This window comes from Nocardia sp. BSTN01 (assembly GCF_015354405.1).
In the GTDB taxonomy this organism is placed as follows: domain Bacteria; phylum Actinomycetota; class Actinomycetes; order Mycobacteriales; family Mycobacteriaceae; genus Nocardia.
On sequence record NZ_JADKYP010000021.1, the window covers coordinates 1 to 57,671 of the forward strand.

At 67.2% G+C, this 57,671-nt stretch carries 51 protein-coding genes and 2 pseudogenes; 16 read left to right on the forward strand and 37 right to left on the reverse strand.

All coding sequences use genetic code 11. The annotated features are described in order from the left end of the window. Positions 1–190 precede the first annotated feature (190 nt). Entirely contained in the window at positions 191–724 is a 534-nt protein-coding gene (locus tag IRT45_RS18405; RefSeq protein WP_194807087.1) for an NUDIX hydrolase, read from the reverse strand. Between the two features lie 66 nt (positions 725–790). Next, positions 791–2,227: a helix-turn-helix transcriptional regulator gene (locus IRT45_RS18410; protein ID WP_194807088.1), complete on the reverse strand. Its 1,437-nt coding sequence runs from the start codon at positions 2,225–2,227 to the stop codon at positions 791–793. Positions 2,228–2,406: 179 nt separating this feature from the next. Between IRT45_RS18410 and IRT45_RS18415 the strand changes: the two genes are divergently transcribed. From IRT45_RS18415 to IRT45_RS18455, 9 genes are all read left to right on the forward strand, one after another. Continuing rightward, complete coding sequence (locus IRT45_RS18415; protein WP_228534566.1) at positions 2,407–3,594, forward strand: cytochrome P450; 1,188 nt, start codon at positions 2,407–2,409, stop codon at positions 3,592–3,594. Further along, positions 3,579–4,328: a ferredoxin gene (locus tag IRT45_RS18420; RefSeq protein WP_194807089.1), complete on the forward strand. Its 750-nt coding sequence runs from the start codon at positions 3,579–3,581 to the stop codon at positions 4,326–4,328. Before IRT45_RS18415 ends, IRT45_RS18420 begins: the two co-directional genes overlap by 16 nt. Beyond that, positions 4,321–5,184 (forward strand): NAD(P)-dependent oxidoreductase, encoded by an 864-nt coding sequence (locus IRT45_RS18425; protein WP_194807090.1) that lies wholly within the window; start codon positions 4,321–4,323, stop codon positions 5,182–5,184. The genes IRT45_RS18420 and IRT45_RS18425 overlap by 8 nt, the downstream gene beginning before the upstream one ends. Then, positions 5,181–6,341: a hypothetical protein gene (locus IRT45_RS18430; RefSeq protein WP_194807091.1), complete on the forward strand. Its 1,161-nt coding sequence runs from the start codon at positions 5,181–5,183 to the stop codon at positions 6,339–6,341. Before IRT45_RS18425 ends, IRT45_RS18430 begins: the two co-directional genes overlap by 4 nt. Beyond that, entirely contained in the window at positions 6,334–6,669 is a 336-nt protein-coding gene (locus tag IRT45_RS18435; protein WP_194807092.1) for a cupin domain-containing protein, read from the forward strand. Before IRT45_RS18430 ends, IRT45_RS18435 begins: the two co-directional genes overlap by 8 nt. Beyond that, positions 6,666–7,832, forward strand: coding sequence for an amidohydrolase family protein (locus IRT45_RS18440; RefSeq protein WP_194807093.1), 1,167 nt, complete (start codon positions 6,666–6,668; stop codon positions 7,830–7,832). Before IRT45_RS18435 ends, IRT45_RS18440 begins: the two co-directional genes overlap by 4 nt. Continuing rightward, positions 7,829–8,629, forward strand: coding sequence for a class I SAM-dependent methyltransferase (locus IRT45_RS18445; protein ID WP_194807094.1), 801 nt, complete (start codon positions 7,829–7,831; stop codon positions 8,627–8,629). Before IRT45_RS18440 ends, IRT45_RS18445 begins: the two co-directional genes overlap by 4 nt. 26 nt (positions 8,630–8,655) lie before the next feature. Next, positions 8,656–9,645: a UDP-glucose 4-epimerase GalE gene (galE, locus tag IRT45_RS18450; protein ID WP_194807095.1), complete on the forward strand. Its 990-nt coding sequence runs from the start codon at positions 8,656–8,658 to the stop codon at positions 9,643–9,645. Between the two features lie 243 nt (positions 9,646–9,888). Next, the gene (locus tag IRT45_RS18455; protein WP_194807096.1) at positions 9,889–10,140 is read left to right on the forward strand and encodes a hypothetical protein; all 252 of its coding nucleotides are present in this window, start codon (positions 9,889–9,891) and stop codon (positions 10,138–10,140) included. 21 nt (positions 10,141–10,161) lie between these two features. On the opposite strand, the gene IRT45_RS18460 is transcribed toward IRT45_RS18455, so the two are convergent. From IRT45_RS18460 to IRT45_RS18560, 21 genes and pseudogenes are all read right to left on the reverse strand, one after another. Further along, the gene (locus IRT45_RS18460; RefSeq protein WP_194807097.1) at positions 10,162–11,391 is read right to left on the reverse strand and encodes an IS256 family transposase; all 1,230 of its coding nucleotides are present in this window, start codon (positions 11,389–11,391) and stop codon (positions 10,162–10,164) included. Positions 11,392–11,451: 60 nt separating this feature from the next. After that, positions 11,452–12,668: pseudogene (locus IRT45_RS18465) on the reverse strand (IS110 family transposase). 472 nt (positions 12,669–13,140) lie between these two features. After that, a complete protein-coding gene (locus tag IRT45_RS18470) occupies positions 13,141–14,091 on the reverse strand; it encodes a hypothetical protein (RefSeq protein ID WP_194807098.1) in 951 nt (316 codons plus the stop codon). Between the two features lie 278 nt (positions 14,092–14,369). Beyond that, positions 14,370–19,919 (reverse strand): MobF family relaxase, encoded by a 5,550-nt coding sequence (mobF, locus tag IRT45_RS18475; RefSeq protein WP_194807099.1) that lies wholly within the window; start codon positions 19,917–19,919, stop codon positions 14,370–14,372. A 540-nt stretch (positions 19,920–20,459) separates the two neighbouring features. Further along, positions 20,460–21,902, reverse strand: coding sequence for a hypothetical protein (locus IRT45_RS18480; RefSeq protein WP_194807100.1), 1,443 nt, complete (start codon positions 21,900–21,902; stop codon positions 20,460–20,462). Between the two features lie 413 nt (positions 21,903–22,315). Further along, positions 22,316–22,873, reverse strand: a complete 558-nt coding sequence (locus tag IRT45_RS18485) for a single-stranded DNA-binding protein (RefSeq protein ID WP_194807101.1) — start codon at positions 22,871–22,873, stop codon at positions 22,316–22,318. Positions 22,874–22,966: 93 nt separating this feature from the next. After that, on the reverse strand, positions 22,967–24,658 hold the full coding sequence (locus IRT45_RS18490) for a ParB/RepB/Spo0J family partition protein (protein ID WP_194807102.1): 1,692 nt from the start codon (positions 24,656–24,658) through the stop codon (positions 22,967–22,969). Positions 24,659–24,755: 97 nt separating this feature from the next. Then, positions 24,756–24,995 (reverse strand): hypothetical protein, encoded by a 240-nt coding sequence (locus IRT45_RS18495; RefSeq protein ID WP_194807103.1) that lies wholly within the window; start codon positions 24,993–24,995, stop codon positions 24,756–24,758. A 59-nt stretch (positions 24,996–25,054) separates the two neighbouring features. Continuing rightward, on the reverse strand, positions 25,055–26,095 hold the full coding sequence (locus IRT45_RS18500) for a DUF4192 domain-containing protein (RefSeq protein ID WP_194807104.1): 1,041 nt from the start codon (positions 26,093–26,095) through the stop codon (positions 25,055–25,057). Positions 26,096–26,178: 83 nt separating this feature from the next. Beyond that, positions 26,179–26,826 (reverse strand): DNA-processing protein DprA, encoded by a 648-nt coding sequence (locus tag IRT45_RS18505; RefSeq protein ID WP_194807105.1) that lies wholly within the window; start codon positions 26,824–26,826, stop codon positions 26,179–26,181. A gap of 211 nt (positions 26,827–27,037) precedes the next feature. Then, a complete protein-coding gene (locus tag IRT45_RS18510; protein ID WP_194807106.1) occupies positions 27,038–27,967 on the reverse strand; it encodes a DNA-processing protein DprA in 930 nt (309 codons plus the stop codon). A gap of 482 nt (positions 27,968–28,449) precedes the next feature. Next, positions 28,450–28,950, reverse strand: coding sequence for a TIGR04338 family metallohydrolase (locus IRT45_RS18515; protein WP_194807107.1), 501 nt, complete (start codon positions 28,948–28,950; stop codon positions 28,450–28,452). Further along, positions 28,947–29,714 (reverse strand): DUF2786 domain-containing protein, encoded by a 768-nt coding sequence (locus IRT45_RS18520; RefSeq protein ID WP_375540121.1) that lies wholly within the window; start codon positions 29,712–29,714, stop codon positions 28,947–28,949. Before IRT45_RS18520 ends, IRT45_RS18515 begins: the two co-directional genes overlap by 4 nt. After that, on the reverse strand, positions 29,711–30,391 hold the full coding sequence (locus tag IRT45_RS18525) for a hypothetical protein (protein WP_194807108.1): 681 nt from the start codon (positions 30,389–30,391) through the stop codon (positions 29,711–29,713). The genes IRT45_RS18520 and IRT45_RS18525 overlap by 4 nt, the downstream gene beginning before the upstream one ends. A 156-nt stretch (positions 30,392–30,547) precedes the next feature. Then, the gene (locus tag IRT45_RS18530; RefSeq protein ID WP_194807109.1) at positions 30,548–30,790 is read right to left on the reverse strand and encodes a hypothetical protein; all 243 of its coding nucleotides are present in this window, start codon (positions 30,788–30,790) and stop codon (positions 30,548–30,550) included. Positions 30,791–30,872: 82 nt separating this feature from the next. Next, a complete protein-coding gene (locus IRT45_RS18535; RefSeq protein WP_194807110.1) occupies positions 30,873–31,631 on the reverse strand; it encodes a hypothetical protein in 759 nt (252 codons plus the stop codon). Further along, a complete protein-coding gene (locus IRT45_RS36985) occupies positions 31,619–32,836 on the reverse strand; it encodes a hypothetical protein (RefSeq protein ID WP_228534569.1) in 1,218 nt (405 codons plus the stop codon). The genes IRT45_RS18535 and IRT45_RS36985 overlap by 13 nt, the downstream gene beginning before the upstream one ends. Before the next feature lie 180 nt (positions 32,837–33,016). Then, positions 33,017–33,952, reverse strand: coding sequence for an IS481 family transposase (locus IRT45_RS18545; RefSeq protein WP_194807169.1), 936 nt, complete (start codon positions 33,950–33,952; stop codon positions 33,017–33,019). Between the two features lie 47 nt (positions 33,953–33,999). Next, entirely contained in the window at positions 34,000–34,746 is a 747-nt protein-coding gene (locus tag IRT45_RS18550; protein ID WP_194807111.1) for a class II glutamine amidotransferase, read from the reverse strand. Next, entirely contained in the window at positions 34,734–35,780 is a 1,047-nt protein-coding gene (locus IRT45_RS18555) for a hypothetical protein (RefSeq protein ID WP_228534570.1), read from the reverse strand. Before IRT45_RS18555 ends, IRT45_RS18550 begins: the two co-directional genes overlap by 13 nt. Before the next feature lie 322 nt (positions 35,781–36,102). Further along, a complete protein-coding gene (locus IRT45_RS18560) occupies positions 36,103–36,678 on the reverse strand; it encodes a hypothetical protein (protein WP_194807112.1) in 576 nt (191 codons plus the stop codon). 178 nt (positions 36,679–36,856) lie between these two features. Here IRT45_RS18560 and IRT45_RS18565 point away from each other — a divergent pair, with 178 nt between their 5' ends. Further along, positions 36,857–37,264: a hypothetical protein gene (locus IRT45_RS18565; protein ID WP_194807113.1), complete on the forward strand. Its 408-nt coding sequence runs from the start codon at positions 36,857–36,859 to the stop codon at positions 37,262–37,264. 190 nt (positions 37,265–37,454) lie between these two features. On the opposite strand, the gene IRT45_RS18570 is transcribed toward IRT45_RS18565, so the two are convergent. Continuing rightward, positions 37,455–38,021 (reverse strand): hypothetical protein, encoded by a 567-nt coding sequence (locus tag IRT45_RS18570; RefSeq protein WP_194807114.1) that lies wholly within the window; start codon positions 38,019–38,021, stop codon positions 37,455–37,457. Between the two features lie 1,009 nt (positions 38,022–39,030). Between IRT45_RS18570 and IRT45_RS18575 the strand changes: the two genes are divergently transcribed. The 3 genes from IRT45_RS18575 (at position 39,031) to IRT45_RS18585 (ending at position 40,251) form a co-directional block, all read left to right on the forward strand. Continuing rightward, positions 39,031–39,306 carry a type II toxin-antitoxin system VapC family toxin gene (locus IRT45_RS18575; RefSeq protein WP_194807115.1) on the forward strand — a complete coding sequence of 92 codons (276 nt, stop codon included), beginning with the start codon at positions 39,031–39,033 and terminating at the stop codon, positions 39,304–39,306. A gap of 230 nt (positions 39,307–39,536) precedes the next feature. Then, entirely contained in the window at positions 39,537–39,899 is a 363-nt protein-coding gene (locus IRT45_RS18580) for a Zn-ribbon domain-containing OB-fold protein (RefSeq protein WP_228534571.1), read from the forward strand. After that, positions 39,886–40,251: a hypothetical protein gene (locus IRT45_RS18585; RefSeq protein WP_194807117.1), complete on the forward strand. Its 366-nt coding sequence runs from the start codon at positions 39,886–39,888 to the stop codon at positions 40,249–40,251. Before IRT45_RS18580 ends, IRT45_RS18585 begins: the two co-directional genes overlap by 14 nt. Positions 40,252–40,348: 97 nt before the next feature. Here IRT45_RS18585 and IRT45_RS18590 read toward each other — a convergent pair whose 3' ends face one another. From IRT45_RS18590 to IRT45_RS18635, 10 genes and pseudogenes are all read right to left on the reverse strand, one after another. Beyond that, a complete protein-coding gene (locus IRT45_RS18590) occupies positions 40,349–40,852 on the reverse strand; it encodes an SDR family NAD(P)-dependent oxidoreductase (protein ID WP_194807118.1) in 504 nt (167 codons plus the stop codon). Positions 40,853–40,921: 69 nt separating this feature from the next. Then, on the reverse strand, positions 40,922–41,260 hold the full coding sequence (locus IRT45_RS18595; protein WP_194807119.1) for a hypothetical protein: 339 nt from the start codon (positions 41,258–41,260) through the stop codon (positions 40,922–40,924). 244 nt (positions 41,261–41,504) lie between these two features. Next, positions 41,505–42,818, reverse strand: a complete 1,314-nt coding sequence (locus IRT45_RS18600; RefSeq protein ID WP_194807120.1) for a dihydrolipoamide acetyltransferase family protein — start codon at positions 42,816–42,818, stop codon at positions 41,505–41,507. A gap of 12 nt (positions 42,819–42,830) precedes the next feature. Continuing rightward, positions 42,831–43,814: an alpha-ketoacid dehydrogenase subunit beta gene (locus tag IRT45_RS18605; protein WP_228534580.1), complete on the reverse strand. Its 984-nt coding sequence runs from the start codon at positions 43,812–43,814 to the stop codon at positions 42,831–42,833. An 18-nt stretch (positions 43,815–43,832) separates the two neighbouring features. After that, positions 43,833–45,002, reverse strand: a complete 1,170-nt coding sequence (gene pdhA / locus IRT45_RS18610; RefSeq protein ID WP_309241040.1) for a pyruvate dehydrogenase (acetyl-transferring) E1 component subunit alpha — start codon at positions 45,000–45,002, stop codon at positions 43,833–43,835. 11 nt (positions 45,003–45,013) lie between these two features. Further along, positions 45,014–46,468 (reverse strand): dihydrolipoyl dehydrogenase, encoded by a 1,455-nt coding sequence (gene lpdA, locus IRT45_RS18615; RefSeq protein WP_194807122.1) that lies wholly within the window; start codon positions 46,466–46,468, stop codon positions 45,014–45,016. A gap of 174 nt (positions 46,469–46,642) precedes the next feature. Continuing rightward, entirely contained in the window at positions 46,643–47,842 is a 1,200-nt protein-coding gene (locus tag IRT45_RS18620; protein WP_309241041.1) for a helix-turn-helix domain-containing protein, read from the reverse strand. A gap of 136 nt (positions 47,843–47,978) precedes the next feature. Continuing rightward, positions 47,979–48,233: pseudogene (locus IRT45_RS18625) on the reverse strand (SDR family NAD(P)-dependent oxidoreductase); the annotation flags it as partial. A gap of 7 nt (positions 48,234–48,240) precedes the next feature. Continuing rightward, complete coding sequence (locus tag IRT45_RS18630) at positions 48,241–49,272, reverse strand: hypothetical protein (RefSeq protein ID WP_309241042.1); 1,032 nt, start codon at positions 49,270–49,272, stop codon at positions 48,241–48,243. 176 nt (positions 49,273–49,448) lie between these two features. Further along, positions 49,449–50,315, reverse strand: a complete 867-nt coding sequence (locus IRT45_RS18635; protein ID WP_194807123.1) for a MerR family transcriptional regulator — start codon at positions 50,313–50,315, stop codon at positions 49,449–49,451. Between the two features lie 280 nt (positions 50,316–50,595). Here IRT45_RS18635 and IRT45_RS18640 point away from each other — a divergent pair, with 280 nt between their 5' ends. Genes IRT45_RS18640 through IRT45_RS18650 form a run of 3 tightly spaced genes read left to right on the forward strand, consistent with a single transcriptional unit; the run spans position 50,596 to position 54,059 of the window. Beyond that, positions 50,596–51,192, forward strand: a complete 597-nt coding sequence (locus tag IRT45_RS18640) for a lipocalin family protein (protein ID WP_375540122.1) — start codon at positions 50,596–50,598, stop codon at positions 51,190–51,192. A gap of 47 nt (positions 51,193–51,239) precedes the next feature. Further along, entirely contained in the window at positions 51,240–52,562 is a 1,323-nt protein-coding gene (locus tag IRT45_RS18645) for a deoxyribodipyrimidine photo-lyase (protein WP_194807124.1), read from the forward strand. A 24-nt stretch (positions 52,563–52,586) separates the two neighbouring features. Beyond that, positions 52,587–54,059 carry an SDR family oxidoreductase gene (locus IRT45_RS18650; RefSeq protein ID WP_194807125.1) on the forward strand — a complete coding sequence of 491 codons (1,473 nt, stop codon included), beginning with the start codon at positions 52,587–52,589 and terminating at the stop codon, positions 54,057–54,059. Here IRT45_RS18650 and IRT45_RS18655 read toward each other — a convergent pair. The 3 genes from IRT45_RS18655 to IRT45_RS18665 are packed head-to-tail and all read right to left on the reverse strand — an operon-like array spanning position 54,016 to position 57,645. Beyond that, positions 54,016–54,987, reverse strand: coding sequence for a phytoene/squalene synthase family protein (locus IRT45_RS18655; protein ID WP_194807126.1), 972 nt, complete (start codon positions 54,985–54,987; stop codon positions 54,016–54,018). The two genes, IRT45_RS18650 and IRT45_RS18655, sit on opposite strands and share 44 nt — an antisense overlap. A 10-nt stretch (positions 54,988–54,997) precedes the next feature. Further along, the gene (crtI, locus tag IRT45_RS18660) at positions 54,998–56,536 is read right to left on the reverse strand and encodes a phytoene desaturase family protein (RefSeq protein ID WP_194807127.1); all 1,539 of its coding nucleotides are present in this window, start codon (positions 56,534–56,536) and stop codon (positions 54,998–55,000) included. Positions 56,537–56,547: 11 nt separating this feature from the next. Further along, a complete protein-coding gene (locus tag IRT45_RS18665; protein WP_375540123.1) occupies positions 56,548–57,645 on the reverse strand; it encodes a polyprenyl synthetase family protein in 1,098 nt (365 codons plus the stop codon). Between the last annotated feature and the right edge of the window lie 26 nt (positions 57,646–57,671).

A 57,671-nucleotide genomic window follows, 5' to 3' on the forward strand; every position in this document is an offset into this window, starting at 1 on the left:
GCGAATCAGGCCGAAAACACCCTTAAATCCACAGTCCCGGTTGGGATGACCGTCCGCAGTGACACCCCTCAGGCCGCGATCACCGGGGAGGCCGTCGTGGCGGTGGTTTGCCACAGCGGGGCGATCGTGTCAGTCGATGAGATGGTGGGCTATCCAGAGTTAGGACCGGTTGCTGATTGGCGGCCGTCGGTTAGCGCGGGGGAAGGCCGTCGTGGAGGTACGCGACTTGGCCGGTTTGCCGGGCGTGGAGGGCGGCGTCGACTCGTTTCCATAGTGCTGTGTTGAGTCGTTGTTGTGCTTGGTTCGGTGAGCAGAGCTCATATGCGGTGAGTTCGGGGTCGTTGATGTGGAGGCTGGCGAGTTGTGTGTCGGTTAGTTCGATGCCGCCGAAGATGAACTTCAGCCAGTCGTCCCATTTGCTGTGTGGTGATACCCAGTCCACGCACAGCAGGTGTAGGTCGCTCGTTGGGAGGTCGAGGCCGAGTTCTTCGTGGAGTTCGCGTTGCGCTCCGATGTCGGGGGGTTCATTGGCTTTGACGTTTCCGCCGGGAAGGTCCCATCCGGGCTTGTAATTCGGGTCGACGAGCAGGATTTGACCGTGCTGGTCGAGGAGTAGTACATCGGCGCTGACAAGTTTGCGCGGAAGGGTGGCATTGCCTTCGGCGATGTGTGCCGCGTAAGCGTCGGGGTCGCGTTCGTACAGGGGCCGCTCCACGGCACTCATAACATCACCTTCTTGATTGAGGCTGCTACGCGACGGCGTCGCGCACATTGCTGAACTCGGGGCTGGTCATGTCATGGTGGTGAGACGGGTGGAAGTCTGGTTGATGACCATGGCGGGGATCCAGGTGCGGGCGCGGATGGTTTCGCGGAGGTGTTCGCCGAATGCGATCACGGTGGGGCTCGACCGGTAGGGCTTGAGGTGGCCGGCTAGATCGCTGAGATGGCGGACCAGGACGTGGGAGGCCATATCGGTGGTGTTGGCAATGACCTCGGTGGCCATCGTGCACGCCTGTTCGGGGTGACCCTGTTGGGCGAGGATCGTGGCTAGTGTGAGTTGGGCGAAGGCGCGGGCGCGGGCGCGTTCGGGTGGCCGGAGTTCAAGGACATGTTGAGCGTGTTCGGCGGCGCGGTGGAGTTGGCCGAGTTGTCTGGCGCAGCGGGCGGCTTCGGTTGCGAGGCTGGCGTTGTCGAATCGGCTCACCCACGGGGACAACGGATATGCGGTGGAGGAGTGGAGCGCGTCGGCGGCGCGGTCGAGCATGGCGTGCGTTTGTCGAGCTTCGCCGAGGGCGGCGAGTCCGCGGGCTTGCATCGCGAACAGGCGGGCTTTGAGTTCGGGGCTGCTGGGTGCTTTGGAGAGGGCGGATTCGGCGTCGTAGGCGTGGCGGATGGCGCTTTTAGGTTGCCCATTGTGGAGATCGATGTGGCTGAGACTCGCGAGAATGTGAACCGGCAGCTGCCGGTCGGGTCCGATCTTGGCGAGCTCGCGGGCTCGGGTGAACTGGCGGCGCGCTCGCTCGTCGTGGCCTGCGTCATGAGCCATCCAGCCGGCCATTTCGACCAAGCCCGCCGCGACGACGAACAGGGCAGGGTCGGCGTCGTCCTCGCCGAAGAACAGGCGGGGGGCGAGGTCGCTGGTCAGGTAATGGGTCAACTCGCTGTAGAGGTGGCCGCCGCCCATGGTGAGGTCGGCCGACCGCAGCGATTGCACGACCGCCATATCGCGGTGCTCGGCCGGAAGATGGGTGTCCAGGCGCAGCAGCCGATACGGTCCGGTCACGGGAGCGGGTGCACTGGTGCGTGGCGGTGCGGGCGCGGGATAGCTGTGGCCGGGCATCTGGAACCACAGCAGGTGGTAGGGGATGCCGAGCAGCTTGGCCCAGAACACGAGGCTGTCCATGTGCCGGATCGGCGGCCCGGTCTCGATGCGGCTGATGCGAACTTGGCTGATCCCCGCCCAGCGGGCCACGTCGGCCTGGCGCACGGCGGCGCCGTGGGCGGGGTGGCGGCGGTAGGCGGCGATGATGCGGCCCATATGCCGCTCGGCCAGTGCCTGTTTGATCGGCGGGTGGTCCCAGAACCCCGGCATCAGTGCGGGCGGCTCGATGAGGTGCTGGCGGGTATTGGAGGTGCAGGTGCCGCACAGGCGCGTGGTGTTGTCAGCGGCCAGCTCGCGTCGGCATCCACGACAGCTCAGCGGATGCCTGCCTGACGCTGGTTCCATAGCCTCTGCCCCCGGGATCGTGACGATCGCACCAACACTGCGATCTGCCGAGTGTAGGCAGAGCCAAGCGGTTCGAGCTGGAGTTATAACCCGACTCGCATACCGCATAACCATTTGGGCATACGCCGGCCGGCCGCGCGAGGTCAAAGTGAGGTCGATTCGAACTCGAAGGAGCGACAATGGATCTCGACCGATCGACCATGGTGTGCCCTCGGCGGTATCCCTTCGGCGCCGACCATCACACGTTGGATCTGGAACCCGACTACGGCGATTGCGGCTCGGTGGCACAGGTGGTTCTGCCTAGCGGTCTGACGGCGTGGTTGGTGATCGAGCACGCGTTGGTGCGGCAGGTACTGGCAGACCCGGTCTTCTCCCGGGAGCTGGCCAATCGGCCGGAGGTCGCGCGACTGTCCACGGAAGTGCTTCCGGCAGCAGCTATTCTGGCGACCGACCCACCGCGACACACACGGCTGCGGACCCTGATCGCGAGAATGTTCGCACCCGGGCAGGTCGACGCGACGGGCCCGCGTATCGCGGAACTGGCGGTGGACCTTCTCGAGGATCTGGTGGCTGCCGGGCCACCAGCGGACCTTCTGACCGGGTGGGTCGAGCCCTACGCGGCGGCGGTGGTGTGCGAGATATTCGATGTGCCAGCACATTTCCGCGAACAGGTTTTCACCCTTAGCGATGCGCTCACCGCGCGGGATGCCACACCGCAGGCCCTGGCGGCAGCACGCGCTGAGTGCGAGGACCTGGCGCGTGCGATGGCGGAGGAAAACCCGGGCGGGTTGTTCGGTCTACTCGGCGATTCGGCCGAGTTCGACGACGAGGTGATCAATTTGGTGATCGCGTGCCTGATCGGCGGGCGCGGATCACCGACGGTCTTTCTGTCGAGCGCAATCTTCGCTCTGTTGCGAGAGCGCCGGCACTACCAGCTGTTGGTGGATAGGCCCGAGGCGATACCTGCGGCAGTCGAGGAGCTGCTGCGGTTCGTGCCGGTCGGTGTCGGTGGCGGATTCACCCGAGTCGCCCGAGCGGATGTCCAGCTCGGGCCCGTGCTCGTGCGCGCCGGGGACGCGGTGATCCCGGCCATGCACGCCGCCGGACGCGATCCAGCGGTTTTCGACGACCCTGATCGACTGGTGCTCGACCGGGGGGCCAAGGTGGCTCATCTGGCGTTCGGGCACGGCCCGCACTACTGCGTAGGCGCGCACCTGGCTCGTCTGCAAGCCCGCATTGCCCTGCACACCTTGACCACTCGCCTGCCCGATCTGCGGCTGACCGACTCCGCCGAGCCCGTCAGCTGGCGGCACGGCCGCGTCGTGCGAGCACTGGAACGACTGGAGGTCACATGGACACCCGCCTGATCGTCGACCACCACCGCTGCACCGGCACCGGTGTGTGCGTATCGATCGCACCGCAGCACCTACGCCTGGTCGACGGCACCGCACACCCGGTCGAAGGAACCACACTGGGCCGCGACGACGCGCGAGCCGCCGCAGCCTGCTGCCCGAGCGAGGCACTCACGATCGACACGAACAATCCGGCGGTCTTCCGGGTGCCGGAGCCGATAGTCACGTTGGGACCGGCCGGAACCGACGCCCACGCCGAGGCCGACAAGCACTCCAGCACAGTGCGTCTGGTCGAGTCGTTCACCGACACAATGGCCTGCGCGGCAGCAGACCCCGGGGTACACGCCCTCGTCGCCGCCGGATACCTGGCCCTCGATGAAGCAGGCGTTGCCGTCGATTCGTGGACCGATCAGCACTTCACTCACTCGGGAGTGCTACGACTGGAGCGCTGCTGGGAAAGCCGCACCAAGCCCATGTGTTTCGCGATCCACCGCACCGTGCCACGGACATCGGTGCGGGCGGTCGCGACGCATCCGGCGACCCGGACGTTCGCCGCTCGCTACGCGCCCTCGGCGCGCCAGCTTTCCATGCGAGCCAAGCCGCTGGCCGCGCTCGCCGCCGCGCACCGGGACGTTGATGCGTGTATCGCCTCCACCGATATCGTCGCCCGGTTCCCGCAACTCGAGGTGGTCGACGAATTCCAGCCGACGATGGTGTGGCTGCTGTACCGAAAGGCGAGCGATGAGTGACCAGAGCGTCGTCGCGGTCCTCGGTGCCGGGATCATGGCCAACACGGTCGCGAACACCCTCGCCGCCAACGGGTTCGAGCTACGCCGCTACAACCGAACCACCAGCGCCATCGAGGGACCGGCGATCGTGTGCGCCTCCCCGGCGCAGGCCGCCGAGGACGCCACCGCGATATGGAGCTTCGTCCACGACGACACCGCGAGCCGGGCCGTATGGTTCGGTACCGACGGCGCACTCACCGCAGTCGAGCACGGGGCTGTGGTAATCGAAAGCTCGACGCTCTCTGCGGAATACGCGGACTACTGGATACGTACAGCGGACTCGCTCGCCGCCCGCCCGGTGCTGGCCCCGGTGACCGGCAGCCGCCCGGCCGCCGCGCACGGCACGCTCGTCGCCTTCGTCGCCGGTGCCCCCGACGCCATCGACGCGGCGAACCCGCTGCTGAGGATGCTCAGCCGCGACGTGATCCGGGTCGGAAGCGCCGCCGACGCGGCAAGACTGAAACTGGTGAACAACGCTTTGGCCGCGACCATCCTGACCGGACTGGCTGAAGCCCTCACCGCGGCAGCCGCACTCGGTCTGGACCGTGACCGGGTGGCGCAGGTGTGGAGACAATACGGCTGGGCCGCCCCGGTCGCCAACGCTTACACCTCGGCGATGCTATCGGGTGAGCATGAGTTGAGCGATTGCTCGTTGAAAGTGATCGCCAAGGATCTGGCCTACACCCTCGCGGGACTTGGTGCCGCGACCCCACCGGTGCTGGCCGCCGTCGCCGACCGCTTCCAACGAGCTCTCGCAGCGAACCTCGGCGACCTCGAGATGTCGGCGATCATCGAGACCTACAAGGCACTGTCATGACCACCGTCACCATCCGCGACTGGTTCACCCACACCGCCACCGTGCCGGCCGAGGCACGCTGCCAAGTCAACCAGCAACTCGCCGCCTACTCCGACACCGTGCAGGCCTGCGCGACAAGATATCTCGGCAAACAGGTCACCGTGTGCGTGTCCGGATCACTGGCCCGCGGCGAGCCCGCCGTGCGCCGCGAGCACAACAGATACCGGCTCGCCTCCGACGTCGATCTGGTCGCCATCATCGACACCACGGAAACCGCCGCGCAAGCCGAGAACTTCCGCAATAGCGTGCTGCGACACCATCCACAGATCGAGACCACGGTATTCGCCACCGGTCGCCGCGATCTGGCTCGCGTGGCGGGCAGGTTCGGTGCCGACCTGTACTCGGCAGCCACACGCCCTCTGGCCGGACCTGTTCCCGACCCGGCAGTGATGCCTCGGCTCGGCAAACGTGAAGGGCTGGAAGGAATAACGCATCAACTGGCGACGAGATACGACCCCGATAATTCCGGCGGGGACAACCCGTGGCGAGTGAAGACGGTGTTGGAGGCATTGCGCGCCGTGGCCGATCACCGCCCGGGGCCTCATCGCTTCAGCGACCTGCCTTCCGACCCTGCCGTGCGTGAGCGGCTGGACCCCGCCATCGTCGCGCAGCTGGTACGAGCTCGCGAGAACAGCACGGCCCTGCCGATCACCATCGCCGAGGCGTACCGCTGCGTGATTGCGTCGGCATGCTGGCTGTTCGGGGTACCGGCAACCCACCGCGACCTCATCGACGCCCTGCACACAATCGAGCAGGGGACCCACCTGCTCGACGGATTCCAGGCCGCCGTGCTGGCCGCAACCATCGTCCTCGACGGGCCGATCACCTACCGCCGCTCGGCGGCATCGGCGCTGCACGTCATCGCCACCGCGATCGACCCGAGCGCGCTCATCACCGCCCATGACTCGCTGCGGGCATTGACCGCGATCTCGCCCATCGACATCTGCCGCGGCCTCGAGCACCCCAATCACGTTCTGTGCCAGCACATACAGGGCCTGCGCCGCGACTACTACGCCTGGCTCGGCCCTCACAACTTCGGCACCCACCCCGTCGCCGAATACCGAGGCCCTGCCCTCGCGAACCTCGCGCCATCAACAAGGAGCGCCGATCATGGATGACTGGCCCGACTGGATCCATCAACTCCCTACCGTCGACATCTCGTTCCCCGGCGAAGGAAAGCTGCTGGCATGCAAGCACGGCCAGGTCGTGCTTTGGTCGTTCCCAACCGGGGCCCAGGTGCCCGTCCACTCCCATGGCCCGCAGCTCGGCTTCGTCGTCACAGGAAGCGTCGCTCTCACCCTCGATGACCAGGAATGCGTCATCGAGGCCGGCGGGCACTTCACGATCGGCGATCGAGTCTTACACGGCGCGACCGTGGCTCCGGGCACGCTCGTGGTCGAGATATTCGCCGAACACGACCGGCACACCGCCATCCCAACGACATGACGCCACGAGTTCTCCACGCCACGCGCGTCGTCACCGGTCTGGGCACCGTCCACGCCCCGGGAACGGTCGTCGTCGACGACAAGCACATCGCCTGGGTCGGTACACCCAACCAACTCCCCGACACCTGGACCACCAACAAGGCTCACCAAATTCACCTCCCGCAGGCGACACTGCTCCCCGGACTCATCGACGCGCACGTACACCTCGCCTTCGACCACAGCCCCGATCCGCGTCGGGCAGCCGTAAAGTTGAGCACCGCCGTGCAGCAACTGTTGCACGCCGGAATCACCACCGCCCGTGACCTCGGCGCACCCCATCACACCGACATCAGCGCGATAGCGGAAACCAGCGGGCCACGAATCCTGTCCGCCGGTGTGCCGCTCACCGTTCTGGGCGGTCACTGCGACGAATTCGGCGGCAGCGTCACGTCATCGGCAGACATCGACCGCGTCGTTTCCCGCAACGCCGAACGGGGCGCAGCCTGGATCAAGGTCATGGTCACCGGAGGCTTCACCTCGCGCGGCCACTGCTCACCGTATGCACCACAGTTCACCGACATCCAACTCGCGGACATCGTCGCCGCCGCGCGCGACCACGACCTGCCCGTGGCCGCTCACGCTCATGGCACAGCGGGGATCAGGCAAGCGGTCGACGCCGGGGTCGACAGTGTCGAACACTGCACCTGGATGACCGAGAATGGCTTTCATCTGGATCACGGCATCGTCAACGCGATTGCGGAGCAACGAATCCTGGTGTGCCCCACCATCAACCACCTCGCTCGCCAGGCGAGCGGGCGACTTCCGTGGCCGGTGCGCCGAGCCCATCTGGACATCATGCTCAGCGCCGGTGTACGCATCGTGCCCGGCAGCGACTCCGGAATCCCGCACACGCCCCATCACATGTATGGGCACTCGCTACCTGCCTATACCGATCTCGGCTTCTCGCCGGCCGAGGTCGTCGACCTCGCTACCCGCCGAGCCGCTGAAGCGCTCCGAGTCAGCCACCTCACCGGTACGCTCACCGCCGGACGGGCCGCCGATCTCATCGCCGTTCCCGGCGACCCCACCCGAGAGCTCCACGTGCTGACCACACCGATCCTGGTAATGACCAGCGGACACATCCATTACTTGGACACCAACGCCGAGGAGGAAACCCCGCGATGAGCGGACCCACCCTGTCATCGGAATACGCCTCTCCCACACCGCTGCAGGTACGCATCGAAACCCACGCCCGCTACAGCGAACACCCCGATGACCCAGTCGCTGCCGTGACCTCGGTGCTCGACCTCAGCGGTGACGAATCAGTGGCCGATATCGGATGTGGCGACGGACGATTCCTTGCTCACCTCGCCCAATCCGGTCACTGCGGTCGCCTGATCGGCGTCGACACCTCCCCGGCCATGGTCGAAGCTGCTCGAAAGATCCCGGGCGTGGAGGCCCTACCAGGTGACGCCGAGCGTCTGCCGTTCGCCGACCGCTCGATATGCCGAACCACCGCCCGCCACATGCTCTACCACGTTCCTCATCCGGTGAAGGCCCTGCGCGAATTCCGCCGCATCACCCGCGACGGCGGCATGGTCGCCGTCGCCGTCAACCACCCGCAAACCTGCGCCCGCACACGAGAACTCGTCACCAGACGCGCCCACGAGTACGGCCTGGTCCCGGTCGAAGAACTCGCCAACACCGTGAACTCCGACGCCCTCCCGGAGATGATGGCGACGGTGTTCCCGGACGTGCAGGTCCACCGGTTCGACAACGCCCTGGTCTTCGACCGTCCCGAACCGCTGATCCGGCTGGCCGAAGCGGTGTTCAGCTTCTGCGGCATCAGCGCCGACAATCCGCACCGGCCCGACATCCTCGCCGCGGTCACCACCGATATCGCCGATTGGTTCACCGCGCACCCCGGCCAGGTATGGCGTGACCCCAAGGGCTACATCATCGCCACCGCTACGGTTGAATAACCCGCTCTCCGAGGAGGATCGAACCCGTGAAGTTGCTCGTCACCGGCGGCGCCGGATACATCGGCTCCGTTGTCGCCCACGACCTCGTCAACGCCGGACACGACGTCGAGATCATCGACAACCTTTCCACCGGACACGCGTCGAACCTGCCACCACAAGCCATCTTCCATCAGCGTTCGATCCACGACGTCGCCGAAATTCTCACCCCGCAAGCCGGATTCGACGGTGTGTTGCACTTCGCCGCTTCGATCGAAGTCGCCGAGTCGGTGCGCAACCCCGACAAGTACTGGCACAACAACATCGAAGGCACACTCGCGCTTCTGCGAGCGATACGCGCGGCAGCCGTACCGCGGCTGATCTTCTCCAGCACCGGGAGCATGTACGTGGGCAACGGCGAGACCGCCTTCGACGAGCACGCGGAGGTCAAACCCCGTAACCCGTATGCGGCCACCAAAGCCTTCATCGATCAGATGATCACCGGGGAATGCGGTGCCTCCGCCGCGCTCGGTGCCGCGTCGCTGCGCTACTTCAATGCGGCCGGGGCCGTGTTCACCGACTCGGGAGTGCACCTGGGGGAACGACACGACCCGGAGTCACACCTGATCCCGATCCTGCTGCAAGCCGCAGGCGGGCAACGCGAATCGTTCACGATGTTCGGTACCGATTATCCGACCAGCGACGGCACAGCGGTCCGCGACTACATCCACGTCAGCGACCTGTCCTCAGCACACCTGCTGGCACTGGAGGCGGTCCAGCCCGGCCGCCACGACATCTACAACCTCGGCAACGGCAACGGATACACCAACGCCGAAGTGCTGCGCACTGTCAAAGAAGTCACGGGCATCGACTTCCCTGTCACCCACGTCGGACGTCGCCCAGGCGACCCTGCCGTATGCATTGCATCCAGCGACCTGGCTCACCGCGAGTTGGGATGGAAGCCCCAACGGCCGCAACTGGATGCGATTATCAGCGACGCGTGGGGCTTCCACCAGTTTCTCGATAACATCGCCCAATGACCAGCGGCATGGCTTGCGGCGCAACGTATACGAGTAGACCAGGCTCGACTGCGCCACAGGCGGTGGCGAGATCCACAAGGCCGCTCCATGCCGCGAGCCTACGCGCTAGTTCCGCAACTCCCGCGTCAAACGAACACCAGAGGAAGCGGCGGCGGAACTGGTCCCGGTCCGACGAGCCCAGCAAGTAGGGTTCGGCAGCAAGCACCGCTGAGGCTGTCGGTGGTTGCTTCTATCGTTGGGCGCATGACCGATATCGCCCCACTGGCGGCATCCACACGCGCCGTGTTCGGCGATCCTGGTGTGCACGCCGTCGTCAGAGCCGGTCGCACTGTACACGCGGTCGTTCTCGGGCAGTGGGTCGGCGATGAGCAGGCACCGGAACTGCTGTGCCACACGGGGGTATCTGGATGGTCGCCAACCGTCCTGGAGGCTATGCGCGCGGACGTCACCTGCGCGCTGCTTGGTCAAGTCCAAATGCGTGGTGTATCGGGGTGATTGCCGCGTGATCCTGGTTGGTCAGGCGGTCAGTGCTGGAGTGGTGGTGTCCTCCTGTTCGTCGGTGAGGCCGCGGGATCGGGTGAGGACGTCCAGGCCGAGGTAGCGGCGGCCTTCGATCCATTCATCGTGTTGCTCGGCCAGGACGGCCCCGACGAGGCGGATGATGGCTTGCCGGTCGGGAAAGATCCCGACAACGTCTGTGCGCCTGCGGATTTCCTTGTTCAACCGCTCCTGAGGATTGTTCGACCAGATCTGGCGCCAGATCTGCCTGGGGAACGCGGTGAACGACAGCAGATCCGCGCGTGCCGCATCGAGGTGAGCAGCCACCTTCGGAAGCTTCTCACCCAATGCGTCGAGCACCCGATCATATTGGGCACCAACTGATTCAGCGTCTGCTTGGTCGAACACCGAATGCAGCAAAGTCCGCACCCACGGCCACGACGATTTCGGGGTGATCGACATCAGATTCACCGTGTAATGCGTCCTGCATCGTTGCCAGGCCGCGCCGGGCAGCGTGGCGCCGATCGCGGCGACCAGCCCGGCGTGTGCGTCGGAGGTCACCAGGCTGACGCCGGACAGGCCGCGCGCGACCAGGTCACGGAAGAACACCAGCCAGCCCGCGCCGTCCTCACCGGAGGTGACCTGGATTCCGAGGATCTCTCGATATCCGTCGGCGTTGACGCCGGTGGCGACCAGTGCGTGCACGTTGACCACGCGCCCGTTCTCACGCACTTTCAGCACCAGCGCGTCGGCGGCGACGAACGTGTAAGGGCCTTGATCCAGTGGCCGGGTGCGGAACGCTTCGACCTGGGCGTCGAGCTCGGCGGCCATGACCGAGACCTGTGATTTGGAAAGCTTTGTCACACCCAATGATTCGACCAGCTTCTCCATCCGGCGGGTGGACACCCCGAGCAGATAGCAGGTGGCCACCACGCTGGTGAGGGCTCGTTCGGCGCGTTTGCGACGCTCGAGCAGCCAATCCGGGAAATAGCTTCCCGAACGCAGCTTCGGGATCGCGACGTCGACGGTGCCGACACGGGTGTCGAAATCGCGGTGGCGGTAGCCATTTCGGGAGTTGACGCGGTCGTCGGAGCGTTCGCCGTAGCCGGCACCGCACATCGAGTCGGCTTCATTGCTCATCAGGGATTGAATGAAGGTGGACATCATCTCGCGCAGCAGGTCCGGGCTCGCGACGGCGAGTTGGTCCGACAGCATCTTGGACGGGTCGATAGGCTGGACAGAGGTCATCGCGTGAACTTTCTTTCCTTCAAGTGACTTGGTCTTTTGAAGGAATCTCAATGACTGTTGTCAAGTGGCGACGGCCGCTCCGACCGGGGCTGGGAGTCTGTGGACGAAGTGCCGGCCATCGCGCAACAGTGCCCAGAGGACGTCGACCAACCGCCGGGCGAGTGCAAGCAGCGCCTGGGTATGAACCCGTCGCTCAGATCTTTTGCGCTGATAGAACTCTCGTGACGGCCCCTCGACCTTGAGGCTCGACAGTGCCGCCATGAAGAACACGCGCCGCAGTCGTCGGTTGTATCGCTTGGGCCGGTGTAGATTGCCACTGATGCGGCCGGAGTCTCGCGGCACCGGCACCAGCCCCGCATAGGAGGCCAGTCGGCCTGCGGTGCCGAACGCAGCCAGGTCAGCGCCGGTAGCTACCAGGAACTCGGTCCCTAGATGTGGCCCCATGCCGGGCAGCGACTCGATGATCGAGGCGTGTGGATGTTCCCGAAATCGAGCGGTGATTTGCTTGTCGAGGTCCTTGATCTCACGATCGAGGTCGAGCAGCTTACGCGCTAGCCGCTTGATCAAGGCCGCCGTCGCGGGCTCACCAGGCACCGCCACGTACTGCTCGCTGGCGGCGGCAACTGCTCGTGCGGCGAGATTATCGATACCTTTAGACCACGCCCCGTTGGTCACCAGATGCGCTGTCACACCATCGATTCCAGCCCTCCGAACTTCGTTCGGGGTGACCACACCGCTGACCAGGATCAACGGCGAGCGTGTCGAGTAGTCGAACGCGGCCTCCAGAGCCGGGAAGATCGCTGCGAGCATGCTGCGGAGTTGGTTGACCCGCGGACCCAGTCGGCCATCAGGTCACCTCGATAGCTCGACAACTGCGTCAACTCCGCGATCAATTCATCCGGCGAGGTCACCGGCTGCAGATCTTCGCGCATGCGGGCGGTGTCGGCGATGACACGTGCGTCCTTGGCATCAGTCTTGCCCTCGCCGCGGAATACGCCGGTCATGGCCGATACCGTCCGACCAGGGACGTAGGCCACCGATTGCCCAGCATCGAGCAGAACCGTGATCAGCAAGGCTGCCAGCGGGCTGACCAGATCGATCGCCCACCGCAGCTCGACACCGGTTCGGCGTGCACGCTCGATGACCGCTTCGATATCTCGCTGATCGTTGCCGACCCTGCCTGACCAGCACACCTTTCCGATCTCATCGACTATGCACGCATGATGGCTCGCCTTGCCGACATCTATTCCGATCCAAATTCTTTGGCGCAGAGCCACTCTCACACTCCCGATCACGCAGACCGAGCCCGTGGACAACCCCGCCATCAGGTCCCTAGTCAGCGACGATCCGCATCAGATCTCAATCAGTGGCCGGAGCGTCCAGTCCGGTGGGGCAGCCATTCCTTCAGAGCCTCGACAACGACATCACGCAGGTCAGCTACACCCCACCGTTCTGGGCATCCGGAACCCGTTGCTCCGGACAGTCATAACCCTAGGGATCACGCGGTGACCACCCCCTATCCGGCTACGACACGCCCGCACTTTGCTGACGTCCGGTCGTACACCATCCTGCTGGACTCAACCCGCTGCCGCTTACGCAAACTCGGCGGCCCACATCCTGCGCAGCAGCGGCAATTGCACCTGTTCGGTGACAGCAGCCCTGACCGATAACGGGGCAGATCCCGGTCAGCGGTCGGGCCCTGTCAGCATCTCGGTGTTCGACGGCTACCCAACCGATTGGGGCTTCGAATCACACGCGACGTCCAGGGCGGGGCCGGATCTCGATTACCGTTTGGCTCTGCCGCTGGATTCGCCGGATCGAGAATTTCTTGGTCGCAGCAATCAGCGCGATGTCGGCTTTATATCCCCAGCGCTCGCATGCCCAGGTTTGGTCGGCCTTCATACAGGCTGCGGTGATGTCGGTCATTCTGGACCAACCGTTGGCGCGTGCGGTTGCGGCCGCCGCGTTGTACAGCAGATTCATCAGCTTCTGGTCGGCCAGCAGCTCGTCTCGGCTGTGTTTGTCGTTGGCGGCCAGCAGTACTCGCCGATCGATGCTGCGCTGAGGGTTGATCGAGTGCGGGTCTGCCAACTCTCGCGCCATCAGCGCAGCGACCCGGCATGCGGCCACATCGTCGTGGTCGCGTGCACACTTGGCCCCTCGCGTGAGCAGGTCGCTGGCGTGAAGCCAGATCGCTTTGCAGCCGACCGCGGCGATGCGTGCCTGAATCACCACCAGCTCGACGAACTCGCCGTGGGTGAGCGGATCACTCAACTGTCCCGGGTACAGCTGGGTCGCCATATTCAGCGGTGCCAGCATCGTTACCCGCTCGTCCTGGACGGTCAGCTCCGGCAGCGACGGCGCGGTCTCGAGCCACGCCAGCGCCACCTCGAGCTCGTCCCGCAGCCGGCCCAGACCGTTGGGGCCGGGCCAGAACCGCGCGGGGTCGGTATCGAGCAGGGTCTCCTCGAGCAGTCGATCCGCGGCCGTGGTCAGATCCAACGACTCGTAGGTGATCTTCAGTACCGTCGGAGTATCTGTGGCATCCGTCGTCGTGAGCCGCGCTACTTCGGTGTGCAACACATCCAGCAGGGTCGGGGCTGGGCTGGCCGACTCGGTACTGTCAGGGCGCGAGCCGTGTTCACTGGTGCCGGGGTTGGCGTGTCGCAGAGCCTCGGTGTAGCGCAAATTCTCCCGCATCGTGAGTTCCCGTGCCCGCCGCTTGCGTCGTGAGCTGCCGTTCTTCGGCATCATCATCCGTTCCGGCGAAGGCTCCCACGCCGCCCCGCCATCACGAATCGTGCCGATACGAAAAAGGGGGTCAACTCGCGGGTCCCGGGTAGGACCTTGGCCACGTCACCGGCCGGCGTGGGCGGGGCGACTCGGGCGAGGAGCGTGCGCGTCCAGCTCCACGCCGAGCATAACCGTCGTCAACCGATCCCCGCATCACCTAGCCTCTGGCGCGATTGGGGGTCGCATCAATGGAATTCGGGGCCGTCGCCGTCGCGGCCGGAATCGAACTCTGGCGCTGGTGGCTCGAAGCGTGACCATGTGTCTGATCCGTCCGCGAGTCGGGTGCGCTGTGCGTCTTCGGTGGCTGACTGTTCCGGGGTGAGGTGTGCGCGGCGTGTGAGTTCTGCTTGGAGTTCGGTGAGTTCTTCTGCTAGCCAGTGAGTATCGAGTGGGTTGGTGGCGTCGGAGGTACCGGGCGCGGGCCCGTACATGGTGGCCTCGTCGTCGGCGAGGTGGATGCGGAGTTCGACAGTGCGGACAGAGTCGCGCAGTGCCGCGTCGGTCAGCAGGTGAATCGGGTTGGTTGGATCGAAGCCGCTGCGGAGGTTCGGGTCTTCGGTGGCGGTTGAGGGTGTGTGGACGGCGCGGGCGAAGGTTTCGATGGTGGCGCGGTCGGCGGGGTTTGTGGTGTGCCGCCATGTTTTCCGTAGCAGCGACAGCGCGGCTGCCGGGCTGTGGTGGGTGGTGATGAAGGTGCAGCGGGCGTTCATGTGGTCGACCGGGTTGTGGTCGGGGATGCCGGGTCGGTTGTCGTCGCGGCAGGTACTGCACAGTCCGTCGTCGCAGTGGTTGTCGGGCGGGAGGGGAGTGTCGAGCAGGGCGCGTTCGAGTCCACAGGACAAGCAGGGTAGGCCGTGGTGGTCGGCGACTGCGTAACGGTCGTAGTCGACGGTGTAGCCGGTGCCGGCCAGAAAACTGGCGGCTTCGGCGCGTTCTGGTGTCGCGCGGGCGGGTTGGTGGCGGGTGGTGCCGGTGCCTTCGGGGACGGGGAGATGTGCGGGGTCGACATCGAGATCGGCGAAGGATCGTGTGTAGGCGTCGAAGGCGTCGCGGCCACGGTCGGGTCGGGGCGGGCGTCGGCGTGTTTGGTCGGTCCATTCGCGGTGATCGCGGGCGGCGGTGCGCGGGTCGTGGGTGGGGCGGGTGGTGTCGATGGGTTGATAGAGGTGGGGATCGGTGGTGGGGATCGCGGCGAGGATGAAGGCGCGGTGGTCGGGGTAGTGGTCGGCGGCCCAGCGCAGGCGGGCGACCGCGACGGGATAGGCGCGGGTGGACAGGGTTGTGATGACTCGTCGCAGCAGGTCGCGGTCGGTGTCGTGCAGGTGTGCGGTGAGGCGGGTGAAGGCGTGTCGGGCGTCGTCGAGACGGCCGGTGGACACCAGTTCGCCGATGGCGCCGACGATGGCGGCCGGTGCGGGATCGGCGTTTTCCCGGACTGGGCGGGCGGTGGGGTTCTCGTCGGGTTCGGATGGTTTTGGTGCCATGGTCGCGTCGGTTTCGGTTGTCGGTGTCGTGTTTTCGGTGGGGTGATGGGTGAGTATTTCGACGCGCCAGGCCAATGCGATGGCGAGTTGATCGGCGCGCGGTGGTGTCGTGTTGTCGTCGGTGGCGGTGAGTAAAAGTTCGTGGGCGGTGGCGATGAGATCGTGGGGTGTCCAGCCGGAAGGGGCGGTGTCGATCGCGGCGACCAGCCGCGGCCATGCCGGGTCGTTGATGACGTGTTCGGCGGCTTCAGGGCCGAGGATGTCGTGCAGATGCGGGGTCCAGTCGGGGCGCAGAAGGTGTCCGGTGGGGATGGTGAGTGCGGCGGGATCGAGGCGCAGGCGGGACCAGAGTGCGGCCGCGGGCATGTCGTCGGGTAGCGGACGCGGAGTGGCGGCGTCGGTGAGCAGCGTGTCGATGTCGAGTCCGGCCGCGGCTGCGGTGTCGAGGTGGGCGGCGAGGACGGGCCACCAGGGGTCGCTGGTGATGCGGGTGTCGAGTCGTTTGGCCAGAGGCTCCCAGGTGTGGGTGGCGGTGTGCAGATCGCCGAGCGCATCGGTCACCCGAGTGTTCAGTCTGGCTTGGTGGTCGCGTTCGCGGGTGGGGAAGCGCGCGGGTCCGGTGGGGCGCAGGTCGGTGTCGGGGACATGGTGGGCGGCGCGCCACACCGCCAGCTCGGCGATCAAGTTCTGGTTGCCGAGCAGGGGCCGCGCCCAGACCGGCGCGGTGGCAGCGACCCAGGTGCGGGCGTCGGTGGTGATCTGGGTGGTGAGGTCGGCGACGATGCGTCGGCGTGCGTGTAGTTGGCCGGCGATGGCTGGGTCGGATAGCCGCTGGGGCAGGCCGTGCAGCCAGGGCAGGGGTCCGGTGCCGGTGGAGTGGGCGCCGCTGGTGTCGAGGCGCCAATCCAGCACGGCGGCCGGATCGTTCGCGGTGTCGAGTTCGCGGTCGTCGATGGCCTCGCATAGGGCGGTGGCAGGATCGTGCCCGGCGAGGGCGAGGATGGCCAGGTGCTGGCGCAGGGTGGGGTAGGCGGGTGCGTCGGTGAGGCCGGGCAGCAGCGTTTCGGCGTCGTGGTCGATCTGGGTGAGGGCGTCGGGGCCCAAGGCGTGTTCGGTGGCGACGCCGACGGCGTCGAGGTAGATGTCGACGGCGCGGCCGAGCCGACGATAGGGGTCGAGGGCGTCGCGTAGGGCGGTGTGGGCGCTGGTGGGTGTGGCCTCGCGGGCGAGGATGTCCTGTAGAACTTCGACGGCGGTGTGGGGGAGGACGGCGGATTCGGTCCAGAAGGAGGCTTCGCTGCCGTCGATGGTGGTCGGGACGTAGAGGTGGTTGGAGTGGATTCCGCGGGTGACCGCGACGTAGAGTTGGTTGCGTGATTCGGTGCCGGTGAGCACGGTGTGGCAGGTGTCGGCGGTGGTTCCCTGCGCGGAATCGATCGTCATCGCGTAACCCAGTCGCACGTGCAGGCCGACGTATGAAGCGGGAAGGACCGTGGTGGCGCCGGTCGTGTTTCCGGGGCGCAGGTGGGTGACGGTGAGAGTGCCGTCGGGGTGGACGGTGTCGATCCGCCACCGGTAGCCGTTGCGTACCCAGTCGCGCTCGCCGACCGGCAGGCCGCGGTTGTTGCGGCGGGTGCACACGATGTCACCCGCCGACGCGGACAATCCGTCTGCCAACAACGTTGTCGCTGGCGTGGTTTCGGTGGTGCGGGCGAGACGGTCAGCGCGGGCACGGTCGTTGAGGTCGGTGACGATGTCGTGAGTTGGGGCGAGCATGATCGCGTCGCGTCCGGCGTGCTGGTCGGCGAACCAGGCGCCGTAGGCTTTGTCGGCGACGGCGGCGGCGCTGCCGGAATGGATGCGCCGATGGTCGAGGTAGAAGCCGAGACCTGAGGGATCGCCGTCGCGTAGTGCCAGGCCCACGGTGGCTTCGGCGGTGTCGGCGAAGCGCACCACGTGGGTCAAAGTGATCGCGTCGGGGGTGTGGGCGAAGTCGATTCCGGCGCCGCCGGCGTCGATGGCGGGCAGTTGTTTGTCGTCGCCGACACAGCGGATGGTAGCGCCGCAGGCGGTGAGGAATTCGAACAACTGCAGCCGTTTTCGATCCGATAGTTTGATGTGTTCGTCGATGATCACCAACGTTCGGTCGTCGATTTGTGTCACCCATCGCGGCACCGCCGCGGGAAAATCCCGGCTCGCAGGCTCAATACCCTGCCCGGACAATGGCCGGTGCTGGTTGAGGATGTGTAACAGCCGGTCGACAGTTTCGACGCGGACCCGCGTGGCTTCGGCGAGGACCGCGGCGGGTGCGGCCTCGGGCGCCAGGCCCAAAACCGTGCCGCCGGAGGCGCACCAGGCGTCGACGAGAACGCGCATGGCGGTGGTTTTCCCGGTGCCGGCAGGGGCGGAGGCGACCGCGATGCGGGCGGGGGAGATGGCGAAGCGGGTGACCATCGCTGTCTGGCCGGCGTTGAGTTTCTTGCCTTGATTCGCGGGATCGGTGTTGTAGTCATCGATCGCGGCGGCCACGAAACTCTCATCGATCGTGCGTGCACCGGGCTGCACCGACAGCTCTGCGAGGCGGTATTCGATGTCGAGTTGGTGGGCGGAGGTGTAGGTCTGGCTGCCGGAGCGGGTGTAGACGCTGGCGCCGTCGCGGCGCTGGAACGGCTCAGGAACGGTGGCGAGATCGGGTTCGGCGGCGATCTCGGGGTCCCCGCGAGCGAGGGAATTTCGGGGTGAGAGTGCTTCGCCGACAACGGAATCGACGATGGACGCCCACGTGTCGCGGTCGGTGAGGGCACGGGTGCGGCGTTCGGTTTCGGCGCGGATGTGGTGGTGCTGCCACACCGACCGCTGCGCCGACACCACCTCCACGACCTCGCCGGCGATGTCCGCGATGCGATCCTCATCGACCACCGGCGAAGGTGCCGGCGCCCGGTTCAGCGTGGTGGCGACGACCTGATCGAGCGCGTGATGGTCGCCGAGGACGGTGACGGCTTGGGCACGCCAGTCGCGGCGTTGTTCGGCCCATGACCGGGACAGGTGTTTGGCTGGACGGGTCTGCAAGGTGGCGACTTGCGCGAGATTCCACACTTCCACTGGTGTGGGTTCGCGCCCGATCTGCTGGTGGAAGTCGACGGTCAGCTCTCCCAGCCGGTTCCTGATGGCGGCGTCGCGGCGCGACCAGTACCGGATCAGCGTCGGGGGGATGCCATCGATTTCGCGGATGGGGCGTTTGCTCGGGTTCGTGCCGGGATGTTCGGTGAACTCGACGCCGAGGTCGGCGCGCAGGTGGTGTTCGAGGCGGGTGTTGTAGATCTCGCTGATCGTCACGTTCAGCCGGTAGATCACAGCCGCGTCCAGGGTTCGCCACCTGCCATCGGCTCCGCGTACGCGGTTGGCGATCAGCACGTGGGTGTGCAAATCGGGATCCCCGCAGCGGGATTCGCGGTGGACGAACCGTGCTGCGACGATGCCGTCGACATCGAGTTGACGCACTCCGTTGCGGCCCGCCCGGGTGAAGATCCCGTGTTCTTGCAGCCAACCGAGTGCGTCGTCGACGGCGGCATCGTGGGCGCTGGCGACGCGCTCGGAGACCTCGATAGGGGCGATGGCCCACAGCGCGGAGACGCTTTTGACGGGAGAGAACGTGATGTCGAAGCCGGCGACCGCCGCTGATTTCGGGCGCGAAATCTTGGCGACGAACCCGGACAACTCACGGTCATCCAAGGGCGGTCGCTCGTAGTGTTCAATGAACATTTCCGTCGCGACGTCGGTGCGAATCCGCGCGCGAGCCTCGTCGGGAATCGCCGCGCGAGCGTCGACTCCGGCAGCGATATTGTGCGCGGAAAACGCCACGCCGCAGCGTTTGCGGAACTCGTTGTCACCGGAATAGGTCCTATACGGATTGCCCAACCGTGTCGCTCGCTGCGCCATTTCCCCCGCGGCTTTGAGGCTGGTTCCTTTCACAGTCTCGGCGGTGATGATGCGGGCGGTGATCGTTTCCGTGTCGGGGTGGCGGCCTTGCCCGAACAGTGCCCGCATCTGTGCTTCGGTGACTTCGTCACCGGGTGAGAGGTTCAGGGCGGCAAGTCCGTTGCCCCACCATGTACCGGGTCGTTCCCCGTGGGCGGAGTAGTAGTCCGACAGGCTTCCGGGGCCGCGGTCGGTAGCATCGGCGGCGGCGACCTGACGAAGGTAGTAGCGGTAGCTGTCGCCGGCGAGAATTTTGTGGAGCGTCGCGGTCACCTTTCCATCACATGCCCAATGCATCCAATATTTCCAGGTTTGGAAGGGAGGTAGTTTGTATCAAAACGCGCCATTTTCCCAGGTTGTAAGGAAATTCTCAGCTTCCGAAATGCATGAGGTGTGCGGGGGGGTGGGTGAATGTGGGGGTGAGGGGTTATGGGGTTATGGGGTTATGGGTGTGAGTGGAATAGGTGGTGTTGTGGGTGAGTGAGTGTGGGGTGAGTGGGTGAGAGTGAATGTGGAGAGTGCTGGGGCCTGCGAGCTGGCTGTCGCAGGCCCCACGGCGACGCAGCGAGCACGACAGCGCCGCGGTCGCGCGGCGCAGCGGGTCAGTCGCGCGGGCGCTTGTCGTCGCCCGGCGTACGGGTGCCGGGGACGGTCATGAGCGGGTGGCCGGAGAGCGCGAAGCCGATGAGCAGTCCGACGACGAAGATGAGCAGGTCGTGTACGAGAAACTCCTTGCAGGAGAGGATGAGTGGTGGCCGGTCCGTCGCAGGAGGGGTGTCACCGCGACGGACCGGGGATCGAGACTCGCGCGTTTTAGGCGGCGACGGTCTGGCGTGTGGGTGGGGTGACGAGGCCGAGCCAGACGCGGCATTCGGTGCAGAACCCGTCGTCGTGGATGGCGCGGATGCGGGTGCACCCTTCGCAGCGGGCCTGGCGCTGCCCGGCACCGGTCACCGGGCCACGACGGCGACGGGTCACAGGCTTGGCCTGTGCCGCACCGGTTTCGACGTCGGCCTTCGAGTCGGCGGCCTGCTCGATGTGTTCAGGCTGGGGAAGGTGTTCGTCGATGATGGCGGTCAGCCAGCGCGGCGCGCGGCGGCGGGTCTCAGCGAGCAGGGCGGTCGCGGCACCCGGATAGCTGGTGGCCAGGAACCGGCAGTACGTGCGGGTGAGATCGGTGGCGGTGAACCCAGCGGGGAGCTCGGGCAGGCGCGGGGTGCGGTCGTCGCTGCGGCAGGAGTCGCACAACCCGTCGTCGCTACGCCGCCGTCCACCCACGGAGTGGATGAGGCGCTGGTCGCGGGTGGAGCGTTCGATGAAGCAGGCGACGCAGCGCCACCCCGAGATCGGGGTCATGGCTTCGCGGGTGTAGTCGACGCTGTCGCCGTGGAACGGCAACTCGGGCCGAAGGTCTCCGCGCACACCGGTGCGAGCGTCGGCGTAGGCGAGCGCGTTGTCGTGGGAGACGCGGCGACTGTGTTCGGCGGCCGCGGCGTCGTGGGTGTGCTGTTCGGCAACGTGGTGGACGAACTCGAGGTCCCACCGCGCCTGCACATCCTCGTCGCTACGCTGCTGCGCGCCCTGCACCCGCAGCGACGCGGAGGGTGCGGGTTCGGCGAGCAGGCCGAGGTCGCGGAACCGCTGTTCGGTGGCGCGGGTGCGGGCGATCTCTCGGGCCATGGTGTCGCGGTGCAGGTCCTCGGCGATGTAGCCGGTGACCACGTCGGGCTCGATGGGCGCGGGTCGGCGCTTGCCGCGCGCGCGGACACGCGCGGTGATCTGCTCGGGTGTCATGCGGGACTTGTCGGTTGCCCGTGAGGGTGCGAGGTAGACGCGGGCAGGTGGGTTGCGCCACAACCGGATCGAGGTCGGTGCGGTCTCGGCGGCAGTGAGTGGGGCGTAGTCGCGGAAGGCTTCCTCGTCGACGCTGCTCCCGTTGGCGCGGGCACGCTGTTCCAGGATCGCGATCCGCTCCTCCCGCTCGCGCACGTAGAGGCCGGGGTCGGTGTCGGGCAGCAACCGCGCCAGCAACTCGCGTTTCGGTTCGTGGTAGCGGAACGCGGCTTCCAGGCGCAGCAGCGCGGTGCGGAACGGGTAGAGGGTGAAGGTGTCGACCATGGCGTCGAGCACCTCGCGCTCACCGGGGGTGGTGTGGGTGAGTGCGGTGGTGAAGGTGCGGCGGGCGGCGCGGCGGTCGCTGGTGATGCTGTAGTCGAGGTGGGCGATGGCATCGAGGAAGGTGCTGGTTTCGGTCACGAGAGTTCGTCCTGTCGTCGAAGAGGGGATGTGCGAGCACCCGCCGGGACCGTCACGGCCCCGATCGAACACGCGGGTGTCGGGCCGGTCGTGGTGACCAGCCGAGGGCGCAAGAACCGGGGCGGGAGGCGACACGCGGGGCAGGGGCGGAACGCGCCGGGGCGTGCGCGCACGAATTCCCGCGCACACCACCGAAACCGGTGATGGAGATTAGGGTCGGCGCGCCGAGGAATTCGTGGGCGCCGGGCGCGGGCCGTCACGCGCGGCGCCGCCCGCCCCGGTAGCCCTCGGACGGCTGGTCGCCGCGACCGGCCAGTCGCCCGCCCCGCAACGCAACTCACCCCGCCCGGAACCGGGAGAGGGTTCCGGACGCGGTGAGTCGGCACGAGCAGGGTGGAGCGAGGTGATGAAGCTCAGAATGGAGGCGCGTCGTCTCCGAAACCTGCGGCGGCCCCAGCCATCACCGGCTCCCGCCACGGATCCTCACCACGGGACGGGGAAGTCGCAGGCTGACCGAATCCCGTGCTGGTGTCCACGGCGGGGCCGCCGAACCCGTCGCGGTGCGCGGTCACGGCGCGGTCGGTGCGCGGCCCGCCGGATGTGCCGGCGGAGATTCGGGTGACCTTCGCGGTGGCGTAGCGCAACGAGGGGCCGATCTCGTCGACGTCGAGTTCGACGACGGTGCGTTTGTCGCCCTCTCGGGTGGTGAACGAGCGCTGCTTGAGTCTGCCCGTGACGATGACACGCGCTCCCCGCGAGAGGGATTCGGCGAGGTTCTCCGCTGCCTGTCGCCACAGGTTGCAGCGCAGGAACAACGGATCGCCGTCTTTCCACTCCCCGGCGGTGCGGTCGAAGTACCGCGGTGTGGAGGCGACGGTGAAGTTGGCCACCGCCGCGCCGGCTGGAGTGAACCGGAGCTCTGGCGAGTCTGTCAGGTTTCCTGTCACGGTCAGGACGGTGTCACCGGCCATGGGCGTTCTCCTCAATCATCAGCAACGGGGATCGGATGGAATACGAGACCGGCCCTGCCGGGGCGTGGCAGGACCGGGGTACGGCAGGTGTGGTTATTTGTCGATGGGGATGTCGTGGAAGTCGATGTCGCCGGCGGCGGCCTGTTCGACGTCGACCAACGCGAAATCGTCGTCGGCAGTGGCGATGTCGGCGAGCAGGTGCAAATACCGGGTGGTGGTCTGCGACCGTGTGCGCCACAGGCTCTTGTCCAGGGTGACCTCCCGGTTGGCCAGCACCATGCCCAGTGCGAGCACCCACGCCCGGTTGGTCGACGCGGCACCGATCACCTTCACCAGTTCCTCGGTCGAGGACCCGACCCCGAGCAGCTTGGTCATCAACTGGAGAGCGCCTGGCGCGAGATTCCGCGCCAGGTACTCGGCCACGAAATGCGCGGCCTGCACCGGCGGCTTGCTCCGCTGGATATACTTCGTCAGGAATTCCTCGCGCCGCTCGGCCGCGGCGACACCCCGCTTGTTCAGCTCCCGCACCCGGCGGCGGGCCAACCGTGCTTCTTCCCGCGCCGCCGCAGCGCGTTCGGCGGCGGCCAGCGCCTCCTGCGGGTCAGCGGCCTGCGGAACAGGACGCTGTAGTCCGGTGGTGTCGAGCTGGTCGGCGGGCAGGTAGTAGGCCGGGATCCAGCGATCACGCCAGGCGAGCCCGTCCGCGCGGCGCAACCCGTCGCCGGGTTCGGTGTCGCGGTCGTGCTGGGTGTCCCAGTCGACGGTGTCGGGATCGACGAGCGTGCCGGTGGCGGTATCGACCAGCTCCCCGTTTTCCTCGACATCGACCCACACCACCCACCGCGCCGGATCGGCGTAGACGTCGGTGTCGGTGACCGGTTCGCCGTCGGCGCGGGTGAGGTCGGTGGCGGGTAGGTAGGCGTCGTCGGGGCCGGGTTCGTCGGTGAGGATCCCGAATCCGTAGGCGCCGTAGGGCAGTGACGCGTGGAGGCGGCGGCGGGTTTCGTCGCGATCGGCGGCGATCGCCTTGGCCGTGTAGCTGAAGTTGTAGCGGGAGGTCGTCGTCAGCTTCTCGACGGCGTCGGCGTCGCCGAGGTTGTCGTAGTCGGCGATGACGGCGAGCTGATCGAGGCTGTACTGGCCGGCATCGGCCAGCTCGCGTCCTGTCGCCGAACGGCCGACCGCGGCGAGCTTGCGCACTTCCGCGCGTTTGGTCTGTTGCAGTCCTTTCGCCACCCGTGTCGGGGAGGCACCCAGATCGAGCATGAGCGCGACCCCGGCGGCGTAGTCGGCCTGGGTCAACGGGATCCGACGCTCGTTGAGATTGATCTGCGCCATCGTGCGGTCGATACGACGCTGCTTGACATCGACGTCGACGGGTGCATCGGTGATCCACACCGGAACCCGGGCAAGGCCGACGGCCTGGGCGATCAACACCCGCACCTGACCATCGAGCACGTGCACCGACCCGTCGGGTTCGCGTTCGGCCAGCACCGGAGCGCCGACACCGAACTCGCGGATCGAGTCGGCCTGTTTCGGATGCTCGGCGACGTCGAAGCCGGTGCGCACATTCTCCGCGATCACCAACTCCCGCGGATCCATATACGCCGCGGTCGCATTCGGCGGAACCTCCAGCTCCGCCTCGCCGGCGGGGTGCGGGTCGCGCTCATTCTCGGCGGACTCGGCACTGGTGGCGGATTCCGCACCGGTGGCATCACCGATGGGGGTGGCCGAGGCGGCGGCGGGTTCGATGTCGGGCACGACGGTGAGAGTGGTGGGGCTCAAAGGAGACCTCCTATGAGATGACGATCGGCGCGGCCGCGCCGATATGAATAGCGGTGGGGCCGCGCCGATCTGGACGGTGAAGCGGAACAGAGGTGGGTCAGGCGGCTGCCTGGCTCGACGCGCGGGTGACGTTGATCGGGTGCAGCCGCAGCACGCCGTGCTCGTCGTCGAGGTAGGCCCAGTGGCGGCCACGCCACCCGGCGTGCTCGGCGCGCCAGCGGTCGGCGACGGCGGGATCCATCTCGGTGAGGGTGGCGCTCGTGCCCGCGGCGCCGCGGTGTTCGAGGCGATCGAATTGCGCGCGGGACAGGGTGGGGACAGAGTTCGCGGACGGCATGAACGGTGACCTTTCTGATCGGGGACGAAACGAGGAGACGGCCAAAGAGGCGATGCTGGTCAGCGGTGTAGATCGACGCCGAGTGCGTCGGCGATGTCGTGTGCGTAGGTGACGACGGCGTGGAGGGAGGGTGGGGCTGTGGCGTCTCGCAGTGTGGTATCGAGGGACCGTGCGAACCGATGCTGTGGGTCGGAGTCAAGGGCTGCGTCCAGCGCGATCGAGGCCAGCGCTCCGTCGCCTCGGTGATAGGCCGAGAACGCCAGCAGAGCCGCGGCATGGGCGCGTTCGGGATCGGGCAGGCTGCGGGTGAGCAGCGCCCACAACCGTTCAGCCGCGTCGACACGAGCAGTGCCGGCCAGCCCGAGCAGGCAATGGCGCACGGCCGCTGTGCGTAAGGCCACCGCGAGTGCGGCCATCTCCGCCGGTGTCAGCGTCGAACCTGCTGCGAGCGTGTCGATGTGCTCGACCACCGTCGCGACGGTGGCGGTGATCTCGCTCGCCGCGCTCTGCGTGTGGATGCCGGTGTCGGCGTGCAGCAGTGCGCGGACCTGGTCGGCCAGCGCCGGGTCGGGCTCGATCAGGCGGGTCAGTTCCTCGCGTGACCGGCGGATCGGATGTCCCGCGACGACGAACGCGGCGGCAAGCGTGGTCGCGTCGGGGTCGGGCACGACGCCGGACTCGGTGGCATCGAGCAGGCTCCACCACGGCGCGCCTGCGTCGATCACGCGGGTCGCCCACGCCGACGCGAGAACAACACCGCGTGTGGTGAGGGCTCGGTCGAGGATGTCGAGGGTGTGGGTGTGCCTGCCAGGGGGCGCGGACGTTGGTTGCGCGGTGCTGTCGACGATGAGAACCAATACTGCCGACGCGTTTTCGTTCGCGGCGACGTCGGCCAGTTGCGCCACGACGGCGGTGAGCCGGCTGTCGCTGACGTGGAGGTCGTGGCGGGCGACGACTTTGATGCAGACCTCGTCGGCGGGAGGGCGGCGTTCGAGGAGCGCCACGACCAATGAATCGACGGGGTAGAAGCCGAGCAGGGCCGGCACGGCGGCGATGAATTCCCCCGGGGCAGACATGCGTAGTGTCGTCGGCTGAATCATGAACGATCCCTTCACTGGACAACGAATCGGAGACGGCCGACACAGCTGACCGGGGCGCGGGCAGCCCGGTCGGCGCGCCGCGGTCAGCTCATGAAGTGGTGGATGTCGTGGCCGCTGGTGGTCAGGCGCGCGCGCCCGGTGGCGATCAACTCGTGCGGCAGCGCGGTGGTCGCACTGGTCACCGGTCCTGGCACCGCGAACACCGGAACCCGATGGCGCACAGCGTGCGCCGCGATCGTGGCGGGTTCACCGCCTGGTGTGGACTCGAGCACTGCCCGCGACAGCGCGGCCAACAGGCGAGTCTGGGCGCGGCGACGGGCCCGGGTCACCGACGTACCGGGCGGGTACTCGGATACCAAAACTCCGCTGGTGGCGACGGTGGCGAGTAGTCCGGAATGTCCAGGCGGGTGAGCGACGTCGATCCCGGCCGCGAGAACCGCGACCGGATGGCCGTGAGCAGCGAGCGCGGCTTTGTGCGCGATCGCGGCGACCCCGTATGCGCTGTCCGCCGAGACATTCCAGCCCAGGGTGGTGAGTTCGGCGGCGATCCGGTCGGTGACGGCGCGGCCGTATCCGGTCGCGGCCCGGGAACCGGTGATGGTGATCGCCCGCTCGATGACGGTGTCGAGGCGGACAGGGCCGCGCAGGTAGAGCGCGAACGGGCCGGATTGTGTGGCGCGGTCCAGCCGCGCCAGCTGCCACGGCCATTCAGCGTCGTCGCGGGTGACCACCCGGCATCGAGTTCATTGAGGCGATCGACGTCGCGGCGTGCGAGGTCGCCGAGATCGGAAGGGGTCGGGAAACCAGTGTGTCCGCGGCGGATCCGATCGGCTATCTCGCTGGTGGGTCTGGACTGCCACAGCAGGCGCGTTCGGTGATCGCTGGTGGTGAGTGCGCGGGCGACGAGGGCTCGGTCCAGCAGGTCGCAGGTGCTGGTGTCGGTCACGAGGCCGGCCCCGCGCCGAGGTCGGTGACGATGTCGAGCGCGTCGCTTCCGCTGGCGGCCAGGTGCGCGGTGTGCTCGCGCAGCAAGTGGTGGCATCCGGTGGAGGTGGCCGAGTAGATCGGACCAGGGACCGCGGCGATGCGGCGGTGCAATCGTCGCGCCCACGACGCGGTGTCGAGGGTGCTCGAGCGCGCACCGGCCTCACAGATGACCAGGCCTGTCGAGAGGGCGGCGACGAGTCGATTACGTTCGGGGAAACGGGATTTGGTCGGCGGGGAGCCGGGCGGATACTCGGAAACGATCAGCCCGCGTTCGGCGAGCTGATCGAACAGCGGTGTGTTTCCGGTCGGGTAGGCGCGGTCGACTCCGGCGGCCACGACCGCGATTGTGGGCGCCGACAACAGCAGCGCGGCCTGGTGGGCGGCGGTGTCGATGCCGTACCCGGCGCCACTGAGGACACACCAGCCGCGCTCGGCGAAGTAGGTCGCCATATCGTGGGCGACGTGGATGCCGTAGTCGGAGGCCGCCCGCGCCCCCGTCACTGCCACGGTGCGATCAACGCAGACGGTGAGCGCGAGCGGGCCGCGCACCCACAAGGCGACCGGGGCAGTGACGTTCGCGCGTTCGAGGTCGGCGACCGCGGCCGTCGGCCAATCGGGATCCTCGGGAGTCAGAAGCATCGCCTCGACCGCGGCCGCGCGATCGAGGTCGGCTACGGCTTGGTCCCGCACATCGGGTGGAATTTGGAACAGTTCGGGGTCGGTGCACAACTGTTCGGCGACCTGCTCGACGTCGGTGTCAGCCAGAAGTGCCGCCACGGTAAGGGAATTGGTCAACGCGGCGCGGGCAGCGACGGCCCACGCAAACCGCCTCTGCGCGCTCAACGGCGCGAAGCGTTCGTCGCAGGCAGGGGCGGAAGCGGACACGGCAATCTCCTGATGGAAGTCAATTGGGGGAGTCGATCAGCGCAGCGGGGGCGGCGACCAGGCAGCGCCGAAGCAAGCGGGTGTGCCGGAAAGCCGGACGAGCCCCTGCCGCGATGGCGCATGACACCGGGACAGCGCATCGGTGTGCACAGTGGACGGCGCAGGCGAAAACTGGCCACTATCAGCCGATTGAGTCCGCGCCGCCTCGGGGCGCGAGTCGTTTGCGAGGAGAACGGGCGTGTCCGGAGGGGGTGGACTGAGCCCGTTCTCGCACCCTTCGCCCTGCAACGGTGTGTAAACGCACCGCGATGGTGACGGGGCGCATCGGGGTAGGGGATGGTGCGAGCCACCCGTGTATCCCCTCGATCCCCCCGATCCCATCGCGAAGTCTAGACCTCACCGTTCGACTGCGGCAGTGGCGAGTGGAGTCCGACCACGACTGTTCGTGTCGTGGTCGCAGGGTGGAGGGTCGGTGGTGCGTGCTAGGTGAGGTGGGCTCCGGTGTCGTGGAGCAGGGTGCGCATCAGCCATCCGGCTTCCGCGCCGACGACGGTGTCGAGCACCTCGCAGAACACGCGACAGAACTCGGGCCCGTGCCCGGCAGCGGGGCGTGGTTGCAGGTGGTGAGCAAGCTCGTGCAGCACCAGCAGTTCTCGCACCGCATGCTCGCGCAGCGGGACCGCGATCGTGGCGGTCGCGGGCTCGTAGTGCGCATAACGACTGCCGCGCCGCGCACGCACCCGCACAGCCGCCGCTGCCCGCGGGTACCGGGCACGGATCGAGGGCAGCGCCATCACGGCTGCGAGGTACGCGGTCACGGATTCGACTGTGCCCATGCGCCTTTCGACCGGTACACAGATATGGGAGCCGAACAGTTCGACGGTGCGTCCCGGAGTGCGATCGGCGAGATCGAACAGGGCACGCAGCCGGTGCTCGGCGTCGTAGACCTTGCGTCGCTGGCTATCACGTGGTCGTGCGGTCACGACGGTAAACCTTTTCGCGGTCCGTCGATCTCGCTGAGACCGTGCAGGCGGGCGCGTTGCCCGTCGCGGTCACCGGCCTCGCCGGCGGCGGGTGCGTGGCCGCCTGCGCGGCGGTGCCCCGGCCAGGTGCCTTTCGCGGTGGAGTGGGCGGTGTAGTAGTCGCGTAGCTCGATGTCTTTGTCCCGCAACGCCAACGCCGTGCCCGCCGCGGCCGGCGAGGTGGGGGTGAGGGCGTCGGCGCGTGCTTGGTCGCGCTCGTCCCGTAGGCGTTGCCCGACGCGGGCGGCGAAGGCGCGCTGGTAGGCCAGCCGCGCGGTGACACCGGCTACCGGGTGGCGCTGGTGGGCCGCGGAGTTCAGGTAGGCACGTGAGCCACGCACCATCTGGGCGAGCAGATGGGTGTAGAGCAGCTGGGTGGTGTCGATGTCGGAGCCGAGCCCGAAGGCGATCACCCAGGTCGAGTTGTGGGCGGCGTCCACGCGCACGTCGTTGGCGTGGGCGATGGCCACGAACAACTGCACATAGGTGGCCAGCCCTTTGGTGTGTTTGGCGCCGATTTCGATGCGCCGCATGCCCGGCATCGGGCGGGCACGGCCGCGGTCGGCGGCAGCGGCGCGGGCCACGGCCAGGTCGATGGAATGCTGGGTCGCCAGCTGCTGGGCGCGGGCGAGGAAGGCCTCGGCTTCGTGCGGGTTGTCGGTGCCCTCGGCCTGGCGCATCAACGCACCGATGCGGGTGAGCACCCTGTCCGTATCGGCCATCATTCACCGTCCCTGGTGAACAGGGTGCGGGTGGCGATGATCGCGGCCAGCAGGTCCAGCGGCTGATCACCGGTGTCGGTGGGTGCGGCGTCGCGGATCTTGCGGAGTTTGCGCAGCCGCGAGGCGGGGCGCAGTTCGACACCGAACATCGCCATGCTGTGTTCGCTACCGGGAGCGCGGATGAGCGTGTAGTCCTCGATCGCGATCCATGCCTCGTACCAGGCCTCGGCCGGCTGGCCTTCACGCCGGCCTTCGCCGGGCTGGGGATTCGGTGGCGCCCACAGTCGGCAGGTGCACTCCGGGTCGCCGCACGGGCGCCGGCTCGGATGCCGGTTGTAGTGATCGCTCTGCCCGGCCAGCATGGGGCATGTCCGTTTCGAATACAGACCACACTCGGGGTGCAGCGCGGGTTCCGGGCCGATGCCGCGCAGGTAGTCCTGCGGCCGGATGTAGACCACCACCCACGGGCCGTGGAGGCGCTGACCGCACACCTGGCACAGGCTGTGCTGCCAGATTTGTTGCAGCCGCGCGGGATTCACCGCGCCCCACACGGGCTTGGCGGGGTCGCGGTGGGTCATCGTGATGTAGGGAACGACCATGCCCGCCGCGACCGGCGCCTCGGCCAGACGTTGCGGAACCGGAACCGGGCCCGGGATGGCGCCGCCGGGAGTGTCGGGCATCGGGTACCTCCATTCGGATCGAAAGGGGAAAGCAACGGGGCGGTGCTGCGGTGAGCCGGACCGGTCGCCGCGAGCACCGTCGTTTCTCTCGGGTCACCGCTGGTAGCCGTGACGTTCGGTTGCGAGTCCGGTCGCGGCGGAGTCCGGGAACGCCTTCTACTCGTGGGCGCTTGCCGAGCTGCGCAGTGCGCGATATGTGACGCGGACGAGCCGTTCGTGGGTGCGGTAGTCGGCGATGGCGTGGTTGAGCAGAGTCAGGGGTTCGCCGCCGACGACGGTGGCCATGGTGTGGGCGATACCGAGCGCACGCCGTGTCGAGGCGATGTAGGGGCCGAGGGCCTCGACCAAGAGGGCGACGGTCTCGTCGCGGCTCAACGGTTTGACGGTGGATTCGCTCACGGGAACAACTCCTTGCACAGCGAGCACGGGCACGGCAGCGAAGCGGTGGCGGGGCCGGGCCCGGTGATGGGTGGTCGGCTGGTCAGTGGGTTGGCAGGCCGAGCAGGTCGGCGTAGCGGTCGACGCCGTCGAATTGCGGGCAGGCGCAGCGGGGGAACGGGTGCGCGCAGTCGGCGCAGTATCCGCACCACCCGCAGTGCGGGCCGAAGGGGTCGTCTTCGAATGCGCCGCAGTGTTCGCAGAATCCGATGTAGTCGGTGTCGGCGCTGGCCCACTCGCGTATCAGGTAGCTGTCGTTGGAGTACCAGGTGCCCCCGACCCAGCGCCCGTGGCGTTCCCCGAACACGTAGGCGGGATGTTTGTAGGCGGGATCGGTGGTCAAGATGACGACCTTGTTGGAGCCGAGCCAGTGTTCGAACCGGTCTCGCCCCGCCCAGCTGTCGAGTGACCCGAACGGTTTGGTGGGCAGGAAGTCCTCGGCCGCGATCCGGGTATCCGAGCGCGCGTCGCCCGCTGCGGGGTGCACGTTGGGCGGCAGCACTCCGTTGTGGGCGAGGACGGTGCGCGGGTCGCCGCCGACGGTGAAGGGGTGGCAGTTGCTGGTGTCGCGGTCGCCGTGTGTGGCGTAGCGGGAGTGGAACAACGCCGGACCGCCCGGATGCTTGGTGCGTTGTTCGGCGAACTCGGCGATCACGTCGTCGCTGTTCATGCCGTGGCCGACGAGGATCGTCTTGCCGGTGTGGATGGCGTAGCCGTGGCCGTGCGGGTTGGCCAGGGCCCCGCCGTGCAGGGCGTCGAGGTCGGGGTCCTGGCCGGGTTTGTAGAAGGTCAGGATGCACACGCGAAGGCCTCCAATTCGTCGGTCAGGCAGCGGTATTCGGGGCGCGCGGCCAGCCACGCTGTGAACGCCGCCCATTCCCAGCCACGGCGGCGAGCGATATCCGCTGCGGAGAGGGTGCGGGTGTATTCGACGGAGGCGTCGGCGAAGGCGAGCGCGGCTTGGACCTCCCGCGTGTTCAGGGAGCTGGCGAATACCCGTAGTTCGAAGGTGTGCTCGGGGCGTACGTTGATGGCCTGGTACCGGAACGCGCGTTCGGCGTTGCTTTTGGCGTGGGCGGCGGCGTTGGCGCGGGCGCCCGGGTCGAATACCGCCCATTCCTCGGAGTCGCGGCGCGCCAACGTCTTGACGTGGGATTCGTTGCGGTAGACGAATTTCAACCACCGGTAAGCGTGTGCCGGCGAGGAAAACCCGGCGCGGGACACGTGCACATGGATGCCGACACTGGTATCGGTGTAGGCTCCCAGAATCCGCAACCGATTCAGCAGCGGCCACGGAAAGTGTTGGCGCGCATACTTATACGACATAGGGTGCGTGACGAGCTCGTATCCGCACGGCTGGATACTCCCATCCTCCTTTAGATAGCCAATGTCGCCGAGCTGGTCGATGGCGAGCTCGACAGCTTCATCGAAAACGTCTCGGGGGGTTTTGATTTCGAGTTCCAGTCCGAGATACAGCGGCCCGGTGCCGTGGAAGTCGGGTTCGGGTTTGTAGTCGTAGGAGTGGATGCCGTGATGGTCGGGTCGTTGGTTGGCGCAGTAGTCGCAGTAGTCCTCCCAGCAGCGGATGAGGATTTCGCAGCCGGGGCAGCGGCGGTAGTCGGCGTCCTCGCAGCGCCCGCACACGTCCGTCCCGGATTCGGTCTCGTTGAGCCCGTCCGCGCGTGAGCCGCAGTCATCGCACACCAGGTAGCTGTCGGCGCAGTCGTCGCAGACCTCGCCGTGCCCGATGACACGGACGAGATCGCTGTCGAAGCGGTCGCAATCGCGGCACCGTCGCCACCCGATCGAACATTCCGTGCACACGTCGGTGTCGTGCACGGTGGAGCGGCGATCGCGCGTGGGGGTGGCGCAGTCGTCGCAGGTATCGAGCCGGTCGGCGCACGCACGGCACAGATGATCCCCCTCGACCGTGAGGACGGTCGTGGTGTCGTCGATCGGGTGTGAACAGTCCTCGCACCGCCGATCGGTGAGAGTGGATGAGAGCATACGAATTTCACGTCCTTCCGGAGAATGAGGGAGAGACGACAGCGCCCCGCTCCGGGCCATGACTGGCCGGAGCGGGGCGCAGGGCTAATGCGTCGAGAAGCAGCTGGAATGAGCGGTGAGTCGCGAATCAGCTGGATGCTGGGAACCGAGTCGCGGCTCGGCGAATAGGGGCTAGTTGTGCTACTGACGGTGGCCGGTGACAGTGTGGGCTTGGGTCTTCTGTAGCAGCCTTTCATAGGGTGTCTGTCCTCCGAGGCCGCCGTGGGGGCGGTGGTAGTTGTAGTAGTCCTCCCACTCTTTGAGCTTGTCGTTGAATAGTCCGGCATCGTCGATGACCACCCCGTCGAGGAGGCGGTAGAACTCCTCGGCGTCGATGCGGTGCGAACGTTCAACCTTGCCGTTGAGCCGCGGCGTGGCCGGTTTGATGTAGGTATGGCCGATGCCCTGGTCGATCACGTGCCAGTGGAATGCCGACTGGAACTCCGCGCCGTTATCGGTCTGGATCTTCTCGATCTGGAACGGCAGCCGGGCGATGAGGTAGTCGAGGAACTGGATCGCGGTCTTCTGATCCGATCGCGGGTATATGCGAAGCACCCGCAGCCGGGTGCAGTCGTCGATAGCGGTGTACTGGTAGAAGCGCTTGCGGCGGTGCGGGCCGGTCGTGATCGGTTCGATGAACTTGACGTCGACCTGCACATGGTGGCCCGGCCGCTGCTTCTCGTAGCGTTTCCATCGCTGCTTGTGGCGTTTGTAGCGTTGCGAGGCCGGCAGCCGGTTCATCCCAAGGCGTTTCAGGATGCGCCACACCGCGGATTGACTGATCGAGACATCGTGGTAGCGCTGCAGGTACATCGAGATCTTCAGCGGACCGAAGTGGTAGTGCTGACGCAGATGGATGATCTTGGCGACGACTTCGGGCTGGGTGACGTTCGGGCAGTGCAATGGTGCGCTCGACCGGTCTTTCAGCCCGTCGATCCCCTCGTCCTCGTAACGACGTTTCCACCGGTAGAAGACATTTCGACTGATCCCGTAGTACCGGCATGTCGCGGTGACGTTGCCGCTGACCTCCTCGGCATGTTGTAGAACGGCCAGGCGCCGATTCGCGCGCCTGATCAGATCCTTCTCGCTCCATACACGTTCGGGCACAAGGACTCCTCTTCATATCAGGAGCCCAGACTGTCAACAACCTCCGGCAGTTTTATAGCTAACTCACAGGTGCAGGAGAACAGGACGGATCGGCAGTCGAAACACCAGCCACACGTCCGGCAGTAGCGGCTGGTGCGTTCGAGATCGCGGTCCAGGCAGTACCCGCACACCGTCCGGCGCCGGGCCGGCCACCGCTGCTCAGGCGGCAGGAAGGAGCGGTTGGAATACCAGATCCCGCCCACCCACTGCCCCGCTCGTTCCCCGAACACGTAGGCGGTGTGGGCGTAGGCCGGGTCGACGGTCAAGATCACCAGCTTGCTCGACCCCAACCAGCCCGACAGCCCCCGCGCACCGGCGACGGTGTCGATCGGGCCGAACGGTTGCCTCGGCAGGTAATCCTCGGCCGCGATCCGGGTATCCGAGCGCCGGTCATACGCGCGTGGATGGACCCGCTTGGGCAGGGTGCCGTTGTGCGCCAATACCGTTCGCGCATCGCCGCCGAGCCGGAAGGGATGACAGTTGGATAGATCGACCGCGCCGCGGGTGGCGTAGCGGGAGTGGAACAACGCCGGGCCGTCCAGATGGTCGGCGCGGGTGCGGGCAAAGGTGCCGATCACGGTGTCAGCGTTCATGCCGTGCCCGGTGATGATGCGACCGCCGGCCACGATCGCGAAGCCGTGACCGTCGGGATTCGCATCAGCCCCGAACCGCAGCGCTCCCTTGTCGATCGCAGCACCGGCGGGGTAGTAGGTCAGCAGGCACATTGCAGGGCCTCCATCTCCGCGGCCAGCGGCTGGTAGTCGGGGCGGGTGGTGACCCAGGTGGCGAAGCGGGCCCAGTCCCAGGCGCCGGCGCGGATATCGGCGACCCGCAGACCGCGGGTGTAGTCGATGGAGGCGGCGGTGAACGCGAGCGCGGCCTGCACCTGCTGCACATCCAGCGAGCTGGCGAACACCCGCACCTCCAACGTGTTGCGCGGCAGCGGATTGATCGCCTGATACCGCTCCAGCCCCAGCGCGTGCTGCGGCCCCTTGGCCGTGTCGCGGGCACGCGCGCGGGCGGCGCTGTCGAACTGGGCGTAATGCGTGCGGCGGCGCGCCAACCGTGTGACCGCTTCCTCGTTGCGGTACAACAGTTTCAGCCATCGATACACGTGTGCCGGGTTGTCGAACCCGGCCCGGCTGGCGTGCACGTGCAGCCCCACCGACGCGTCGGCCTCACACCCCAGCCGGTGCAGTTGGTCGAGCAGCGGCCAGGGAAACGACTCGATCGCATACCGGTAGGAGAGGGGGTGAGTGACGAGCTCGAACCCGGACGGCCTGATGGAAGAGTCGCGTTTCAGATATCCGAGGCCGGCGAGGTGGTCGGTGGCCAGGGTGGCGCAGGTGTCCAAGCGGTGTTCGGGGACGATGATTTCCAGTTCGAGCCCCAGATACAGGGGTCCGGTGCCGTGGAAGCGGGGGTCGGGGCGGTAGGTGTAGTTCCACACCTTTCCCCGGTTGCCGCAGGCCTCGCACCGGTGTCCGGGTTGGACGAGGGTGCCGCATGCCGGGCAGGCGTGGAATCGACTGGCGCAGCGGGGGCAGGCGCGGTGCCCGCCGGAGATGTAGCGGCTGTCGGCAGTGAACCGCCCGCAGCTGAAACACGCGGCGAACAACACGCTCGCGCACCGCGCGCACACCGGGTCATCGGTATCGGTGCGCAACTGCGGGCCGGTCAACTCCTGGCACGACACACACCCGGCCCACCCCGTCAGGCAGTGCGCGCACAACTCGGCCTCGTCGGCAGTGCGTGTCAACCGCAAGGAGGGGGTCCGGCAGTAGGCGCAGCGGGGTAGCTGTTGCCAACACGAGTCGCACACAGCGAAATTCGCGATGCACAGCTCCGTGTCGGCTGCCGCGCCGTCGCAGACCGCGCACGGTGGACCCAGGATCGGATCGGTCATGAACGCACACACCCTCCACAACAGAAAAGCGCCGGCCGACAGGGAGTCGACCGGCGCGGAAAACGGACAGAAACAGGGCAAACAAGAACCGAGGTGAGCGCTCGGTAGAAGCGGAGACCCGCGTGTGCCAGAGCCGCTGCGTCAGGGCGAGAGGACGCGCGGTCTAGGTTTTCGCTCAGGCAGCCAAGCTTGAACGCGCGTACTCGCAGTCGTCGGCCGGTTGGCCGTGGTGGCGGCCCGGACAGTCGATAGATCGCAGGACGCGGTCGGCCACCGACAGGCGAGTGCGTGTCTCGGCTTCGAGATCATCGATGCGGGACTTGGCGATCGCTTCGTAGTGCTGGTGCGAATCGGTCACCGATTCCAAGGGAGGGAATCCGGCCTGGATCCACGTCCGCGTGTACAGGCCGAACGCGGCGGTGTTGAGCGGGGCGCGCTGGCTGGCCGCCATGACCGCGAGCGCGACCTCGGCCGCCGTTCCCGGAACCGGGGACAGGCCCCCGGCGACGCGGTCGAGCAGTTCGCGGCAGTGCGACCGGTACACGAATTCCTGGCGCATCCGCTCATGGGTCGGCATCAGCAGCCCGAACGAGTGATAGAGGGTGTTGCGGTGGCGCGGATGGCGGCGTTGCGCGCGGGCGATTTCGTCTTCGGCCCAGTCGATCTGCTCGAACACCGGCTCCAGGTCGGACAGACACCGAGAGACGACCGATGCGATATCAGCAACTTCGACGAGCTGGCTTTCGGTCACGGGGGCTCCTTTCGACAGCAATGGGCAGTAGAGAAAAGGGAGGCGAGACATGACCGCGAGTTGACGGCTGACGTCGCTCCCTCTGACCGCGATGTGGCGGCGGCGCTGGATGGTTGGGCGTATCGTTGAACCGCGAGGCGCGGGTTGATCTCACCCAGAATTTTGGGAGATCACGGACATGAACGACCCCCAGGCGAGCAGGAGCAAACGCGGACGGGACGCCGGGAATCTCGCTGGCCAACTACGTCATTCGCGGGAAGTAATGGATCGCCGCCGCGCGGTCGAACGTCGGCGCGAACAGAATGTCAGCGACGCGGTGCGGGAGTATTGGTCTGCGTGGCAGGCGATTTCGACGATTGAACAGCGCCGCGACCGCCGCGTCCGTGCGTTGCGCGACAAGATCGGCCACCTCGAACAAGCCGCCGCAACTGAAATCGCGGTACACCACGACAGGCAGGCGGCGGCTGTGGCGCGCATGAACGAGCAGGGATGTAGCACCGACGACATCGCCGAACTGCTCGAAATCAGCCTCAAAGGCGCTCAAAGGCGCTCGCCAACTACTGGCCGCCGGGCGGGCAGAGCCTGAACCTGGTGTGCAGACGACACATCGTCAGAGCGAGCAGAGACTCAACGAGCCGCAGCGGTCTGCGGAATTGGCAGAGCGATCGCCGAAACCGGCATCCGGGCAATAGCCCGCCGAGCGGACCGGCGAGCCGACGGCCGCCAGCAAGCTCGGCCTGGCGACGGTAGTGGCCTACGACTCGTGTCAGTGGAGATCACGCGTCGTTGAGATAACCCCCGGCGTTCCAGACGATCCCCTGGAAACCGCCCGGGGGCACCGGATGCCGCACCGGGATCCCGGCGGCCGGTGCGAAGGGCCAAAAGCACATGCCGCATCGATGGCAGTACACGCCGGCGCGCCACACCGCATAAGCCGCAGGCGCACCACGGCGAATCCGGGCCGACCGTCGCAGCCTCCGGAACGCGAACCACAGAATCAGCAAGGACGGAAGCGCAAGGAAAAGCGCAAGACCAAAAGTCCCCATCACAATCGAAGCAGTCGAGACGTCGGGCTGTGGACGGCTAATCAGCACGGCTCCAGCGGCGAAATACCCAACTGCAGGCAAGCTCAGCACCACTGCGAGGGTTGTGAGGCGGCCAGCACCCCGGAATCCAGGCTCCGGCGCGAGTGATTGTGCGAGATAACTGGATTGCGTCCGCTCAACGAGCGAGGAGCCCATGACCGGCACCGGACCCAGCGAACTCACACCGACACCGGAGTAGTAGTCGGTGCCATAGACCGTCGAGGTCCCCGAAGCGCGGATCGCAGGAACGCTCTGCACACAATCGTCGTAACCGCAAGAGGGACAAGATATATCGACGCTCATGAGGTTCCGATTCCCTCCGACCGCCGCTGCGCCGGAATGATCGCGGGTGCGCAACAACGTCTCTGCTCGTAGCCGGTGTCGAGATGGTTGCGTCCATCGAACACCTCCCCCCGGAGCCTGTCGATAGGTAAAACGCACAGTTGTGTCACCCATCGGGCATGTACCTCCTCATCTGCCACACGAATATGGCGCACATCACACGACTCTGGTAGAGGGCGTGTACTTGTTATCTGTATGAATCCGTGAAGTACGCGTGTCGAGCGTCGGCCTGCTCGAACGCGATGCCCTACCTGGACCCGTGAGTGTTGTCGATTGGTCTGCTGACGCCGTCAGGAGCAGGGATGAAGTGTTGACGGCGTCAGCAGGGAACAGGTATCGTTTGCGCCGGAAAATTGCGCGAAGTCTCGTGAAATTCCCGTTGCTACCGGCGGAGACGTTGCATCCGCAGCCTCAGCTCGATTTTTGCGAGGGAGTGGTTAGGGGTTCGATTCCCCTACCCCCTACAGGTGGCGCGTGCTCGTGTGAAGTGCGTGTACGTCGAGCGGACTGCGGTTGTGCGGCCGCGAGTGCCATCCGGCAAGGACGTGCCGACTCCCTATGCGTCGACCGGTTGCTGGCGAAGGTGCACTCGCTTGGGTGCAGACGGGGCATCGCGGGGTCGCGCTCGAATGGCCCGACGCTCCAGGTCCGGCGCTGCCGGATGCTGCGTGGCGCTCATGGCCAACCCGATCCCAGGTGGCCAAGAACTGGCCAAGACGCCACGAAACAAGGCGCGACGGGACGAACTGGCTGAATGCCAAAAACGCTGTGACCTGTACGAACGAGCATCAAGCGGACCAGAAAGACAGTTCTCAGCGCTCTTACACACCAGCGGTCGGGGGTTCGAACCCCTCTGCGCCCACAGCCGACCTCTGATCTGTCAACACAGGTCAGAGGCTTTTTCACGCCACATGTCGACTTCGAAGTGGGCTCCGCGCTCATTCGCCTGGCTCGCCGTGGTGAACTCGAGTTCGATCAGGCGCGTGAACTGATTGCTGCGTTCAGCACGCATTCCGTGGAGCGAATCCGCGAGCCGGTGGATTCGGTCGCCGCTGTCGGAATGATCGACCACGCCGCCTACGCGGACGCTGGGTATATCGTGTTGGCTCAGCGGCTCGCCTATCCGCTGATGACCCTGGACGACGGGATGCAGAAGGCAGCACGGATTCACGGAGTAGAAGTGATAAGTGCATCGGGCTGAACCGTGCGGCACGCGGTGTCACTCGGCACGTCGGCCGGCAAGAAATAGGTATACGCAGGGGTAGTTCTACCGTCGCGGGGGTGCCCGTCGGTGACGAGGCTGGAGTGCGTTCTATCGGTCACGTTGCGGAGGATTCGATGTCTGCACCCAAGCTTCAGCACAGGTCTCATAGCGGCACGAGGACCTCGGAAGAGGTCTTGATGATCCGGCGATGCGCGAAATGTGACAAGTTGTATGCGCCGCTGACGGCGGGGTGTTCCTCGTGTGCGTCGGATGTCCTGGAACGGGTGCCGTCGTCGGGTGCGGGTTCGGTCGTGTCGTGGCGGGTGGTGGAACGTGCCGGTGCGGGGGGTGTGCTGGCTCAGTCGACGGTCGCGATCGTCGAACTCGACGAGGGCCCGTGGGTCTACACCTCGCTGGAGGGGGAGGTGCCGTTGCTTGCGGATCGGCCCGTGCGCGTGCATTTCCAGCCGCGTCCGCGAGACGACAGGTTTCCGGTCTTCGTCGTGTGTGCCGATCGCCGGCACCGGCAGTGCAGCCGCGAATCGGTGACTTCCTCGGGCTCCGACGGACGAGGCCATGCGTCGCGGTGAACCTGGTGTCGCGCGGTGCTACAGCCAGGCATGGGTCCGGACCTCGCTGCAGCAATGCCGACTTCTCGAGAGAGACGGCTATCTCGATCCGCATGCGCGGTCGATAGTCGTATTCGCCATTCATTGGGCGCCGTTCGGCGGTGCCGACTCCAGCGAGTTGCTGGTGCGTTTCGGCGTCGCCAGACGACGGTTCCTGCAGATGTTGCAGGCGGCGCTGGCTCCCGGCCGTACGGACAACAGGGAGACGAGGGGACTGAAGCAGCATCTGCTGGCAGCACTGGACTACGCATGGAATCCCAGTCGCGACCCCGCCCTCCTGCCGGATTTGGTGAACGGCGATCGAGCTTCGTGAAGTCAGCAGCCCGCAGTTGAACGGTTGATGCCGCCGCCTCTCCGCGCGTCCACGAACACGCCGCGGCGCCCTGCGTGTCGACGGCGGCTACGTCGACTCAATCCTGCAATAGCGCACGGCCTCGCTCAGCGGTGACCACTGCGGACCGGGAGGTCAGGTTGCCGCGCCCGGAACCAGGCCCACCAAGCCTCCGTCGACGAGCAGGTCCTGACCGGTGATGTACGACGCCTCGTACGAGGCCAGGCTGGATCGTGAAGAACACCCCTTTGATGTTGACGCCGACCACCCGGTCGAAATCGGCCTCGGTCACCGCGTCGGTCGGCGGGAAGAATCCGATGCCCGCGTTCACGAAGAGCACGTCCAACCGGCCGTACCTGTTACGGATGGTGTCGAACAGGGCGTCGAGATCGGTCGTCTCGGCGGCGATCGTGAGTGCCTCCGGTCCGAGTTCCTGGGCGGCCGCGGCCAGCCGGGCCGGGTCGCGTCCGGTGACGATCACTCGCGCGCCCTCGTCGCGCAACCGTCGCGCCGTGGCCAGTCCCATACCGCTCGTACCGCCGGTGACCAGTGCGATCCTGCCGTCGAATCTGTTGTGTGCCATGCCGAGAAGCCTGCCGACGATCGCCCTGGACAACCGGTGCGAGGTCAACGTGGGATCACTACCACCAGGCTATGCGGGTGCGGCCGACCGTTCCGGCGCCGGCAGGCGCGGGCGCTGCTCGGTCTCGGTGCCGGGCCGCGGGTTGTACAGCACCAGATGCAGATCGGGATGGTCCGCGACGATCAGCGTGGTGGTGTCGAAGTACAGCTCACCCGCGTCCGGATGGCGCACCGCGTGGACCGCCTGCGTCGGGGCGCCGACGTCGTGGCGTGCCCACAACTCGGCGAATTCGGAACTGACCGAGGAGAGTTCGGTGATCACCCGGTCGAATTCGGGGTCGCCCTGCGCCGCATCGGCACGATAGGCGGCGACGACCGCCGGTGCGGCGGCGGTCCAGTGCAGATGCATCTCCCGGTAGCTCGCGTTTGGACGACCTGAACCGCCGGTGTTCCGGCCGGCTGTTCCGCCAGAGCCGGCGCGGCAGGCAGTATCGGCGCGACCGCGATGGCCGTCACCATGAGCACTCGCGCCCCGACTCGTAAGGTGGACCGCGCCTTCGATTGAACGTCGTTCCCGCGGCCGACTCAACGGTTCGAACACATGTCAGATCAATTTTCCGGAACTCTCGGGACCCGCGCACATCGTCGTGCCCCTAGGTCACGATTCGCAGCGGGTGCTCGACCAGCTCCTTCAGTTGGGCCAGGAACTGCGCCGCGACGGCTCCGTCGATGGCGCGGTGGTCGGCGGACATGGTGACCCGCAGGACCTTTCGGCTCACGACCTCGTCGCCGTCGAGTCGCAGTTCGTCGGTGGCGGCGCCGATCGCGAGGATGGCGGCTTCGGGCGGATTGATGACGGCGGTGAAGTGTTCGATGCCGTACATGCCGAGGTTGGAGATGGTGAAGGTGCCGCCGGTCATCTCCTCGGCGCGGAGTTTGCGGTCGCGGGCGCGTTCGGCCTTGTCACGGGTTTCGGCGGCGATGGCCGACACCGTTTTGCGGTCGGCGTCGCGAATGACCGGCACGAGCAGGCCGGCGGGGGTGGCGACGGCGACGCCGAGGTGAATGCCGTGGTGGCGGCGCAGGGTGTCACCGGCGAAGGAGACGTTGACCGCGGGGCTGGCGCGCAGTGCCGTGGCGACGGCCTTGACGAGCAGATCGTTGACGCTGACCTTGCCGGCCCCGGTGTCGGCGAGTGTCTCGTTGATCCGGGTGCGGAAGGCGAGGAGTTCGGTGACGTCGATGGCGCTGGTCAGGTAGATGTGTGGCGCCTGCTGTTTGCTCTCGGTGAGGCGAGTGGCGGAGACGCGCTGGATGGTGGTCAGCGGGATTTCGTCGTAGTCGCCGGAGGCCGGGGTGGCAGTGGTGCCCGGTTCCGCGCGTTCCGGTGCGGCGGTTGTTTGCGCGGCGTCGGAAGACTCTGCCGCATGGGCGTTTTCGACGTCGAGGCGGGTGATGCGACCGCCGGGGCCGGTTCCGGTGACGGTTGCGATGTCGACACCGAGTTCCTGCGCGATCTTGCGCGCCAGAGGCGAGGATTTGCGGCGGACGGCATCGGAGGACGCAGCCGACCTTGCCGGCGCCGCGTCGGCCGGGCTGGGCTGTTGCGCGATCCGCCGCTGTTCCGCGGCGGTGTCGGCCGGCTCTGACCGCTCCTGGGCGGGCTGCCGTGTCGCTGCGCTCTCGGCCTGCTGAACGGTCGAAGACGGTGCAGGTGATGCAGCGGGCGCAGTGCCGTCGCCGAGGATGGCGATGGGTTCGCCGATCGGCACGCGGGTTCCGGGTGCGGCGATGATGCGTTCGAGGACGCCGTCGTCGTACGCCTCGAGCTCCATCAGGGCCTTGTCGGTTTCGATTTCGGCGAGTACCTCGCCGCGGGTGACGGTGTCACCGACCTGTTTGAGCCACGTGGCGACGACGCCGTCTTCCATGGTGTCGGAGAGGCGGGGCATGGTGATGTCGGACAACGGTCTTTCCTCTCAGCGTCGCTTGCCCACGGCCGCAAGGGTTTCGACGGCGGCGGTGTAGAGCGATTCGACGGACGGCAGAGCCAGCTTCTCCAGCGGCTTGGCGTAGGGGAGCGGCACTTCGGCCATGGCGACGCGGCGCACGGGGGCATCGAGATAGTCGAAGGCGCCGTCGGAGATGGAAGCGGCGATTTCGGCGCCGATGCCGTAGGTCAGCCAGTCGTCTTCGCCGATGACCGCGCAGCCGGTCTTGCGCGCCGAGGCGACGATGGTGTCGCGGTCGAGCGGACGCAGACTGCGCAGGTCGATCACCTCGGCGGAAATACCTTCGGCGGCAAGCTTTTCCGCGACCTGGGTGCAGACCGTGGCCATCCGCGAGTAGCCGATCAGCGTGATGTCGGTGCCCTCGCGGGTGACAGCGGCCTTGCCGATCTGCGCGGGTGGGAGATCATCCGGTACGTCGCCTTTGGTGTTGTAGAGCGACAGGTTCTCCAGAAAAAGCACCGGATCGTCGTCGTCGATGGCAGCTTTGAGCAGGGCGCGGGCGTCGGCGGGGGTGCTGGGCGCGACGACTTTGAGGCCGGGCACGAACGCGTAGTAGAGCTCGATGTTCTGGGAGTGGGTGGCGCCGAGTTGCTGTCCGCCGCCGCCCGGAGTGCGGATGACCATCGGCACGCTGGTCTGCCCGCCGAACATGCCGTAGATCTTGGCAGCGTGATTGACGATCTGATCCAGCGCGAGCAGCGAGAAGTTGATCGTCATGATCTCCACGACCGGGCGCAACCCCAGCATGGCGGCGCCGATGGCCGCGCCGACGAACCCTTCCTCCGCGATCGGGGTGTCGCGAACTCGCTTGTCGCCGAATTCGTTCAGCAGTCCGGCGGTGATCTTGTAGGAGCCTTCGAAGACGCCGATCTCCTCACCGATGAGAAGGATGTCGTCGTCGCGGCGCATTTCCTCGCGCAGGGTCTCGCGCAGCGCTTCGCGGTAGGTCATGACAGGCACGGGTGATCCTCAGACGGTGAAGAGCGGGTCGGCGGGCAGGCGGCGGGAATCGCCGGGCACCGGGGTGGCGTAGGTGTAGTCGAACAGGCTCGACGGCTGCGGATGCGGGCTGGAGTCGGCGAACTCGACGGCGGCGGCGACCTCGGCGATGATCTCCGCGTCCAGGGCGGTGGCCGAATCGTCGCTGAGCGCACCGATTTTCAGCAGCGCGCTCTTCCAGATCTCGATCGGGTCGTGGGATCGCGCCGCCGCGACCGTTTCCTCGGTGCGGTATTTCGCGGGATCGACCACCGAGTGGCCTTTCAAGCGGTGGCTGACCGCCTCCAGCAGGGCCGGCTTTCCCTCACGGCGTGCGGTGTCGATGAGCTGCTCGGCGGTATCGCGGACGGCGAGGACATCGGTGCCGTCGACGCGTTCGCCGCGCATGCGGTAAGCGGCGGCGCGCTTCCACAGATCGGGTTCGGCGGAGGACTTCTCGACGGTGGTGCCCATGCCGGTCTGGTTGTTGACCACCAGGAAGACGATCGGCAGATTCCACAGCGCGGCAAGGTTCAGCGATTCGTGGAAGGCGCCGATATTCGTTGTGCCCTCGCCCATTTGACAGACGACGACGTCGTCGCCGCCGCGGTAGTCGATCGCCAGTGCCGCGCCGACGGCGAGCGGTACCTGGCCGCCGACGATGGCGTAGCCGCCGAGCAGCCGGGTCTGGGTGTCGTACATGTGCATCGATCCGCCCCAGCCTTTGGAGGTGCCGGTGGAGCGGCCGTACAGTTCGGCCATGACCCGGCCGGGTTCGATGCCCTTGGCGAGGGCGTAACCGTGTTCGCGGTAGTTGGTGAACAGATAGTCGGTGGGCCGCATCGCCGCGCCGAGACCGACCACGGTGGCCTCTTCACCGAGGTTGAGGTGGCAGTAACCGCCGATCTTGGCCTGCTGGTAGCTCTGCGCGGTGCGCTCCTCGAATCGGCGCACGAACAGCATGTCGCGATACAGCTTCCGCAGTGTGCCGGGGTCCTCGGCCGCCACACGGGCCTCGAATGATGCTGTCTGCGAGGCGGTTCGGTCGGCCAGGAGAGATTCACTCGATCCGTTCCCGGTCGACTCGGTGGTCACGGCCGGTCGTTTCGGTGCGCGCCGGGTCGACGTGCGCGTGGCCTTCTGTGGGGTTGTGGTAGTCACGGTGGTGCTCCTCAACGTGAACGCGGCGCGATGTGGACCGGCAGGCCGAGCCCGGTCAGGGCTGCTTCCATGCCGATCTCGCCGAGTGTGGGGTGGGCGTGGATGGTGTCGGCGAGTTCGTCGAGCGTCGCCTCGAGCGATATCGCCAGTGCCCCTTCGGCGATCAGGTCGCTCGCCGAGGGACCGATGATGTGCACGCCGAGCACTTCCCGGTGGCGTGCCCCGGCGACGATCTTGCAGAAGCCCTGGGTATCGCCGAGCGCTTCGGCTCGCCCGAGCGCGGCGAACGGGAATTTCGCGGTGATCACCTCCTGGCCGCCGGCGCGAGCCGCGTCCTCGGTCAGGCCGACGCTCGCGATCTCCGGATGGGTGAACGTCGCCGCGGGGATGACGGTGTAGTCGATGTGGGCGTCGTGACCGGCGATCACATCGGCGGCGGTGAGCCCCTGATGGGAGGCCACGTGGGCCAGCAGCGCCTTGCCGGTGACATCGCCGATCGCGTAGACATGCTCGACCGTGGTCCGCAGCCGATCGTCGACCGGGATGAAACCCCGTGCGTCGGTGTCGATTCCGGCGTATTTCAGGTCGAGGTCGGCGGTGTTCGGTCGTCGTCCCACGCCGACGAGCACGACGTCGGCCGCGACCTTCCGAGTCGTCGCGCCGTTCACGTCGAGCACCAGCGCATCGCCGGTCCGGTCGATACCGGTGACGGTGCAGCCGGTCAGGACGGTGATGCCGCGCTCGGTGAACGAGCGGCCCAGCGCGGCGCCGATCTCGGTGTCCTCCGCGGGAACCAGCCGGTCCTGCATCTCCACGACGGTCACCTCGGCGCCGAAGGCGGCGAACAGGCCGGCCCATTCGACGCCGACCGCGCTGCCACCGATGACGACCAGCCGCCGCGGTACCTCGGTCAACCCGAACGCGCCGTCGGAGGTGATCACGCCGGGCAGGTCGGCGCCCGGCACGGGCAGGACCGCGGGCACGGACCCGGTCGCGACGATCACGTCGGTGGCCGTCACGGTTCGCGTCGGGGTCCCGGTCGGCGCGGCCGCGTAGCGCGGACCGTCCGCGAAGACCGGCGAGGGACCCGGCTGGAATACCTCGACCGTGGTCGGTCCGGTGAAGCGGGCATGCCCCTCGATCACGGTGACGCCGTTGGCTCGCAGGAGCCCGGCCACGCCGCCGGTGAGTCTGCCGACGATCCCGTCCTTGCGCCGGCGGACGGCCGCGAAGTCGAACCGCACGTCGTCGGCGTACACACCGAAATCTGCTGCGGTGCTGAGAGTTTCGAATACCTCTGCCGAGCGCAGCATGGCCTTGGTGGGGATGCAGCCCCAGTTCAGGCACACCCCGCCCGGGCGTTCCTTCTCCACCACGGCGACGTGCAGGCCGCGCTGGGCCGCGCGGATCGCCGCGACGTACCCGCCCGGCCCGCCACCGATGACCAAGAGATCGAATTCCGGCACTTGTGGTGCTCCTCGTCCTGAATCGCGTGACCCTAATCCGGTTGCGGTGTGGGCCATCACATGTGGAGTCTTGTCCGCACACGGAGGCCGGACAATTCCCGGCAAGCCCAGGTTTTGCGACCCGGGATTGGGCGCTGCGCCCAATATCGCTTGCGGCCGCGCCGCGCGAAACGCTCAGCCGGCGGAGTGATCGAGCAGGTCGCGGGCGGTGAGCGCGAGGGTGAGTTCGAATTGGTGGCGCCGGCCCTCGAGCGGCCGCCCGAGCAGCGTCGCGGCGCGCTGGAGCCGGTTGATGACGGTGTTGCGATGGCAGTGCAAGCGCGGTGCGGCGTGCGCGGCCGAGCCGTTCTCGGCCAGCCAAACCGTCAGCGTGCGCAGCAGGACGTCGCGCTCTCTGGCGGGCAGCACCAGAATCGGACCCAAGCACCGCTGGACCAATCGCTGCGCCAGATCGGGCGCGCGCACCAGCAAGGCTTCCGGGTAGCGATCGTCCAGCAGCGTGAGCGTGGTTTCGCGGCCTTTCGGCGCGGTATCGAGTGCCAGCGTGGCGAGTGCGTGGGCGACGTCGACCTCGGCCAAACCGTCGACCGTGGGGGAGAGCCCGGCGCGCCCGAGAACGAGCGGACCCAGCAGCTCCGCCACCTGCTGCGGCGAATGCCGTTCGAGTGCGACGATGCCGACCGTGTGGTCACCCCGATCGTGGCGGACCGAACGAATCCCCATGGCCGCCAACGCACTTTCGGTGCCCAGCCGCAGCGGCTGCGGTTCCCCACGAGCGACGACCACCAGATAGTCGCCGCCGGCGGGGAGGTCGAGTTCTCGCGCCGCATACGCCGCGAAGGCGGCATCGCGGCCACGCCCGGAGAGCACATCTTCGATCAAGGCGTGCCGGCGGCGCTCGTCGCGTCGAACGCGATCGAGTTCGGCGCCACGATAGGAGGTCACCAGCGCCGAGGACATCCCGTCGACGACCGCCCACATCGCGGTGCCGATGTCACGGAGATCGGCAGGTGACATATCGCCGGCACGATCCATCAGCGCTTCCCAGACGATGCGCCCGCCCAGGCGGAAGGTGCGCTGCATGGCCTCGAGCGGAACACCCTGCGCGGCGCGTTGCCGGCCGATCGCGGCGGCCACATCGTCGCGCTCGGCGCCGGCGCCCCTCGCCGCGAGCAACTCCAGCACCCGCGTCAGGAACCGCCGGCATCCCTCCTGCAGGTCGGTCCTGCTCACCGCCGAATAGTCGGTCCACTCCGGGTTGTCGGTGAACACCGCCGCCATGAGCCGGGCGGTGAGCTCGGCGATATCACTCCCGCACGCCCTCGCCAACTCCGCGGAGTCGGGCACGGGTTCGGAGATTTCTGCGGGCGCCACGACGGCCACACTACGTCGAGAGCGGACGCGCAGACGACGCCGGTAGGTCGGCACGGTGACGGTCTCGGCAGCCCGATGTGCGCTCGAACGCGGAGATCAATTCGATCGGTGAGCAGACCGGGCAATGCCCGCCTCCCCAACAGGCGTCGACCAGCCCGTCGAGCTGGTCCCACCGACCGATGTGCACGCCGTAGGGCATGGCGGCGCGGCCGGTTTCGCGTGCGATCTCGTCGGCGGTGGCCACGCACGTGTCGTAGTTGCGACTGGCGATGATCACATCGGCACCACAGCGCGCGGTGGCGAAGGCCATCTCGCGCCCCAGTCCGCGGCTGCCGCCGGTGACCAGAACCACCTTGCCGGTCAGATCGAACAGCTCGTCGGCATATCCCACGGCGTTGTCACCTCGACAGCCACAGATCGGCGGGTGCGCAGGGCAATCCCACCTCTTTCAGTGTCGAGATGCCGGCGGGCGCACGGGCGACGTCGAAGACGGAATTCACCGCCGGCATCGCGGTCATGGTGTCCCACTCGTGATTTCCCCAGCTGTCCGGCGGGACGAACCTGATCCGGGTCCGCACCTCGGGCTCTCCCTCGATGACGATGTAATAGTGATCGTCGTCGAATTCCCAGCTCTCGTTCAGCGCTTTCGTCAGATACCACGCGACGTTCGAGCGGACGACGGATTTCTCGCCGACGGTGCCGGTCCATCCGCCGCGCACCGCGGCAATGGTGTCCTTCTCGATGCGGATCCAGCCCAGATCCACCGTTTCGGCGGCGGTCGCGTACTCGATGGAGAAATCGATATCGTCGAATTCGTAGCCCAGGGCCACGCCCATGCGCCGCACCGAATCACGGAAGGTGCTCATCCACAGTTTCGCGATCTCGATCAGCTCCGGGGTGGCCTCGGGCCGTGAAATGCCCAGGGCCTGCCACGTTTCCGCCGATTCGTAGACCGAGACGTCGGCCGATTCGAAGATCGAAATCGATCGGACGTCACGGCACACCGCGGTCAACGCGGTGGTCACGGCATTGACCCAGCCCGGGTTGATGCCGGTGATATGCAGCGAGCTGTTGCCGCGTTCACAGGCGGCGGCGAGTTTCTGCTCCGTCTCGCCCTGAATTCCGCCGACGTTGAGGAACAGGTTGGTGCTGATGAGATCGAGGCCGCTCTCGAGCAACCGCGTCGCATGGTCGAGGTCGGCCATGAACGGCGTGTAGATGACGGTATCCGCATCGAGCGCGAGCAGCGCATCGATATCGGAGGTGGCGAGCACTCCCGTATCGGGCCGTCCGCACAGCCTGCCCGCATCCACCCCGACCTTGTCGTCGGAATAGGCGTAGACACCGGCCAACTCGAGTCGCGGATCGTCGAGAATCCCTCGCAGACTGAGCTTTCCGACCTTCCCGGTGGTCCATTGAATGACGCGCACGTGATCGACCTTTCGAGCCGCCGGTAATGTCGGCGAGTGCGAGAATATGATTCTCGCATACGAAAATTAGCATCACGCTTGCTGCGGGACAAGGTCCGGCACGCTCTCGGCAGCGGAGCCGGGGGTCCCGCACTGCGTGCCGCCCGGCCGGTAATCCCCGATCAGCGTGGTCGAGGTCATACCCCTGCCGGGTGGGCGTGGGACAGTTCCGCCAGTGCGGACCGAAGGTCGTCGACGATCTCGGCGGTGTCCGGGGCGGGTACGTCCTGCCAGCCCGGGCCTGCCAGCAGGACGCGGGCGCCGCGGTCGGCGCAGGTGCGCACGGCCGAGAGGAGGGCGGTCGATTCCTGCTGTGACCACAGCACCGCGACCGAGTCCGGCGCGCCGCGATCGAGGGCGTCGCCGAGGGCGGGGGTGGGGACGTTGGGGCCGAGCATGGTGGCCGGAACGTCACGCTCGGCGAGGGCCGCGCGCAACACCTCGAGTGGCAGGGAGTGCGCCTCACCGCTGGTGCAGGCGAGCAGGACGGGGGTGGCGGGTGCGTCGGCCGGGGGCGGGACCGCGCGGTGGAGCGCGGCCGTGATGCACCAGGACAGCAGGTGTTCGACGTCGATGCACCCGATGCCCGCCCCTTGCCGCTGGACGATCTCGGCGAAGGCCGGGCGGCACAGCCGATCCCAGGTGTCGACCACGCCGAAGGCGCGAATGTGGGCGAGCAGCAGCGACTGCAGTGTGGTGGGGTCGGAGGCGAAGGCGGCTTCGAGGAGTGACGCGTGGTCTCCGGCGACCGGCAGGGGTCCGCGCACGGACTCGGCCGCTCGTGCCGGGCTCGATCCGCCTCGCACGAGCACGACCATGCGCTCGAGCCGGGCGATATCGGCCTCGGAGTAGAGGCGGTGGCGACCGCGCCGATGCTGGGAGGGGCCGATGCCGTAGCGCTGATTCCAGCTGCGCAGGGTCGCGGTGGGGATGCCGATGCGCTCCGCGACGGTGCGTACCGAGAATCCGGTCGCGTCGTTGTCGGGAGGCGATGCATCGGACATGACGATCATTCTGCCTTTCGCGGGCATGGGCACCGCAACGTCACAGTGCTACGGCGCCCGCGCGGTGGGGGTGATGCGTCGGCGGCACCTCCAGTATGCATCGATTACGCATCGATTGCTGTAGGATCGTCAGTGTCATCGAACCCATGCTCATCGAACGGAGGAGTCGCAGGTGCTCGAACATCGTTCGAAGGTAGATCGGCCCGGTGGCTTCGACGGGAAGGTGGCGGGAGCGCTGACCGGCGCCCTCCGCCGCGTGACCGCGTTCGCTGCGGCAGCGATGCGCCCGGCCCGGCTGGCAGGTGTGGCCGTCGCGGCGATGGTCGTGTTCGGAGCCGTCGCGGCGCCCGCCGGTGCGAGTCCGGCGGCCGGTCCGGCTCCCGTTCCCGCGCTGGATCTGAGCCGTTATGTCGGAACGTGGTACCAGGTCGCCGCAGTTCCTCAGTATTTCAATCTCGTCTGCGCCCGCGATACGCGCGCCGAATACGCGGCACTGCCGAACGGTGATGTGTCGGTGCACAATTCGTGCACCACGTGGTCGGGTGCGAACAACGAGATCCAGGGTGCGGCGCGCGCGGTCGATCCGGTGACGGGAGCGCAATTGCGTGTGGCGTTCCCGGGAGTCCCGACGCAGGAAAGCCTGGACGGTCCGCCCAACTATGTCGTGACCGCACTCGGGCCGGACTACTCCTGGGCCCTCGTCACAGACCCCTACCGGATCTCCGGATTCGTGCTCTCCCGCACGCCCGCACTGGATGCGGATCAGTGGAACCGCGTCGTCGCGGCGATCGTGGCCGCCGGGGAGCAGCCCTGCCTGTACCTGACCTCGCCGGTGACCGGTGGGCGTGGCGACATCACCCCGCTGTGCCGGCTGTGAGCCCGAGTACGAGCCATGGCAAGTCCGGTGAGTGGAGGTGAGAAGCGATGGGTGTGGCGGTAGCTCTGTTCACTCGTGATCTACGGGTTCACGACAATCCGATGCTGACCGCGGCGCAGCGTGCCGGAGATGCGGTGGTTCCACTGTTCATCCTCGACGAATCGTTGGTCACCGGCGCGGAGGCCGCACCCAACCGGGTGCGATTCCTCGCCGCGGCGCTGGACGAACTCGACGGCGAATTGCGCACACGCGGTGGGCATCTCGTTCTACGGCGCGGCAAGGTTGTCGACGAGGTCGAACGGATCGTCGCCCAGACGCAGGCGGAGTCGGTCCACCTCGCGGCCGAAGTCAGCTATTACGGCAAACGACGCGAGTCGGCCCTGCGTGACAGGCTCGAACCGCACGGTTGCCAGGTGCATACGCACGCTGCCACCGTGACCAGTGTGGACCTCGATGCGATCGAGCCGAGCACCGGACGCGATCATTTCGCGATCTTCACGCCGTACTTCCGGCGCTGGGAAAGCGCCCGCCATCGGCGTCCCCTGCCGCCGCCCGCAGACCTCGAGGTGCCGCGCCTGGACGGCGAGCAACCGGGTCTCGACAAACTCCGCACCGTGCGGTCCTCACCGGACCTGCGCGTCGGCGGCGAGACGACCGGGCGAAAGATGTTGCGCCGCTGGTTGTCCGATCCGGTCACCGCCTATGACGATGCCAACGACGATCTCGCCGCCGATGCCACCTCACATCTGTCGCCGTATTTGCATTTCGGATGCCTGTCGGCCGCGGAGGTGGTGTCGCGTCTGGACATGTCGGACCCGGGCGCGCACAGTTTCGCCCGGCAACTGGCCTGGCGCGACTTTCATCATCAGGTGCTGGCGGCCCGCCCCGCGGCGGCGTGGTCCGATTACCGCTCGGGCCCGGTCGAGATCCGCGAGGATGAGCAGGCCTTCGAGGCGTGGACGCACGGTCGCACCGGTTTCCCGATCGTCGACGCGCCGATGCGCCAGCTGCGTGACGAAGGGTGGATGCCGGGGCGCGCGCGGCTGATCACCGCATCGTTTCTGGCCAAAACGCTGCGGCTGGATTGGCGAATCGGCGCAGCCCAGTTCCGGTACTGGCTGGTCGACGGTGATGTGGCGAACAACCAGATGAACTGGCAGTGGGTCGCGGGCACCGGAACCGACACCCGCCCCAATCGCATGCTCAATCCACTGCGGCAAGCGCACCGTTTCGATCCGGAGGGTGAGTACGTCCGCCGCTGGCTACCCGAACTCGCCCACCTGTCCGGCGCGGCGGTGCACCGCCCGTGGCGCGAGGACATCGACGATGCGACCTATCCGGCGCCGATCGTGGAAGTGCCCGGCATGTAATCGATGCGGTGATCAGGAGACGGTATGCGATGTGTGGTGTTCGGTGCGACCGGCTACATCGGCGGCCGCTTGGTGCCCGAGCTACTGGCCGCGGGCCACGAGGTGCGGGTGCTGGCCCGCACACCGGCCAAACTCGATGACGCCGCCTGGCGCGACAGCGTGGAAGTCCTGCGCGGTGATGTGCTCTGCGCCGACGATGTGGCCGCGGCCTGCGCCGAGGCGGACGTGCTCTATTACCTGGTGCATTCGCTGACGCGAACCGATTTCGACGATGTCGACCGCCGCGCGGCGACATTGGTGGCCGAGCAGGCGGCGCGGGCGGGGATACGCCGGATCGTGTATCTGGGCGGCATCGTTCCGCCGGGTCAGCGACTGTCGCGGCACCTGTCCTCCCGTGCCGAGGTCGGGCGAATCCTGCTGGCGGGATCGGTTCCGGTGATAGCGATGCAGGCCGCGGTGATCATCGGATCCGGTTCGGCCAGTTTCGAAATGCTGCGGTATCTCACCGAACGGCTGCCGGTGATGGTCACGCCGCGGTGGGTGCGCAACCGCATCCAGCCGATCGCGGTGCGCGATGTGCTGTACTACCTGACGCGGGCGGCCGAACTACCGCCGGATGTGCGCGGCGCCTTCGATATCGGCGGCCCGGATGTGCTCACCTACGAACAGATGATGCGTGACTACGCCGAAGTGGCGCGGCTGCCTCGGCGCGTAATCGTCCCGGTCCCGGTGCTCACGCCGTGGCTGTCGGCGCAATGGGTCGATCTCGTCACCCCGGTGCCGAAGGCGATCGCGGTGCCGCTGATGGAATCGCTGGTCAACGACGTTGTCTGCGAAGACCACGCGATCGCCGAGCGCATCCCCGACCCGGCGCGCGGATTGATCGACTACCGCACCGCGGTCGAACTGGCGTTGACGCGCATTCGCGACCTCGACGTTCCCACCCGCTGGTCGGACGCCGACCAGCTCGGTCGTGAACCGTCGTCGCCGCTGCCCACCGATCCCGCGTGGTCGGGCGGTTCCCTCTATGTCGATGTGCGAGAACGCCACACCCGCGCCGATCCGGCGACGCTGTGGGCGGTGATCGAATCCATCGGCGGCGAATACGGCTGGTATTCGTTTCCGCTGGCGTGGTCGTTGCGCGGCTGGATCGACCGGCTGGCCGGCGGCGCCGGATTGCGCCGGGGAAGAAGGGATCCGCATCGGCTGCACGCCGGAGAGGCGCTGGACTGGTGGCGAGTGGAACGCATCGAGCGACCGCGCATCCTTGTGTTGCGTGCGGAAATGCGGGTGCCGGGGCGGGCGTGGCTGGAGCTCCGCGTGGACTCCGCCGCGCGGGGCACGGTCTACCGTCAGCGGGCCGTCTTCGACCCGCACGGCCTGGCCGGTCACCTCTACTGGAAGGCCATCGCTCCCTTCCACGCGCTCATCTTCGGCGGAATGACCCGTAATATCACCGGAGCGGCGGAAGAGGCTGTGTCCCAGCCGGTTTCATAGCGCCGCCGACGCGACTGCGAGACCAGACGGCAGCGGCGAGACCTCGGGTTCCCACCGCGGCGCGTCGTGGAATCCCGACGCGGGCACGATGAACGAAGATGTCGAAGTCCAGGCTCTCGATACGATCCAGGATTTCCGAATAGAGGGTGAGCGCGGCGGCGACGCACGGCCGCGACCGCGGGTCGAGCAGGGCGATACCGGCACGGGCATAGTCGTAGATGCCGCGAGTGTGGGAGTGCTGGGTGATCAGGGCACGCCGGACTCGGGCGTCGGTGCGGCGGTGCGCCTGGCACCACAGCAACAGATCCCGGTCGACGCCGTGGGCGGCCAGTTCGTCCGCCGGCAGATAGACCCGGTCCCGGACCAGGTCCTCGTCCACATCGCGCAGAAAGTTGGTCAGCTGGAAGGCTTTTCCGAGCGCGGCGGCGTACGGGGCGGCCTCGTCCACCGGGCACACCGTGCCCAGCACCGGTAGCACCTGTAATCCGATGACCTCGGCGGAACCGTAGACGTAGCGGTCCAGCGCGCGCCGATCCGGATAGTCGGTAACCGTGAGATCCATGCGCATCGACTCCAGGAACGAGTCGAACAGCGACGCAGCGATGCGGTAGGAGTGTGCCGTGTGCAGGACGGCCGGGAGGACCGCGTCGGCATCGGCGTCCTCGGTGGTGAACTGCGCGGCCAGCGCGTCCAGTCGCGCCGCGCGTTCGGAGATCGGGCGGCGCGGGTCGATGTCGTCGAGGAGGTCGTCGGCGCGGCGGGCGAAGCCGTAGAGCGCGTGGATCGCCGGACGCTGATCGGGGGCGAGTAACCGGGTGGCGAGGAAGAAGGTCTTGCCATGGCGCGCGTTGAGGGTGCGACAGGCGCGATAGGACCGCTGCAGCTGGGGATCGGCGCGGCCGTTGTCGAGAAAGGCGATGGGGGACATGAGTTTCCGATCAGCGAATGATGGCGGCGGTCGAAGTGGAAAGGGCGGACGCGCGTCGGCGTGCGGGCTGTGCGGAAGGCATCGGTCCGGTGACGCGGTCCGCGGCGAGCCGGCCGGAAATCAGGACAGGAGGTATGCCGACACCGGGGACGGTGCTGCCGCCCGCCAGCACCACGTTCTCGAGTCCGCGGATCATGTTGGCCGGGCGGAAGGGGCCGGTCTGGGTGACGGTGTGGGCCAATGCGAAGGGGCTGCCTGCCAGCATGCCGCGCCGCGCCCAGTCGGCGGGCGTAGTGATGTGGAGCAGCCAGGGATCGGTCAGTGGGATCGGCAAGCGATCCTGAACGGTGGTCAGAACTTCCTGCGCGTAGGCGGGGCCGAAGCGGTCCCAATTGATCGGTCCCCGTACGGCATTCGGTACCGGCGCGAGGATGTAGAGCAGGTCGCGTCCGGGTGGGGCCAGGCTCGGGTCACCCGCGGTGGGCCTGGTGACCAGCAGCGACGGATCTGTCATGACGCTGCCGCGAGCGATGATGTCGTCGAAGGCTTCGTCCCAGGCGCGGCCGAAGAGCAGATGGTGGTGCGCGGCCCGGGGCATCGCCTCGCAGCCGACGTGCAGCACGACCGCGGACGGTGCCGCTGTGGGACGCAGCGGACGGCGCGGGGAATGGCCCGTCAGGCGGTAGGTGTCGGACAACTCGGTGGTGAGCACGACCGCATCGCAGGGGATGCGCTCGCCGGTGTCGGTGACGATCGTGCGGATCCGGGATCCGGTGCGGTCCAGGCTCGCCACGGCGGTGTCGTAGCGGATCTCGACGCCGGCTTCGTGCGCCGCCGCGGCGAGGGCGTCGGGTAGCGCTCGCATCCCGCCGCGCGGGAACCAGACGCCGGCGATCGTGTCCATATAGGCGATCACCGCGTATGCCGCTATCGCTCGGCTGGGCGCGACGCCGGCATACAGGGATTGAAAGGTGAACAGCCGCCGCAGTTCCGGATCGTCGATGTGCTGTGCGACCGCGCGGTCCCAGCGACGGAATCCTCCCATTGCCGCCAGCCGGCCGAGCGAGGGACGCAGCGCCGAGAACGGCGAATCGAAATTCGCCCCGATGAACGAGTCGAACTCTGTCCGGTAGAGCTGGATCAGCCACGCGCGCAATCGCCGGTATCCCGCCGCCTGGCCGGCTCCGGCGAACTCGGTGATCGCCGCGGCCATGCGTTCGGCGTCGCTGTGGACCTCGAGCTGGCGTCCGTCGGCGAAATGGGCCCGATAGGCCGGATCCACCGGCACCAACGAGAGGCGGTCGTCCATCCGCTCACCGACCGCGGCGAACGTCTCCTCGACCAGGTGTGGCATCGTCAGCACGGTCGGGCCGGTGTCGAGGCGGTAGCCGTCCACATCGACGCGACCGGTGCGGCCACCGGGGACCGAATCACGTTCCAGCACGGTGACTGTGCGGCCGCGGCCGGCCAGGTGCAGCGCCGCGGACAGTCCGGCCAGCCCGGCTCCGACTACGACGACGCGGTTGCTGAGACCGATGGTCGTGCGCATGAGATTCCTCCTCAGGGGTGGCGGGTGACACAGATGAGCCCCATGCCGTCGAGTACGCGGCGCATCGGTTCGGGCAGGCTCGCACTCTCGGCCGCGTGCCGCGCCTCGCCGATGCGGTCGCTGATCATCGCCTCGATCCGGGCGGGCGCTCCGGAGGCGGTGATCACAGCGCGCAATCTGTCGGTGGCGCCGGCATCGACGACCGGTGCCGACAGCAGGGTGTCGAGTTCGCTGCGGGCGGCGGGTTCGGCGAGTTGCCGGGCGGCGATCACCACGGTGGTCGCCTTGCGCTGAGTCAGGTCTCCGTCACCGGGTTTGCCTGTGGCATCGACGCTTCCGAAGACTCCCAGCAGGTCGTCGCGCATCTGGAACGCCTCGCCCACCGCGCGTCCATACCGGCTCAGCGCCGACAGGGTCGGCTCGTCGCATCCGGCCATCGCCGCGCCGAGTTCGAGTGGCCGGCGCACGGTGTAGTTGCCGGATTTCGCCCGTGCCAGCGCCAGTACCTGCCCGAAATCCGGTTCGGTGCGGACGTCGTTGAGCAGATCGCCGAACTGCCCCACCGCCAGCTCGATACGCATCGCGTCGAAGCGGGGCCACACGCGGTAGAGGCAATCGGGGCGAATTCCGCTGTCGCGCAGCATCTTATCCGCCCAGACCAGGCAGATATCGCCGAGAAGCACGGCCGCCGAGTCGCCGAAACGAGCGGCGTCGCCGGGCATTCGACGATCCCGGTGCGCGTCTGCGAAGGCGACGTGCCCGGTGGGTGCGCCGCGGCGCAGCGCCGACTCGTCCATCACATCGTCCTGGATCAACGCGAAGGCGTGGACCAGTTCCAGCGCGGCGGCGGCTCGCAGCGCGGCGGCATCCGGGGCCTCGCCACACAACCAGCCGATGTACATGAACGTCGATCGCAGGCATTTGCCGCCTGCCACGTATCGGCGTGCGATGTCGTCGACCGCGATCCCGTGAACGGCGCCGATCCGGTTCTCGCGCAGGAAGGTGGCCAGTTCGGTCAGCACTCGATCCTGCACCGCGGCGCGCCACCGTGCGACACCATCCGCCACGTTCACCGGGTGATCGGCCAGAATCGTTGCGGGGGAACACAATCGGCGTGAATTGTCGATGGTGACGC

Coding starts and splice junctions, on each gene's coding strand:
- IRT45_RS18445 (WP_194807094.1), top strand. CDS start 7,829: ATGAGCGGACCCACCCTGTCATCGGAATACGCCTCTCCCACACCGCTG.
- IRT45_RS18590 (WP_194807118.1), bottom strand. CDS start 40,852: ATGGCACACAACAGATTCGACGGCAGGATCGCACTGGTCACCGGCGGT.
- IRT45_RS18440 (WP_194807093.1), top strand. CDS start 6,666: ATGACGCCACGAGTTCTCCACGCCACGCGCGTCGTCACCGGTCTGGGC.
- IRT45_RS18595 (WP_194807119.1), bottom strand. CDS start 41,260: ATGCATCTGCACTGGACCGCCGCCGCACCGGCGGTCGTCGCCGCCTAT.
- IRT45_RS18520 (WP_375540121.1), bottom strand. CDS start 29,714: ATGATGGCCGATACGGACAGGGTGCTCACCCGCATCGGTGCGTTGATG.
- IRT45_RS18425 (WP_194807090.1), top strand. CDS start 4,321: ATGAGTGACCAGAGCGTCGTCGCGGTCCTCGGTGCCGGGATCATGGCC.
- IRT45_RS18550 (WP_194807111.1), bottom strand. CDS start 34,746: ATGTGCCTGCTGACCTACTACCCCGCCGGTGCTGCGATCGACAAGGGA.
- IRT45_RS18420 (WP_194807089.1), top strand. CDS start 3,579: ATGGACACCCGCCTGATCGTCGACCACCACCGCTGCACCGGCACCGGT.
- IRT45_RS18640 (WP_375540122.1), top strand. CDS start 50,596: ATGCGCCCGGCCCGGCTGGCAGGTGTGGCCGTCGCGGCGATGGTCGTG.
- IRT45_RS18645 (WP_194807124.1), top strand. CDS start 51,240: ATGGGTGTGGCGGTAGCTCTGTTCACTCGTGATCTACGGGTTCACGAC.
- IRT45_RS18495 (WP_194807103.1), bottom strand. CDS start 24,995: ATGCCGTCCGCGAACTCTGTCCCCACCCTGTCCCGCGCGCAATTCGAT.
- IRT45_RS18460 (WP_194807097.1), bottom strand. CDS start 11,391: ATGACCTCTGTCCAGCCTATCGACCCGTCCAAGATGCTGTCGGACCAA.
- IRT45_RS18650 (WP_194807125.1), top strand. CDS start 52,587: ATGCGATGTGTGGTGTTCGGTGCGACCGGCTACATCGGCGGCCGCTTG.
- IRT45_RS18470 (WP_194807098.1), bottom strand. CDS start 14,091: ATGCGGGAGAATTTGCGCTACACCGAGGCTCTGCGACACGCCAACCCC.
- IRT45_RS18500 (WP_194807104.1), bottom strand. CDS start 26,095: ATGATTCAGCCGACGACACTACGCATGTCTGCCCCGGGGGAATTCATC.
- IRT45_RS18635 (WP_194807123.1), bottom strand. CDS start 50,315: ATGTCCGATGCATCGCCTCCCGACAACGACGCGACCGGATTCTCGGTA.
- IRT45_RS18410 (WP_194807088.1), bottom strand. CDS start 2,227: ATGGAACCAGCGTCAGGCAGGCATCCGCTGAGCTGTCGTGGATGCCGA.
- IRT45_RS18565 (WP_194807113.1), top strand. CDS start 36,857: ATGAACGACCCCCAGGCGAGCAGGAGCAAACGCGGACGGGACGCCGGG.
- IRT45_RS18525 (WP_194807108.1), bottom strand. CDS start 30,391: ATGCCCGACACTCCCGGCGGCGCCATCCCGGGCCCGGTTCCGGTTCCG.
- IRT45_RS18435 (WP_194807092.1), top strand. CDS start 6,334: ATGGATGACTGGCCCGACTGGATCCATCAACTCCCTACCGTCGACATC.
- crtI (WP_194807127.1), bottom strand. CDS start 56,536: ATGCGCACGACCATCGGTCTCAGCAACCGCGTCGTCGTAGTCGGAGCC.
- IRT45_RS18605 (WP_228534580.1), bottom strand. CDS start 43,814: ATGACCTACCGCGAAGCGCTGCGCGAGACCCTGCGCGAGGAAATGCGC.
- IRT45_RS36985 (WP_228534569.1), bottom strand. CDS start 32,836: ATGCTCTCATCCACTCTCACCGATCGGCGGTGCGAGGACTGTTCACAC.
- IRT45_RS18405 (WP_194807087.1), bottom strand. CDS start 724: ATGAGTGCCGTGGAGCGGCCCCTGTACGAACGCGACCCCGACGCTTAC.
- IRT45_RS18455 (WP_194807096.1), top strand. CDS start 9,889: ATGACCGATATCGCCCCACTGGCGGCATCCACACGCGCCGTGTTCGGC.
- IRT45_RS18485 (WP_194807101.1), bottom strand. CDS start 22,873: ATGGCCGGTGACACCGTCCTGACCGTGACAGGAAACCTGACAGACTCG.
- IRT45_RS18655 (WP_194807126.1), bottom strand. CDS start 54,987: ATGTCCCCCATCGCCTTTCTCGACAACGGCCGCGCCGATCCCCAGCTG.
- IRT45_RS18415 (WP_228534566.1), top strand. CDS start 2,407: ATGGATCTCGACCGATCGACCATGGTGTGCCCTCGGCGGTATCCCTTC.
- IRT45_RS18430 (WP_194807091.1), top strand. CDS start 5,181: ATGACCACCGTCACCATCCGCGACTGGTTCACCCACACCGCCACCGTG.
- IRT45_RS18585 (WP_194807117.1), top strand. CDS start 39,886: ATGCGTCGCGGTGAACCTGGTGTCGCGCGGTGCTACAGCCAGGCATGG.